This is a genomic window from Bradyrhizobium sp. (genome assembly GCF_016213215.1).
In the GTDB taxonomy this organism is placed as follows: domain Bacteria; phylum Pseudomonadota; class Alphaproteobacteria; order Rhizobiales; family Xanthobacteraceae; genus Bradyrhizobium.
This window is the reverse complement of record NZ_JACRAW010000155.1, coordinates 1-47,143: the sequence shown is the minus strand read 5'-3', so window position 1 is coordinate 47,143 and position 47,143 is coordinate 1. Positions and strand designations below refer to the sequence as shown.

The window sequence follows — 47,143 nt, the reverse complement described above, 5'->3', positions numbered from 1 at the left end:
CTCGCAGTCACCATTTCAGACCCCAACCAATCCGTCACCCTGTTTGGAGACCCCGGATTGCCAATCGGTGGTTGGGGCGGGAACGATGCTCTTACGGCAACTGTCACCGGCTTCGCTTCGGTTGCCTACCTTGTCGGCGAAGACGAGACCATGCATCGCAATTCGCGGGGTGGAGACGACACTCTCGTCGCCACAATTTCAGCTTCAGCTTCAGCAAATTCTGCGGGGGCTTTCGTGTGGGGTGATGCCTCTGTAGCCATGTACGACTGCTCTCGTGGAGGAAACGACAGCATCACGCTCACAAATGATGCTCTCTATTCCTCCCCCATCCTTGTCGGCGATGCCGAGGACATGTTCGACAATGCTCACGGTGGCAATGACACTATCAAGGCCACCACAGCTATCTATCAATCGGGCACTGTTCTTGACGGAGACGCCGGCAGCAGCATGTCGGACCACACAAAAGGAGGCAATGATGCTCTTATTGCACTCGCTCACTCCCTTGGTGGTCTTCAGTCGGGGGGGACCGTCACTCTCAACGGGGATGCCGGTGGTTCCATGACCGCCATGGCGCATGGCGGGGATGATACCCTGACCGCCGCCATTGATGGAGTACAGTGCGGAGGGCGCCTCCGTGGGGATGCTGGTGGCTCTATGACCGACCAGGTGCATGGTGGAAATGATACCCTTACGCTTACCCTGTCATCTGGTTTTGGAGGCAGTCTTGGAGGCAGCGATCTCAGCGGGGATGCCGGTGGTTCCATGACCGACATGGCGCACGGCGGGGATGATACCCTGACCGTGATCATCGACGACACATTCACGGGGGCATTCTTGTCGCTATGCGGGGACGCCGGTGCTTCGATGACCGACAAGGCGTATGGTGGGGATGACAGCCTAACTGTTGAGGGCACCAGCTCTCCACCATTTGCATCGCAAATTTTCCTGTTCGGCGATGCCCCCAACATGTCCGGCCGTGTTCACGGTGGGAACGACGTCCTTAATGGTGGTGGCAACGCCGATTTCCTGTATGGCGATGCGCAGAACTACGCTCCCTCCGCACCCGGCTCGATCACCGGGGGGAAGGATACGCTGAACGGAGGTGGTGGTGATGATCAACTTTGGGGTGGACCGAATAACGACAACTTCAAGTTCGATCTCGGCTCCGGAAACGACACCATTTGGGATTTCAACAAGGGCAACTTGGCTGTCGGCAGCACGGCAGTGGAGCACGACACCATTGACGTCCACGGCTACGGTTTTAAGGACTGGAACGCTCTTCTGGCCGTGATCCAAGACGACGCCAGTGGGAACGCCGTAATCCATCTCACAGCAAACGATACGATTACTCTGGCGGGCGTCGTCGCCGCCCAGATCCATGCTTCAGATTTCGTCGTCTGAGACGCCCTTGATGAGGTCTGAAGCTCGACACTTCCGGTACTGCCCCTTGGCGGACATTCCGGTGTGGACCTCCAACTTCCCCTTTCAAGAGTGATGCGGGTATCGTCATTTCAAGCTGAAGGGGGAGTTAGATTTGTCTAATTCATCCCCTTCAACCATTTCCCGATATCGCTTGCCGCGACATTGGCCTGCTGCAACAGCTTGCCCATGGTGAAGAAGCCGTGGAACTGGCCGGGGAAATGCTTGTAGGTCACGGGCACGCCGGCCCGCTTCAGCCGCTCGGCATATTCATCGCCTTCGTCGCGCAAGGGGTCGGCGCCCGCGGTGAGGACATAGGCGGGCGGCAGGCCGATCAGCGTCGTCGCCCGCGCGGGTGAGGCGCGCCAGTCGTGCACATCAGCGGTGCTGTCGAGATAATGGTCGTAGAACCAGCGGATGACGGAGTGCGTCAGGAGGATGCTGGTTTCCGGCTCGCTGTGCGACGGATGCGCCAGCGCACAGTCCACGGCCGGATAGATCAGGACCTGTCCCGCAATCGCAGGTCCATCGCCGTCGCGCGCCGCAATCGAAACCACCGCGGCAAGGTTGCCGCCGGCGCTGTCGCCGCCGACGCTGAGGCGATCCGCATCGATGCCAAGTTGTTTCGCGTTCGCGGCGATCCATTTGGTCGCCGCGATGGAGTCGTCCACGGCCGCCGGGAATTTGTGCTCGGGCGCGAGGCGGTAGTCCACGGAGACGACGATCAGTTCGCCCTGGTCGGCAAGCTTGCGGCACACCACGTCGTGGGTCTCGAGGTCGCCGATCACCCAGCCGCCGCCATGGAAGAACACCAGCGCCGGCGACAGCCCGTCCTTCTGTCTCAGCTTCTTCGGGGTGTAGACGCGCGCCGGGATCTGGCCGTGCGGGGCGGGGATCGACAGCGGCTCGACGCTCGCAAGCTCCGGCGGCTCGGGATTGCTGACAAAGCGCGCCTGCGAATAGTAGGCGCGCGCTTCCGGTGCCGTCAGGGTTTCGTACGCCGGGCGGCCGGCTTCCTGGAAAGCCTTGTAGACGGCGGCGGCATCGGGATCGAGAACGACGGGCATGGGGAAGGACCTTTGGGTTCTGGTTGTCGTTGGCCGTCATTCCGGGGCGCGACGAAGTCGCGAGTCCGGAATCCATAACCACCATCGGGAGTATGGATTCCGGGCCTGGCCCTTCGGGCCATCCCGGAATGGAGGGAGGCTAGCCGGCGGTGCGCCCACCGTCGACGGTGTAGGCGGAGCCGGAAACGTAGCTCGCCTCATCCGAGGCGAGGAACGCCACGATGGAGGCGACTTCGGACGCCCGGCCGAGCCGGCGCGCAGGAATGCGCTCGACGATCTTCTCGTTCGGGATCGGCGCGTTGGAAGGATTACGGCCTTCGATGATCGAACTCAGCATCCGGCTGTCGATCATGCCTGGGCAGACGCAGTTGACGCGCACGGAAGCCTTGCCGCATTCGATCGCGGCGCTCCTGGTGAGACCGATCACCGCGTGCTTGCTCGCGCTGTAGACGGCGATGTCGGGCGCGCCGATCAGGCCCGCGATGGAGGCGGTGTTGATGATGCTGCCCTTGTTGCGCGCGAGCATGACCGGCAGCACGTGCTTCAGGCCGAGGAAAACCCCGACCACGTTGACATCGAGCACGCGGCGAAAGCTCTCCAGCGAATAGTCGGTAAGCGGCGCAATATCGCCCTCGACGCCGGCATTGTTGTAGAACACGTCGATCTTGCCGAACCGGTCGATAGCGGTACGGACATATTTCTTCACCTCGTCCTCAGCGGTGACATCGGCACTGATGGCGAGCGCTTCTGCGGAAGCCGGCAAGTCCCGGATGGCGGCCCCAAGGTCCTGCTCCTGGCGGTCGACCGCGACAATTCGTGCGCCGCGCTCGGCGAGCCGCTTTGCCGTGGCGCTGCCGATGACGCCGGCAGCCCCGGTGACAACGGCGACCCGGCCGTCGAGGCGAATGCGATCAGGCATGAAGTCTCCCCCCATTTTGTCTTGCTCCGGTTGCGCCGGGTTGCTCGAAACGGGAGGACTATCCCATCTGGGAGGCGGCCTGACCAGTGTTTGGCGGGACGGTCGCCCTTTCCCCGCCGTATTCGGCGTGTTAACCGGAGGGCTGCGAGCGGCCGATATACCTTTACCCCGGTACAATGTTCAAAAGCCCGATTCGCTGTTGAAGCCGCGCGAGATGTTTCGAACCCTAGCCCTGACAGGTCTTGCGGCCCTCCTGGCCGCCACCGCGCTCCCGCTTGCGCAGCCCGCGCGCGCGCAGATCGGCACTATTTTTTCCGACACTCCGCCGCGTCCGCCGGGCAACATTCCGCGTGGCGGGCAGCCCCAGCAGCAATTGCCTGAGGACGAGGAGGAGGTGCCGGAGTTGCCGCCACAGGGGCGTGTGCTGCCCACTCCCAATCGTCCTTATCCGGGGCAGCAGGGTAATGCCTTGCCGGGCCCGGTGCAGTCGCAGCCGCTGGCACCCCCGCCGGGGACCACTGTCCTTCCTCAAAACCAGCAGCCTTCGGCCGCGGTCGCGCCACCGAGCCCTTCGGCCGCGCCGCAGCCGGGGGCCAATCAGGTTTTGCCGGGACTGCCGCCAGGGCAGCGCCAGCCCAAGGGCGTACCGCAGACTCCGGCGAGTCTGCAGCCCGGCGACGAAATCGTGACGGAGCCGCCGGCCCAGAAGATCGTGAACAAGAAGGCGACCTTCTCGGGTCTGGACAAGATCACCGGCCGCATCATCAATTTCGACGAAGAGATCGGCGAGACCGTGCAGTTCGGAGCGCTGCGCGTCAAAACCAATGCCTGCTATACCCGTCCGGCGACCGAGGCCGCCAATACCGACGCTTTTGTCGAGGTCGACGAGATCACGCTGCAGGGCGAGGTGAAGCGGATCTTTTCGGGATGGATGTTCGCGGCGAGCCCGGGGCTCCATGGCGTGGAGCATCCCGTTTACGACATCTGGCTCACTGACTGCAAAGAACCGCAAACAACGATCGCAACCGCGGCGCCCGAGCCGCCGAAGCCGCCTCAGCCTGCACAGAAGAGGCCGCCGGCTCCCAAGCAGGCCGGGCAGCGCCCGCCGCAGCCGATGCAGCAGCCGCAATCGCAGCCGCCGCCTCCACCGCCGCCGCAACAGCCGAGCTTCTTCCCGCCGTTTGGCAGGTAGTCGATTAGTTCTTGGTGCTTCCAGCGATGATCTCGAGCGCGCGTTCGCCCGAGAGCGGCTGGTCGACCGGCAATCTCAGGAAATTCGCCGGCTCTCCCGTCAATGCCTTGTCAAGCAGGGCGGTGTAACGCCGCCGCGGGATCTCGACCGCACCAAACGTGCGCAGATGCTCGGTGACATATTGGGTATCGAGCAGCTCGAACCCGCCGTGGATCAGTCGCGCTACCAGGTGGACCAAGGCCACCTTCGAGGCGTCGCGGACGCGGTGAAACATGCTTTCACCGAAGAACGCGCGTCCGAGGCTCACGCCGTAAAGTCCGCCGACGAGGTCGTCGTCCTTCCACACTTCGACGCTGTGACAGTGTCCGAGTTCGAACAGCCCGGTATAGAGGTCGCGGATGCGCTTGTTGATCCAGGTGTCCTCGCGTCCCGCCTGAGGCGCGGCGCAGCCGGCAATGACTGCCTTGAAGGCGGTGTTGACCGTGACCTTGAAGATGTCGGTTCGCACGGTGCGCGCAAGGCGCGAGGCGATGCGAAAGCCGTCGAGCGGGATCACGCCGCGGATTTCCGGCTCGACCCAGAACAGCGTCGGATCGTCGGCGCTCTCCGCCATGGGGAAGATGCCGCAGGCGTAGGCACGCAGCAGGACGGGCGGTGTGATTTCCGAGGACGCGGAGTCGCGTGATGTCATGCGGACCAGGATAGCAGGATTGGAGAGACTATGCGACTGTGATGCGTTAACGGCGCGCCGTTCCGACGGTGGATGAGATGCACTCGCTCAGCCGACAGCAACGCTGGCCGGCTTGGCCTGCGCGGCGCGGCTGAAGGTGAGTACCAATCTGGTGCCGGCATGGCTTGGGTCGCGTTCGATGCTGGCGTCGAGCTTGGAGGCCATCGCGGCGACGATACGCTGGCCCATGCCGGTCGATCGCGGATCGGATGGGACATTGATGCCGACGCCGTTGTCGGCGATCGACAGCACCACATTGCCGCCTTGCGCGGAAAGTTCCACGTGAATGGGGCCGGCGCGGTCGGGATAGGCATACTTCACGGCATTCATCACCAGCTCGTTGACGATGATGCCGATCGCCACCGCCCGGTCCGGGTCGATCTCGATCGGCTCAGCCTTGAGTGTCAGCCGCGACATCCTGTTGCCTTCGGCCGAGCGCCTGAGATCATCGAGCAGCGAGTCGAGATACTGGCTGAGCACCACGCTCTTCAGATCCTGCGAGGTGTAGAGCCGGCGATGAACCTGCGCGACGGCCGCGACGCGTCCCATCGCATTGGTCAGCGCGGCCTTGACGTCCTCCCGGGTCGCGGAATTGGCCTGTAGATGAAGAAGTGAGGCGATGATCTGCAGCGAGTTGCCGACGCGGTGGTTGACCTCGCGCAGCAGGAGTTCGCGTTCCGCGGCAAGCGCGGCGTAGCGGTCGCGCGAGGCATGGACTTCCGCCTCGGCCTCCTCGCGCGCCCGCTGAATCTCGGCCTGGCGCAACGCGCCGTCGGCGGCCACCTGCAACAATGGAATGAAATCGCCCGTGGCATCCTTGACGAGATAGTCGGCGGCGCCCGCCTTCAGCGCGGTCACCGCGATCTTGGAGTCCTGGGCTGCGGTGACAAACACGACCGGCGGCGCGCCGGGTATCGCCATGATCTGTTCCAGGGTCTCGATGCCGTCGAAACCCGGCATGTACTGGTCCAGGGCGACCACATCGATGCCGCCCTGGCGGATGCGTGCAAGGCCGGTCTCGCCGTCCGGCGCGTGGACGACGTTGAAGCCGCGGCGCCTCAAGCCGCGCTCGACGAGACGCGCCAGCGCCTCGTCGTCGTCGATATAGAGCAGCGTGGGCATTGCAGGGGTCATGTTCGGGGAACCTGGATCACGGAAAAGAATAGGCCCAGCTGGCGAATGGCGTTGGCGAAACTCTCGTAGTTCACGGGCTTGACGATGTAGACGTTGCAACCGAGCTCGTAGCAGCGCTGGATCTCCTGGGAGTCGTCGGTCGTTGTGAGAACCACAACCGGAGATCTCTTCAGACACTTGTTCTCCTTGATCCGGCGCAGGATCTCGATTCCGGTCATGTCGGGCAGGTTGAGATCGAGCAGAATGAGCAGCGCGCGGCCCCTTTGCGCGAGGCCCGAGCCGTCGGCGCCAAAGAGATATCTGACCGCGTCTGTACCGTTGTTGAACGGGACGATCTCATTGTTGACGCCGGCGCGCCGGATATTGCGCTCAATCAGGCGCGCGTGCCCCTCGTCGTCTTCGATCATGATGATGGTGACCGGCTTGCTCATGACTCCCTGTTCCGGTTGCTGGCGTTCCATTTGATCGGCAAGGTGATCGTGAAGGTGCTGCCGGCGTTGAGTTCCGACTGTACGGACATCGTACCGCCAAGCCGGCGGACCAGCGCGCGAACATGCGCAAGCCCAATGCCTTGTCCTGGCTTGTCCTGGGTCCCTGCGCGGCGGAACAGGTCGAATATGCGCTGATGATCCTTGGGGTCGATGCCGCGACCGTTGTCGGTCACCTCGAAAATAGCATAGCCGAGCTTGCTCCGGCCGCGGACTGTGATCTGCCCGGGAACTCCCGGCTTCAGGTACTTGATCGCGTTGTCGATGAGGTTGGAGAAGATCTGCTCGATCGCGAGGCGATCGCTGGTGATGTCCGGGAGTGGATCAATGCGGATCTGGGCGTTGGCCTCCGCTGCCTGGTGAGCGATCGTCGTGACGATCGCTTCGATCTGCTCGCGCATGTCGATCATGATCGGTTCGAATTCGCGCCGCCCCTCGCGGGTGAGGTTCAGAATTGCGGTGATCAGGCGGTCCATCTTGCCGATCGACGATTTGATGAAGGACAGCGCTTCGGAGAAATCCTGCGAGAGCTGCCTGTCGGGGTCGTCGAGCACGAGTCCGGCGCCGTCGGCGGATGCGGCCACCGGCGCGGCGGCGGAGTTGCGGGTGAGGCTGGCGATGCGGCGGAAGATATCCTTGCCGAGCTCTTCCAGCTCGGAGGTGAAGCCCATGATGTTGACCAGCGGCGCGCGCAGGTCGTGGCTGACGATATAGGCGAAGCGCTGGATCTCGTCGTTGGCCTCGCGCAGATCGGCGGTGCGTTCGTCGACGGTGGCTTCGAGGTGGACATTGGCATCGCGCAGCAGCGCCTCGGCTTTGTCGCGCGCACGCGTTGAGCGCCGCACCAGCCACACCGCGATGCATGCCAGCACCACGACAAGGCCAGAGCCGATGCCGGTCATCGAGGCGGCCAGCGTCTGGCTGCGGTCGGCATTGGCGGTCCGCTGCGCGAACAGCTGCTCTTCCGCGCTGATCATGCCGGTGGCGACAGCGCGGATGATGCCCGTGGGGTCGCCGGCCGCGGCTTCGCGCACGAGGGCGGTTGCGCCGGCGCGATCGTCCTGCTTGATCAAACTGATTTCCTGCGCGAACTGGGCGAGCCGCTTCTCCAGCGCCGCGCGCAGCAACTTCACGCTTTCGGCCTGCACCGGATTGTGCCGGGTGGTCGCGGCGAGCTTGTCGACCGCGGGCATGATTGCCGCAACCGAAGTTTCGTGATCCGAAAGGAACTGTTGTCCCGAGGTCAGCAGATATCCGCGCGCGCTGCTCTCCGCCCGGCGGATCTGGAGAAGCAGCGCGTTGACCTGGTTCTGCACCTCAATGGCGTGCAACACCCAGGCGTTGTCGTCCCGCGCCTTGTTCACAAGGTAGACCGAGCCGGCGCTGATTACGGTCAGCACCAGCAGTCCCGCTGCAAACAGCAGGATCTGTCCTAGGGCACGCCGGCGCCTCAGGTCAGGCGTCACGGCCAGCTCGCGTGGCAAAGTGACGAATTTCGTCTCCCCCCGAGCGGAACTCCGAGGGCCGCTTAACGCATCAGGGGGCTGTTGGGTTCCCGAGAATGCCAGAATTCCGGCGGTCAGCCGCCGGACTGGCCGGACAGGTACTGTTCGAGCCAGTGGATGTGATAGTCGCCGTTGATGATGTCCGGCTCGCGGACGAGGGCGCGGAACAGGGGGAGGGTGGTCTCGATGCCGTCGATCACGATCTCATCGAGTGCCCGGCGCAGCCGCATCAGGCACTCGTCGCGCGTCTTGCCGTGGACGATCAGCTTGCCGACGAGGGAGTCGTAATAGGGGGGGATGATGTAGCCCTGGTACACGGCGGAATCGATCCGCACGCCCAAGCCGCCGGGCGGATGATATTGCAGGATGCGGCCCGGCGACGGACGGAAGGTCTGCGCGTTCTCGGCGTTGATGCGGCATTCGATGGCATGGCCGATGATGGAGATTTCCTCCTGCCTCACCGGCAGATCGCCGCCGGCGGCGATGCGGATCTGCTCCAGCACGAGGTCGAAATCCGTGATCATCTCGGTGACGGGATGCTCGACCTGGATGCGGGTGTTCATCTCGATGAAATAGAACTCGCCGTCCTCGTAGAGAAACTCGACCGTGCCGACGCCCAGATACTTCATCTGCTGCATCGCCTTGGCGACGGTCCCGCCGATCTTCTTGCGCGCCGCCGCGTCAATGACGGGCGAGGGGCCTTCCTCCCAGATCTTCTGATGCCGGCGCTGGAGCGAGCAGTCGCGTTCGCCGAGATGGATGGCGCCGCCGCGGCCGTCGCCCAGAACCTGGATTTCGATGTGGCGCGGCTTTTCGAGATACTTTTCGAGGTAAACGGAAGCATCGCCGAAGGCTGCCCTGGCTTCGTTCGCCGCGGTCTGCAGCGCAAGCGCAAGGTCATCGGGCGTGCGCGCGATCTTCATGCCGCGCCCGCCGCCGCCGGCGGCCGCCTTCACCAGCACCGGAAAGCCGATGTCCTTTGCGATCGCCAAGGCGTCATCGTCGGGGCCGACCGCGCCGTCCGAGCCCGGCACCACGGGAATGCCGAGCTTTATGGCGGTTTTCTTGGCTTCGATCTTGTCGCCCATCAGGCGGATATGCTCGGGCTTCGGACCGATGAAATGCAGATTGTGCTCGCCGAGGATTTCGGCAAAGCGGGCATTCTCCGACAAGAAGCCGGACCCCGGATGGACGGCGTCCGCCCCCGTGATCTCGCACGCCGCCAGCAGCGCCGGGACATTGAGATAGCTGTCCTTCGACGGCGGCGGGCCGATGCACACGCTCTCGTCCGAAAGCCGCACGTGCATGGCATCCGCGTCGGCGGTCGAGTGCACCGCAACGGTCGAGATGCCGAGCTCCTTGCAGGCCCGCAGGATGCGTAAGGCGATCTCGCCGCGGTTGGCTATGAGGATCTTGTCGAACATGATGTCCTGCCGCGAATGGCGAGTGGCGAATAGCGAATAAGGAAGCGAAGAACCATTCGCTATTCGCTACTGCCCATTCGCCTACTCAATAATGACCAGCGGTTCGCCGAACTCGACCGGCTGGGCGTCTTCGACCAGGATCTGCGTCACCGTGCCGGCGCGCGGCGAGGGAATTTGGTTCATCGTCTTCATCGCTTCGATGATGAGGAGCGTCTGGCCGACCGATACCTTGGTGCCGACCTCGATGAAGGGCTTGGCGCCCGGCTCAGGGGCCCAATAGGCGGTGCCGACCATCGGCGAGGTCACGACTCCCGGATGCTTCGACAGATCCGTAACCGCTGCAGCTGGCGGCACCGCGGCGACCGGCGCGGCAGTCGTCACGACCGTTGGCATCGAAGCGGCGATGCTGACATTGCGCGCGACGCGCACCCTGAGGCCCGCGCGCTCGATCTCGATCTCGGTGAGGCTCGTCTCGTCGAGCAGGCTCGCGAGCTCGCGGATGAGTACGCTGTCGTCGCTGGAAAATTTTGCGGCTGCTTTGTCGTCAGGCTGGCGCGCCATGATCTTGAATCCGGACCTTCTGTTGAGCGTGCGTCAGGCTTTGGCCTTTGCGCCGATCCTGGCGGCAAGGCCGTTGATTGCGAGGCGGTAACCGTCGATGCCAAAACCGCAAAGCGTCGCAAAGGCGGCGCGCGCGATGAAGGAATGATGGCGGAAGCTCTCGCGGGCGTAGATGTTGCTGACGTGCACTTCGACGGTCGGGATCTTGACCGCAACGAGCGCATCGTGCAGCGCGATCGAGGTGTGCGAATAGGCGCCTGCGTTGATGACAATCCCGGCGACCTTCCCGGCGTGCGCCTCGTGGATGAAGTCGACGAGTTCGCCTTCGCTGTTGGACTGGCGGCAGTCCGCGTTCAGTCCGAACTGTGCGGCGGCGTCGGCGCAAAGCTTCTCGACGTCGGCCAGCGTGGCGTGGCCGTAGGTCTCCGGCTCACGAGTCCCCAAGAGGTTGAGGTTCGGCCCGTTGAGGACGTAGATCGTCGTTTCGGCTGCTGATTTGGCCATCCAGGTCCCGGCGATGCGGCGGCAGGTGGCGGGGTTATAGGTAACAACGGGGCCAAGGGGAAGCCTTCAGGCCGTCCGGATAACCTTCAAATACCTCATCCGGCTTGCAAAAAGCTGTGTGGAAGCTGCGGAAAACGCTTGTTAACCAGTACAGAGGATGCTGCCCGCGACGGCGCAGGCAGCGAAAAGGGGCGGGCTTTGCTGCCCGCCCCTCGCGACTACCGCCAGTCGGCCTCACACGTTGAGGACGGCGACGATCTCGTAGGTATTGGGGTCAATGATCACGATCTCATCGCGGACCAGGATGTACTTGTAGGTACGCCACTCCGGATAGATGGATACGACCCTGGGCGGAAGCGCATGAAGCTCGATGCCTTCCCGTGGGACGCGGGTGCCGACCGAAATGGTGAAGTTTACATTGTTCACCGGGGTCACGCGCTGCTCTCGGATCACGGACGTGATCTGCGTACGCTGCTCGGTCGAGAGCTTCGCACCAGCGCCGGCCTGACCGGTGGTCTGGGTCGAGGTCGTGGTGCCGGTCTGGCCCTGAGCGGTGCCGGTCTGGCCCTGAGCGCCGGTGCCGGTCTGACCCTGGCGCATCTGGGTGTCGCCGCCGCTCTTGCTGTCTTCAGCCTTCATGTCCTTCTGGCCGCCCTTGGTCTCGGTCCCGGAGCTCTTCGACTTCTGAGCTGGCTGCTGACCTTGCTGCTGGCCTTGCGCACGATCCTCGGCGCGCGAGCCCTTAGTTGCACCAGCCTTGTCGTCAGCCGACTGGTCCTTCTTCATGGCACCGGACGGGCGATCTTCCGTCGACTGGCCCGACTTCATCGAACCGGACTGTCCCTGGCCGACCGTGCCCTTTTCCTGCTTGCCCATCGACTCCTGCTTGGAGTCCTGCTTGCCCATCGAGCCGCCGCGCTCAGCCGCGCCGCCCGACGGCTGCTGGTACTGCGCGCCGGATCCGCCCTTGTCGCTCATGCCTTGTGCGTTTGCGAAACCGGTTCCGGCAAGCAGTGCCAGCGCGGCAACCGAAATCATAAAGCGGTTAGTCATTGAGTTCTCCTCACGTCTCACAATGCGTCATTGCCCGCGCGGACAACGAAAAGAGATGCCACTAGTTCCGAAAGGGGCGGCGGTTTGTCGGCGTTGGTTTCATGAATGCGGGATGAACGGCGAGTCATCCGCAGGCCCATTCAAACGCCATAGTTGCGAGATCGAGCTGGCCATTCCCTGCGCCGAAGTTGAAACCGCCGAACTCCTCTTCGATCTCGAGATAGGTCGGGCTGTATCTCGGCGTCCACTGAGAAGGAAACATCGTGCCGCCGAGGTGGTTGCGGCCATGAAAGCGCTTCAACTCGATCGCTTCACCCTCTTTGCCGTAGGGCTGGATGTAATTGCCGGGTTCGTCCGCGTGCAGGATTTCGTCGCGCGGCGGCTTGCCCACGTTCGGATCGCCTTCACGCGCCGCAATCGCGATGCCATAGGCGTTATGGCCGACCTCGGGGATGCGGCCAAAGAGGCGGTACCAGTACTTCTGTTCAAGCCCGTCACAATTTTCATAGTTGCTGTCATGGCAGCCGACGCGGACATCAAAGACGGCGCGAGCCAGACCCTTCTCGAGCCAGGATGGCGGCGGGTTTTGCTGGAGCAGAAGATTGCCGGCAAGGTCAGGCGGTGTGCACAGAGGTCCCGTGAACTCCGCTTCCGTGAGCCAGATCGCCGCGTAATTGCGGTCGATGGCGTCCCGCATGCGAAATTCCATCGGGTGCCGGTTCAGACGGTATTTCCAGAAAGGCAGCAGATCAGCACGGCGCAGAGGTCCGACGGTGTCGGCCGCGAGATACTCGGCGACCTCTTCGACCTCTTTGGGGTCGTCATGCTGCTGGTCAGCGAACATCGTGAGCGCGACAAGATCGCGTCCCTTCGTGCGATACTGTTCGGGAATGCACAGGGTGAAGCAGTGCTGCATGGGAAAGCCGTCATGAGGGCTGAGCGGCCACTGCTCCTGAGCAATTCCGGGCGGCAGGCCGTAGCACCAGCCGTGATCGCGTTCGGTGCCGCGCGCCGGCGGCTCCTTCAGAAGCTCAAGATCGTAGGCCGTGCTCGGCGCTGCGGGCGTCATGCGGAGGGGCTCCTCTGGTGCGATCACTCCTTTGGTTGTGGTCGTCTCGCTCTTGGTTCGGCGCCTGGTGCGCGGCGCAACAAAAAGGCCGGCTGTCCAGCCGGCCTTTTCTTACCCATTCCTATTTGCAGATTGCCCGCCTATTTGCAGATTGCCCGGCGCGCGCTCAGCACGACGCCTTGCCGCAGCGCGCGATGCCGATCTTTTCCCTCAAGCCGTCCACACCGATGGCACCGATCACGATCTGCTTGCCGATCACGTAGCTCGGCGTTCCGTTCATGCCCATCGCTTCGGCGAGCTTGAAGTTCTCCTCGAGCGTTGCGCGCACCTCCGGACTCGACAAGTCCTTCTCGATCCGCGCGACATCAAGGCCCGCGTCCTTGGCGGCGGCAAGGGCGCGCGCCTTGTCGGCGGGGCCGCGGCCGTTGAGCAGCTTCTGGTGGAAGTCGAGATATTTCTTGCCGGATGGGTCCTGCATGCGCACCGCGACGCCCACTTGCGCCGCTTCGATCGAGCCCTGGCTCAATACCGGAAACTCCTTGAGCACGATCTTCAGCTTCGGATCGGTCTTGAGCAGATCCATCATGTCGACCATCGCGCGCTTGCAGTAGCCGCAATTGTAATCGAAGAATTCGACGAAGGTGACGTCGCCGTCGCGGTTGCCGACGACCACGCCGCGCGGCGAGTTGAAGATCGCATCGGCATTTTGTGTGATGCTTGCTTCGTGCTTCTTGGTTTCGGCGGCGGCCTGGCGCTTGCTGAGCTCGGCCATCGCCTCTTCGAGCACTTCGGGATGGGCAATCAGGTAATTCCTGACGATCGACTCGATATCCCCGCGCTGGGCGTCGGAGAAGCTGTCGGCGGAGGCGACCTTCGGGACGCAGCAAAGAGCGAGCGCAAGCAGCGCGGGAACGAGCAGGCGTGACGAAGGCATCGATAAATCCTCTTGCTGAAAGCCGGTTCTAACAGAAGTTTCTGATCAAGTGGAGTTTTCTGATCGAGTGACAGTGCGGTTTACATCTAGTTGCTGCGCTGGCCCGGGGGCTTCGCCGTGACGATGTCGTCGGCCTTGACCCAGCCAGGGGTGCCGATCGCGAAACGCGTCTTGGCGCGCGTGGCGAGTTCGCGCGCGGTCTTGTTGTCGCCGCGAAGGTAGGCGGCTTGCGCCGATGCAAGGTCCGCTTCCGCGTAGTTTCCCTTTCTGCCATAGGCCATGGCGAGCTGCATGTAGCCGAGCGGCGCCTCCGGCTCGCGCATCACCGCGGCCCTGAGAATCCGGATCGCCTCGTCCGTGTAGGCCTTATTCTCGGTTCCGACCAGCGCCTGTCCAAGTAACATCTCCATGAGCGGCGCGCTGCCCGAGAGCTGAACGGCCTTCTGCAGCGGCGCGATCGCCTCGGCCGGCTTGCCGCTTTCAAGGAGGGCCTGGCCGCGCACTTCATGGAAGTAGGGGTTGTTCGGCTGCACCTGGATCAGCGCATCGATCTGGGAAAGTGCGCTGCGCAGATCGCCGTGAAGATAGGTGACGATCGCCCGCGCGTAGCGGGCCGGCGGGCTGTCATTGGACGGCGGATAACGTCGATAGACGGTTTCCGGCCGTTCCATGAAGGCCGAGATCTTCGCGCGCACCATGTCGTGACGCAGTTGCAGGGCCGCGTCATCCTTCTTGTCCCAATACGGGCTGGTGCGGGCGAGCTCCGCGAGCGCGGCAACGCGATCGGACGGCATCGGGTGCGACTGCAGATAGGGATCGGCGCCTCGCGCGGCAAACAGGCTTTCGCCGCTGAAGCGCTTGAACGTCTCGTACATACCCCTCGGCGATTGGCCGGTTGCGGTCAGGAACTTCACGCCCGCGCGGTCGGCGTTCTCTTCCTGCTGGCGCTGATAGGACAGCAGCGAGCGACGGATCATCTCCTGCGGACCGGCAATCGCGGCCGCGCCGGCGTTGGCGAGCCCGCTGTTCGCATTGCCGCCCCTCGCGCCGGCAATGACGGCGCCGGCGCCGAGCAGCATGGCGATGATCATCTGGGTCTGCGCATTCGCCAGCTGCTCGCGAAGCTTGGAGAGGTGGCCGCCGGCAAGGTGCCCGGTCTCGTGCGCAAGCACGCCGATCAATTGGTTCGGTGTCTCCGACTGCATGATCGCGCCGTAGTTGACGAAGATCCGGCGGCCATCGGCGACGAAAGCGTTGAACGAGCTGTCGTTGACGATGACCATATGGATGTTCTGCTTTTCCAGACCGGCAGCGCGCAGGATGGGCCGCGTGTAGTCGCGCAGCAACTGCTCCGTCTCGGTGTCGCGCAGGACCGGCGGCCCCTTCCTCTCCTGGGCCTGCGCGGCCATCGGCGAAACGGCAAGTGCGGCCGCGGTGACGACGGCGGTCAGGGCGGCGGTCTTCTTGCGCAGGGATATGCGGAGCAGCATAGAGCAGCCTTGGAAAGCGATCTCTTTGATCGGTTTTGACGGTTGGCGGCGGAGCGGATACGGGATATGTCCCTTACAAGCCGCACAATGCGGCCAGTCTGGGGCGCAAACGGCGCCGTCCCGCCGGTCCTCGACCGGCGAGAAGCGAATTAGCAGATATCGATGCTTGATGCGACAGTAAGAGACCGGGCAGGGCAGCTGTTGACGCCATCCCGCCGCAGCGATGTTCCTCCATTCATGGTCATGGACGTCATGGCCGCCGCCGCGCGCATCGAGGCGGCCGGCGGTCACGTCATCCACATGGAAGTCGGGCAGCCTGCGGCCTCGGCGCCGAAGGCGGCGATCGTTGCCGCCCACGCCGCGCTCGATTCCGGGCGAATCGACTACACCTCCGCTCTCGGCATTCCCTCGCTGCGTGAGCGCATCGCGCGGCATTATCGTGACACCTACGGCTGCTCAGTGAGCCCCGACCGAGTGGTGGTGACCACGGGTTCCTCCGGCGGCTTCGTCCTGGCGTTTCTCACGCTGTTCGAGCCCGGCGACCGGGTCGCGGTCACGGTACCGGGCTATCCGCCATACCGCCACATCCTGACGGCGCTCGGCTGCGAGCCGGTACTGATCGAGACATCAAGCGCGACGCGTCACGCCCTGACGGGCGAAGCTCTGCTTGCCGCCCATCGCAAGACGCCGCTGAAGGGCGTTCTGGTGGCAAGCCCGGCCAATCCGACCGGCACGATGATGTCGAAGGAAGCGCTTTCGAGCCTGATGTCGGCGGCGCAGGGCGCGGGCATTCGCTTCATCTCCGACGAGATCTATCACGGTCTCGACTACGCCTTTCCGGCGGTGACGGCGGCGCAGCTGTCGGAGCAGGCGCTCGTCATCAATTCGTTCTCGAAGTATTTCTGCATGACGGGATGGCGGGTCGGGTGGATGGTCGTGCCCGAAACCCTGGCGCGGCCGATCGAACGGCTGCAGCAGAATCTGTCGATCTCGGTGCCGACGCTGTCGCAGATCGCGGCGGAGGCCGCATTCGACGGTCGCGACGAAATGGAAGAGATCAAGCACGGCTATCAGGAGAACCGCCGCATCCTGATCGAGGGACTTCCGAAGGCCGGCCTCAAGAAGTTCTTGCCGGCGGACGGCGCGTTCTATCTCTACGCCGACGTGTCGGATTTCACCTCCGACAGTTTCGAGTTCGCCAAGCAGATGCTGGAACAAGCGCGCGTCGCCGCGACCCCGGGCAGCGATTTCGACCCGGTGCATGGTCGCTCCTTCGTCCGCTTCTGCTACGCCGGCTCGGCCGCGGAGATGCAGGAGGCCGTTGCCCGCATCACCGCATGGCTCAACAGGCGCTGACTTTTTCGACAGACCTAACCAAAGCGAGTTGCTCATGACACCCAAGTTTGACTCCAAGCCCGCCTCGGCGGCCCGTCTTCCTCTCATGGCCGCGCTGTGGCCGGCCGCGCATGGCACGACGGCCGAGGTGGGGCGCGCGACCGTCCTGGTCGTCCTCGGCTCGGCGCTGCTCGCGCTCTCGGCCAAGGTCAACGTCCCCCTTCCATACGTTCCGATGACGATGCAGACTCTGGTCGTGCTGATGATCGGAGCCGGTTGCGGCGCGCGGCTCGGAAGTATCACCGTGATGGCCTATCTGGCCGAGGGCGCGCTCGGGTTGCCGGTCTTCGCGGGACCGGTCGGCGGCATCGCGCCGCTGATGGGTCCGACGGCGGGATACCTCGCCGGCTTCGTCGGTGCGGCGTTCGTCACCGGCTGGCTGAGCGAACGCGGATGGGACCGCTCGGTATCCTCCCTGTTTGCGGCGATGGCATTGGGGCACGTTATCATCCTTGCGGCCGGATTTGCCTGGCTCGCCGCCGGGATGAATTTTGGTGCCGAGAAGGCCTGGGTGGTGGGTGTCGTCCCTTTCATCGTCGGCTCGATCGTCAAGACCGCGCTCGGCGCGGCGCTCCTGCCGGCGGCAAGGCGCCATCTCGATCGGGACTGAATTGCCGTCCGTTAGAGCTATCTCGGCCTAATGATCTTGGTGGCTCTGGAGGAACGCCGTAAGCCGGCGGGGACGGGTTCTAAAGGAGCATGGCGATCGGATTCTCGATCGACAAGTTCATGAGCAAGGTTCGCGCGCTTACCAACATCACCGGCAACGGCGTCGCGGCCGTGTTCGTGTCGTGGTGGAAGGCGAGCTCGATCACCAGCGGCTGCACGAGAACCTGAACAAGCAGATCGATCCGTCGGACGTCGAAACCGCCATCACGACGGATTGAAGAGACTGCTCAGAAGCGGTCCGGCCGGTAGGGCGAAGGGTCCACGGCCGGCGCTTCGCCGCTCATCAGTTCGGAAAGCAGGCGGCCGGTCGCGGGCCCCAGGGTAAATCCCTGGTGGCCGTGCCCGAAGTTCAGCCACAGGCCCCGGTGCCGCGTGGCGCGGCCGATGACGGGGAGCATGTCGGGCGTGCAGGGCCGGGTGCCGCACCATGGCGTGGTCTCGACGGCGGTGCCGAGATCGAGCAGTTCCCGTGCTACGGCTTCGGCGCGCGTGAGCTGGACCGGCGTCGGCGCCGCCTCGGGGCTTGTAAGCTCGGCGCCGCTGGTGATGCGCAATGAATCTGCCATCGGCGCCATCGCATAACCGAAGGTCGGGTCCACCAGCGGCAGATCGAGCGTGCGACCTCCGCGATAATGGCGGTGATAGCCGCGCTTGCGCACCAGCGGAAAACCATAGCCGAAGCGGCGCAACAGATCAGGGGACCATGGCCCAAGCGCCACCACGGCAGCTTCGGCATCGATGCGTCCCGCTTCGGTCGCAAGTGTCCAGCCGGAGGAAGTCTGCGTCAGAGCCTGCGCATCTCCCCGCAGGAGCGTGCCGCCGAGGCGGCAGAAGAGATTGGCATACGCCGCGACCAGTCCGCCAGGATCCGATACAGTCCAGGGATCCAGCCAGTGGATGGCGCCGGGCAGGTCGTCCTTCAGAATCGGCTCGGCCTTGGCGAGCTCGCGTCCGGTCAGAACGCGAAACTGCACGCCAAATTCGCGGCGATTGGCTTCCGCGATCGCAACGGCCTCGTCGAGCGCCGCCCGGTCACGGTGCAGAAGCCGATAGCCGTCGTGCCGCACGAGCGCGCCTGCGTCGGCGTCGCGGATCAGAACATCGTGCTCGGACGTGGCGTGCGCGATGATGGCGGCATAGGCGAGCGTAATGCGGCGATGGCGCGCGGGCGCGGAATGCCACCAGTAACGCAGCAGCGGGCCGACATGGTGCGGCAGCGACATCAAGCGATAGCGCACCTCATTGGCGCGGCCCGTCGCGATCCTCACGAACGAGTCCAGATCGCGCGGCATGGCGTAGGGCCGCACGGCTTCACTCTGGATGATGCCCGCATTGCCGTAGCTCGTCTCCCGGCCGGGCTCCCTGCGGTCGACCAGCACCACCGACCAGCCGCGCCGCACGAGATGCAGGGCCGAGGCGACGCCGACCATGCCGGCACCGAGGACGATCGCGCTTTGTCTGGACATGGTTTGTCTAGTCGAGCCCGGAATCAAAAAACCGCCCGGCGGGGCCGGGCGGTTTGATGTTCATGTTATTCGCCACCGCCGAACCGGCGCGACCACCAGCCCGCACGGCGAGGCCGGGTCGGGCTTTCGCTTGCCGGCTCGTTCGAGACTTCAGCAGCCGGAGCCGGTGCTGCGACCGGTGCGGGGGCAGGCTCGATTGCCGACGGGATAACCGGCGCGGCCGGCTCTGACGGACCGCTGGACAGGAAGCTGACTTTCTCGCGGACCGTGGAGCGGCGGCGCGCGGCCTTTTCGCTCTCTGCCGCAGACTCTTCGGCGACGGCAGGCGCTGGCTCGGCCCCGGGCTGGTCCTGCGTCGTCGGTTGGGGGGAGGCTGCTTCCGGCTCTGCGATGGGCGGCGAAGGTTGTGCCGTGAAGCCATCGAAATCGGCCACGGCCTCGGCCGCCTCGGACGGGAAGCTCGGCCTGAGTTCGTCGGTGATCGATCCTGCGAGGCCATCCTCCGGACCGCCACGCCGGCGGCGGCCGCCGCGGCGTCCGCGCCTGCGTCGCCGCTCGCTGCCGAGCTGTTCGGTGCGCGCCAGAGCTGACTGCTCCTCGCCCTCGTCCTCCTCGGATACAGGCTCTTCTTCCTGCCCTTCGGCAATCAGAGGCTCCGGAAGCGTCGGCTCGGTGTCCTCGCGCAGCACGGTATCGTCGCGATCCTCGCGCGGCTCGGCTTCGCGCGCGCCGCCGGCACGGCCGCGGCGGCGGCGGCGTCGCTTGCGCCGCTGCTGGCCATCGCCCTCGCTTGCCTCGGCTGCCTGTTCGTCGGAGAGACCTTCGGTTTCCTCGGTCTCCACTTCGGACTCGGTCTCGATGTCGAACGGCTCTTCCTCGTCGAAGGCCTCTTCGGTCGACATCGGGCCGGCTGCGGCTTGCGCCGCGAGCAGCGCCTTTGCGGCCTCCAGCGTATGCACCTGTTCGCCGCGATCGATGACGTAGGATTGCAGGCCGGTCACCGACTGATCGGCGATGATCGACAACGTGACCTTGAAGCTGTTTTCGAGGTCGCGCAGATGACTGCGCTTGTGGTTGAGGACGTAGAGCGCGACATCCGTGCGGGTGCGCACCACCAGATTGTGGGTCGCGCCCTTCATCAGGATTTCCTCTAGCCCGCGCAAGAGCTGCAGCGCGACCGAGGATACCGAACGCACATGGCCGGTGCCGCCGCATTGCGGGCAGGGTTCGGTCGAGCTCTCCAGGACGCTCGCGCGGATGCGCTGGCGCGACATCTCCAGAAGGCCGAAATGCGAGATGCGCCCGACCTGAATGCGCGCGCGGTCCTGCCTCAGGCAGTCGGAGAGCTTGCGTTCGACCGAGCGGTTGTTGCGCTTCTCGTCCATGTCGATGAAGTCGATGACGATGAGGCCGGCAAGGTCGCGCAGGCGCAGCTGGCGCGCGACCTCTTCGGCCGCCTCCAGATTGGTCTTCAGCGCGGTGTCTTCGATATGATGCTCCCGCGTCGAGCGGCCGGAGTTGACGTCGATCGAGACCAGCGCCTCGGTCTGGTTGATGACGATATAACCGCCGGAGCGCAGCTGCACGGTCGGGGAGAACATCGCGTCGAGCTGGCTCTCCACTCCCATGCGCGAGAACAGCGGCTGGCCGTCGCGATAGAGCTTCACCGCGCGAACGTTGGTCGGCATCAGCATCTTCATGAAATCGCGCGCTTCGCGATAGCCGCCTTCGCCCGCGACCAGGATTTCATCGATCTCCTTGTTGTAGAGATCGCGCAACGAGCGCTTGATCAGCGAGCCTTCCTCGTAGACGAGGGTGGGGGCCTGCGACCTCAAGGTCATGTCGCGCACGGTCTCCCACAGCCGGAGCAGGTATTCGAAGTCACGCTTGATCTCCGGCTTGGTCCGCGAGGCGCCCGCGGTGCGCAGGATGACGCCCATGCCCTCGGGCACATCGAGGTCCTGCACCACTTCCTTCAGCCGCGAGCGGTCCTGCGCCGAAGTGATCTTGCGGCTGATGCCGCCGCCGCGGGCGGTGTTGGGCATCAGGACGGCATAGCGGCCCGCGAGCGAGAGATAGCTCGTCAGCGCGGCGCCCTTGTTGCCGCGCTCTTCCTTGACCACCTGCACCAGCATCACCTGGCGGCGCTTGATGACTTCCTGGATCTTGTACTGGCGACGGGGGCGGAACGTCCGCTCCGGCACTTCTTCCAGCACGTCGTCGCCGCCGACCGATTCGACGAGTTCCTCTTCGATCTCCTCGTCGCTCTCCTCATCGTCCTCGGCAAGCGCGTCGGCGAGCTGTTGGTCGTGCGGAGCCTCGTCCTGCTCGTCAGCAGCCTGCTCGGACTGCGCTGTCTCTTCGGCGAACGCTTCCTCGTCGTGCTCGTCTTCGACGTCTTCTTCCGTACCGTGCTCGGCGCCGGCAACAGGAGCTTCGTCGCGGGCTTCGGCGACAGCCGGCTCCAGTGTTTCCGCGGATTGGGGCTCTGCCGGAGCAACGGGCTCGGAGGGCGGCGAGGCGAGAGCCTCGATCGCCTGTGCATCTTCGGCGCGCTCGCCCGTGTGCGCCTCGGCATGGTGCGCCTCATGGTCATGCCCGTCGTGATCATGCGCGTGCTCGTCGCCAAAGTGGTCGTGGGGCGCGAACTCGTCATGGGCGGCCGCTTCGAGCTGTTCGCCTTCGTGTGAATGCGCCGCGCCGCCTTCCGCATGTGCCTCGGCGTCGATCGGCTGCTCAGAGGTTAGGCCCTCGACAATCTCGCTCTGGATCCGTTCGCCGTGCCCGCGGCGGCGGGCGCTGCGGTTACGTGAGCGCCGGCGGTGATTCGACCGTTCGCTCTCCTCTTCCGCCTCCCGATGGGCCTGCTCCTCGGCTTCGATCAGCGCCTGCCGATCGGCAACCGGGATCTGGTAATAGTCGGGATGAATTTCGCTGAAGGCGAGAAAGCCATGGCGATTGCCGCCGTATTCGACGAAGGCGGCCTGGAGGGAAGGTTCTACCCGCGTGACCTTGGCGAGGTAGATATTGCCGCGCAGTTGCTTGCGCTGGGCAGTCTCAAAATCAAATTCCTCGACGCGATTGCCACGGACCACGACAACCCGGGTCTCTTCCGGGTGGGTGGCATCGATCAACATCTTGTTCGGCATATTGCAACTCTTGACGGCGGCAAGCGCGGTTCACCGTAGGCGCGTACCGCGCCGCCGGGTGGCGCGACGGTCCACCTGATTCGGGGGTTAGGGGAAGGCCAAAACGCAACTCGCAGCGCCGTTCCGAACGGTGTTCCAATGGAGCAATGCGGCGCGCGGAGCTTTGCCTCCGCAACGAAGCGAATTGTCCATCGGGTTTGGTCGGCACAGTCTGGCGCATCAAAGCGTCGGCCCGTCTGAAGCATGGGCGGCGAAAGGCACCGCCTTTGTGTCTCGCTGATGGCCAGGTGTGGCGCGGAAGCGCTCGCCTGAAGATCTCATCCGATCCCCTGGGGGGCTCGGGGTAACGGGCTACGCCGATCTCAAAGCCGTCCCTGGAACAAGATGGTAACCTGGGGCGGATGCCGCTCGGGCTCAAGACCGTCCCGCCTGCCGCCGCGCACCGCGCTGGCTTGGGTGGATCGGAAAGACGCTGGAATCCCAAAGGGGTTCCGGCGCTGCACCGGGAGGCTGAATACGACACAACCGGAAATATTGGCCATCAGCCCCCTCTACATACGAGGATTACGTCATGCGTGCAAGGGAGCGTCGCCGCGCCGCAACAGTCGGCGTTATTCGCTGAACCCCGGTTAAGTGCCGATTAACCGTGTGGTTCTATTTCGATAGAAGGGGCGCTCGGAGGGCAGGGATCCGGTGGCTAGCCGAGCAAAACATCGTGTTCTGGAAGGCGCCGCGCTGCTGTTTTGCGCCACGGTACTGGCGTGCTCCGGTTCGTTCCGTCCCGCTGCGGCCCAGAGCCTGCCGCGGCCGATTGTTTCCAGCCCCGGCGTACCAGTCGCTTTCGGGGCCCGGCTGGCAGGCGATTCCAAGCAGACCCGATTCATTCTCGACCTGGACCAGGCCATCCAGTTCCGCGCCTTCACCCTGGCCGACCCGTACCGGGTGGTCGTCGACGTTCCGCAGGTTTCGTTCCAGCTGCCGCAGGGTGTCGGTACGGCCGGGCGAGGGCTGGTAAAAGCCTTCCGCTACGGCATGGTGATGCCGGGGGGCTCGCGGATCGTGTTCGACCTGACGGGCCCTGCGAGGATCGCCAAGTCCTACGTGCTTGAAGCAGCCAATGGACAGCCGTCGCGCCTGGTGCTCGAACTCGAAGAGGTGGAGCGTACCGCCTTCCAGCCGTCACCTGCTCCGGAAAACCGGCCCGAGCTGCGCCCGACCATTGCCGATGCTGCCGCGACCGCAGCCCCAACGATCCCGACCGAGGCGGCAACTCCGAAGCCTGCGCCCACCCGCGCCGATCCGCGCCCGGTCGTCGTGATCGACCCCGGCCACGGCGGGATCGACAACGGCACGCAGTCTTCTGGCGAAGCCGAAAAGAACCTGGTGCTGGCGTTTGGCCTCGCGCTGCGCGACCGGCTGGAGAAGAGCGGCAAGTACCGTGTCGTCATGACACGGACCGACGACACCTTCATCCCGCTCAGCGACCGCGTGAAGATTGCGCGCAACCAGTCCGCCGCCTTGTTCGTCTCGATCCACGCCGACGCGCTGCCGCGCCACGAGGGCGACGCCCAGGGCGCGACGATCTACACCCTGTCGGACCGTGCGTCCGACGCGGAAGCGGAGCGGCTGGCCGACGCGGAGAACAGGGCGGATGCGATTGCCGGCGTCAACCTGACGGAGGAGCCGACCGATGTCGCCGATATCCTCATCGACCTGGCGCAGCGCGAGACCCGTACGTTTTCGAACCGCTTTGCCCGGCTGTTAATGAGCGAGATGAGGCACACGGTGCGGATGCACAAGCATCCGCTGAAGTCGGCCGGTTTCCGGGTATTGAAGGCGCCCGACGTGCCGTCGGTGCTGGTTGAACTCGGATACGTCTCGAACAAGAGCGATCTCGAGCACCTGGTTTCGGACAGATGGCGCTCCAAGACGGTCGGTTCGATGGCGCAGGCGATCGACGCGTTTCTGGCCAAACGCCTGGCCACGGCGGGCCCGGCCCACTGAGACAGCCCTAGTTTGGCCACAGCGGCCCCTTTTATAAGACCGCAGCGAGGGGTAGGGAGTCGATCGCAATTCCCCCTCGGCCAGCGCCAGCGTATTATGGCATGGAGCGGTCCGGTCGGCCTGACCGGGATTCGCTGCGTGAGGAAGCGCCTGCTTGGCGCCAAGGTTGAACGGATAAACTGATAATGCGCTTGCTGGTGCGGTTCTTGGGTTTCCTGTTCGCCACCGGAACCGTGGTGTTTCTGGTGGGCGTTGGCGCCTTAGCCGGCATGATCTGGCACTTTTCCAAGGACTTGCCGGATTATTCTCAGCTCCAGGATTATGAGCCGCCGGTAATGACCCGCGTGCATGCGGTCGACGGTTCGCTGCTCGGCGAATACGCCAAGGAGCGCAGGCTCTATTTGCCGATCCAGGCGGTGCCGAAGCTCGTTATCAACAGCTTCTTGGCCGCCGAGGACAAGAACTTCTACGAGCATGGCGGTATCGACTACACCGGCATGGCGCGCGCCGCGGTGGTCTATCTCCAGAATTATGGATCCAACAAGCGCCCGCAGGGTGCCTCCACGATCACGCAGCAGGTCGCCAAGAACTTCCTCTTGACCAACGAGGTGTCGTTCACCCGCAAGATCAAGGAAGCCTTGCTGGCGATGCGGATCGAGCGGACCTATTCCAAGGACAAGATCCTCGAGCTCTATCTGAACGAGATCTACCTCGGCCTTGGCGCCTATGGAATTGCGGCGGCATCGCTCGTCTACTTCGACAAGTCGGTGAACGAACTGACCATTGCCGAGGCGGCTTATCTGGCGGCTCTGCCGAAAATGCCGGCAACTCTGCATCCGGTGCGCAATCGCGAGCGCGCGATCGAACGGCGCAATTACGTCGTCGACCGCCTGCTCGAAAACGGCTGGGTCAAGCAGGCCGACGCCGACAAGTCGCGCAAGGAGCCGCTCGTCGTCACCAGCCGCACGAATGCCGCTCACACCTTTGCCGGCGAGTATTTCGCCGAGGAAGTGCGCCGCGACATCTTCGAGCGCTATGGCGAGAAGAAGCTCTACGAAGGCGGGCTGTCGGTGCGAACCTCGCTGGATCCCAAGATGCAGGTGATGGCGCGCAAGACCATGGTCGCCGGCCTTGTCAATTATGACGAACAGCAGGGCTATCGCGGCCCGCTCAGCAAGCTCGACATCTCCGGCGACTGGGGCGTGAAGCTCGCCGACATCAAGTCGCTTTCGGACATCTCGCCGTGGCGCATGGCGGTGGTGCTGGAAACCAGCGATCAGTCGGCGCGGATTGGTTTCCAGCCCGGGCGCGAGCTCGGCGGCGCGGTGAGCAAGCAGCGGGAGACCGGCCTGATCACGCTCGATGGCGTGCGATGGGCCAGGGCCGCATCCGGCGGCACGAGGGGAAAGGCCCCGACGGCGGTGTCTCAGGTGCTGCAGCCGGGTGACTTGATCTACGCCGATCCCCTCTACAAGGACGGCCATCCGGTGGAGGGGCAGTACCGGCTGCGCCAGCTGCCCGAAGTCTCCGGCGCAATGGTGGCGATGGACCCCTGGACCGGCCGCGTGCTCGCCATGGTCGGCGGCTTCTCCTTCGACCAGAGCCAGTTCAACCGCGCGACCCAGGCCTATCGGCAGCCCGGCTCGTCGTTCAAGCCGATCGTCTATTCGGCGGCGCTGGACAATGGCTATACGCCCTCGACCGTCGTGGTGGACGCGCCGATCGAAATAGACCAGGGGCAAGGTGGGGGCGTGTGGCGGCCGGAGAACTTCTCGTCCGGCAAGTACCAGGGTCCGGTCACGCTGCGTAACGCGCTGCGTCAGTCGCTCAACACCGTCACGGTTCGTCTGGCGCAGGACATCGGCATGCCCCTGATCGGCGAATATTCGCGCCGCTTCGGAGTCTACGACGAACTGCCCAACTATCTTTCCTACGCGCTGGGTGCCGGCGAGACCACGGTGATGCGGATGGTCACGGCCTATTCGATGATCGCCAATGGCGGGCGACGCGTGAAGCCGACCCTGATCGACCGCATCCAGGACCGTTACGGCCACACCATCTTCAAGCACGACCAGCGCGAATGCCGCGGCTGCGACGCGCCCGGCGGCTGGAAGAACCAGTCCGAGCCGCAGCTTGTCGACCGCCGCGAGCAGGTGCTGGACGCCATGACCGCCTACCAGACCACGTCGATGATGGAAGGCGTCGTGCAGGCCGGTACCGGTATGGCGCTGAAGGAAGTCGGCAAGCCGATCGCGGGCAAGACCGGCACGACCAACGAGGCCAAGGACGCCTGGTTCATCGGCTTCTCGCCGGACATCGTGGTCGGCATCTACATGGGCTATGATAAGCCGCGTCCGCTCGGCAAGGGCAATGCCGCCACCGGCGGCCATCTGGCGGCTCCGATCGCGCGCGACTTCATGAAGCTCGCGCTCGCCGACAAGCCGGCGATTCCATTCAAGGTTCCGGCCGGCATCAAGCTGATCCGCGTCGTTGGCAAGACCGGCATGCGAGCCGGTCCCGGCGAAACCGGGGGAACCATCCTCGAAGCGTTCAAGCCGGGCACGGCGCCGCCGGATAACTACTCGGTGATCGGCGTGGCCGATGCGGATGGTCGCTACCCGCAGCAGCCGCCACCCGACGCAGGCTTCATTATACGACCGGGTACGGGCGGACTTTACTAGCGACACGGAAAAGGGTCCCGATTGGACGCGGCCCGTTGCGCTTTGCGGCGGCCGCCGCTACATCCTCGCGACACGTGCGGCGCTAGCGCCGCGGGAAGAGAAGAACATGCGCGCCGAAGTCGAACGGTTGGTAGAAGAGATCAAGCAGTCGGTCGGGCTGCTGAGGAGGCATCTTTGACGTCGAGAAATCGACGGCACGGCTCGCCGAGCTGAACAAGCTCGCGGAAGATCCCGATCTCTGGAACGATCCCCAGAAGGCCCAGAAGTTGATGCAGGAGCGCACCTCGCTGGAGGATGCGCTTTCCGGCATCGGCAAGGTCGAGCAGGAGCTCGAGGACGACGTCGGGATGATCGAACTCGGCGAGGCCGAGGGCGACGACGGCGTCGTGGCCGAGGCCGAGGCGGCGCTCAAGCAGCTGAAGAAGGAGGTCGCCCGGCGCGAACTGGAAGCGCTGTTGTCGGGCGAAGCCGATCGCTTCGATTCCTATCTCGAAGTGCATGCCGGCGCCGGCGGCACCGAGAGCCAGGACTGGGCGCAGATGCTGATGCGTATGTACAGCCGCTGGGCCGAGAAGCACGGCTTCAAGGTCGAGGTCCTCGAAGAAGCCGAGGGCGAAGAGGCCGGCATCAAGTCCGCAACCATCCAGGTCTCGGGCCACAACGCCTATGGCTGGCTGAAGACCGAAGCGGGCGTGCACCGCCTGGTGCGCATCTCGCCGTTCGATTCCAACGCCCGCCGCCACACCTCTTTCTCGTCGGTTGCCGTGTTTCCGGTGATCGACAACTCCATCAAGATCGACATCAAGGAATCCGACGTTCGTGTCGACACCATGCGTTCGGGCGGCGCCGGCGGCCAGCACGTCAACAAGACCGAATCCGCCGTCCGCCTGACCCATATCCCGACCGGGATTGCAGTGGTCTGTCAGGCCGGCCGTTCGCAGCACAAGAACCGGGCGCAGGCATGGGACATGCTGCGCGCGCGGCTGTACGAGATGGAATTGAAGAAGCGCGAGGAAAAGGCCGCCGCCGACCAGGCCGCGAAAACCGATATCGGCTGGGGCCACCAGATCCGCTCCTACGTGCTGCAGCCCTATCAGATGGTGAAGGACCTGCGCACCGGCGTGCATACCTCAGACACGTCAGGCGTCCTTGACGGGGATCTCGACGAGTTCATGGCCGCCACCCTGGCGCAGCGCGCCTTCGGCACCACGCCGGGTGCAATCGAGGACGTCGAGTAGGTGATGCGGCGCGTTGCGTTCATCGGACTTGGACGCATGGGCCACGGCATGGCGGGCCGCTATCTGGATGCCGGTTTCGCCGTGTCGGTGTGGAATCGCAGCAAGGACAAGGCGGAAGATTTGATCGCGCGTGGCGCGCGATGGGCGACCTCGCCCGAGGATGCCGCAATCGATGCCGATGCGGTAGTGACCATGGTCGCCGATGATGCCGCCTCGCGGGCGGTGTGGCTCGGCGCCAATGGCGCCGTCACGACGGCCAAGCCCGGCACGCTCGCGATCGAATGCTCCACGGTGTCCTATGGTCACGTGCTGGAACTCGCGCGCGAGCTGCACGGGCGCGGTCTTGTCTATATCGATTGCCCGGTGACGGGCTTGCCCGATGCGGCGGCGAGCGGAAAGCTGACGCTGCTGGTCGGTGCCGATCCCGCCGACCTCGAGCGGGCACGCCCGTTCCTCGAGCCGATCGGCTCGAGCATCCGCTATTTCGGCGCGGTCGGCTCCGGCACGGTCTACAAGCTGATCAACAACCTGATGGGCGCGATCCAGATCGCCGGCCTCGCCGAGGGCCTCGCCATTGCCGAACAGGCCGGGCTCGACATGAATCTGGTGCTGGAGTCGATCCAGAACGGCGTTGCGGCGAGCCCGCAGGTGTTGCGCCATTCCAAGCGCATGGTGGCGCGCGATTTCGCCGACGCGACGTTTACCGCGGCGCTGCGGCACAAGGACGCCGCTTACGCGGTGGCGCTGGCCGAAAGCCTGCTCGCCGACAAGCCGGTGATGGGCCGCGCCGCGGTCGAGGCCTATGCCCGCGCGAAACAAGCCGCGCCCGATGACGATGAAGGCAAGATGATCGAACTGGTGTCGCGGCCGAAATAGGCAGAGCACGCATTCGGAAAACGGGTGGGAAGGCCGGCAGTTGCGGGGTATGTAGCTGCTTCGGTTCGCAGGCTGTGAGACGCAATGCTTCCCAACGACAACCGGATCGACGCGAGGGATTGGTCGCTCCTCGCTTTGCTCTCGATCCTCTGGGGCGGCTCATTCTTCTTCAATGGCGTCGCGTTGAAGGAATTGCCGCCTCTGACACTGGTGTTTGTGCGGCTTGCAGTCGCCACTGCACTCCTGCTGCCGTTGCTCCGAGCCTACAAGGTCAAACTCCCGACGAATGTGGCGGGCTGGCGACCATTCTTTGCGATCGGCCTATTGAACAACGTACTGCCATTTTCGCTGATCGTGATCGGGCAGACCTATATCCCAGGCGGTCTGGCGGCGATCCTGAACGCCACGACCCCGCTTTTCACCGTCGTCGTCATGGCGGCAGCCGGCGAAGAGAAGCTCGAATTGCGGCGCATTGCCGGAGTTGTCGTCGGATTGATCGGCGTCATCATCCTCAGAAGCGCGGACGTCCAATTGGCGGGCGGTCAGGGCATTGGCATCCTGCTTTGCCTGGCCGCCGCTTTCAGCTATGGCCTCTCGGCGCTGGTGGCGCGGCGCTTGCTGTCGAACTCCCCGCCGCTTGGAACTGTGACATTTCAGTTGGCCGCATCAACAGCGATGATGGCGATCATTGCTGGCTCCATCGAGAGGCCGTGGCAACTGCCATTGCCGGGTGTGATGACGTGGCTCGCCCTGTTCGGGTTGGCCGGCCTCTCGACCGCGTTTGCCTACATCATCTTCTTCCAGATCCTGCGGCGTTCCGGCGCGACTAATGTGATGCTGGTAACGCTGCTCGTACCGGTGACGGCGATCCTGCTCGGCCATTTCGGGCTGGGTGAGTCGATTTCGGCACACGAGATCGCGGGTGCGCTCGTGATTGCCAGCGCTCTGCTCCTCATTGATGGGCGCGTGCTGAAGCTTTTTGGACGACAGGTCAGTCGTGAGCCGCCTTCCAGCCGGCAAGCCAACCCGTAAACCGTCCGCTGTCGCGTTCGCCGCCGTGCCAGGCGGCATAGGCGGTGCCGTCGCCGGCGACGAGGATCACCGCATCGAGCCCCCTGGAGCGGCGCAGGGTGTCGATCGCCTGGTGTGGGGTCTGTGCGATCGGCCCCGCGACATTGAACGAGGTGTTGACCGACATCTCGACGCCGACGCGGCGGCCAAGCGCCTTGAGGTAGGCATAGGTGAGGGGATCGTCCTCCTCGCGCACGATCTGGATGCGTCCGGTGCCGTCGGCGTGAATGACCGCGGGAATCTTCTCCTGCGCGCCAGGCTTGGAGCGCGCTGTCAGCACCATGTAGTTGTAGGCGTTGTAGCTGGCGTCAGAGGCGCCTTCCTCCAGCTCGAAGAATTGCTTTGCCGCTTCCAGCGTTGCCATCGGGGCGAGCGGGCGGATCGCCTCGCGATACTTGACGCGTTCGTTGAGAATCTCGCGCGCGCCTGCGTCGCAGGGATTGGCAAGGATCGAGCGATGGCCCAGCGCGCGCGGGCCGGTTTCGGCCGCGCCCTGGTAAAGCGCGATCACGCCATTCCGCGCCACCATGAACGCCATCAGATCGGCGACGGCCTCGCGCCCCTGCGCTGAGGCGACTTCGCCAAGGCGCTGCGAGACGATATCCTCCGTCTTCAGCGCCGCCTCGATCTCCTCGCGCAGCGGCGCGTCGCCGCAATAGAACGCGTGCGTGATCGGCGCGCCGCGCGGGCTGCCGGCCAGATGCGCAAACAGCCACGCCGCACCAATGGTGACGCCGGGATCGCCGGGCACCGGCGGCACCCACAGGTGCAGCCGCGCTTTGCGGCCCTGTGCGGCGCCGAACCAGGCCTCGTCGAAATGTTCAAGCAGCCGCATATTGCCGACGGCATTGAGCGCGACGCCGCCGGTCAGCACCAGCCGGTTCGCACCCGTCGCGCGCAACAAGTGATCCGCCACGTGGATCATGGCGTCCTCGAACACCAGCTGCGTCGCGGCCGCCTTGTCGAGGCGGTCCTGCGTGTCGGGCCGGTGCTTGATGTCCTCGACGCGCAGCACTGCGTCGGGATTCCACAACTGGTCGGGCCGCAGCGGCTCGCCAAGGATCTCGATCAGCGCGCGCTTGTAAGGGCGATCGAATGGGTCGCAGTACCAGTTGGCCAGGGCGCGGTTGATCCTGACCTCGCCGTTGGGGCCGAGATGCAGGACCTCCTTCAGGCGGGCGTAATAGGGATTGCTGGTGCGATCCATGTTGCCCCAGGCGGCGGCGCCCATGTAGCGCCCCTCGCACGACAGCCAGGTCCAGCCGCCTTGCGTGGAGGAGATCACGCTGTAGAACGCGCCGAGTGAATCGAACATGCTCTCGTTGCAGTAGAGCCGTCGCATCGCCCCGTTCTCGACGACGTAGAGCGAAATCGAGCCGAGATCGCCGGTGCCGTCGAGCACGGCGATCGCCACTGGCTCGTTGTGGTCCGCAAATGGGGAGGCCGCGAACGAAAACCAGGCATGGTTGTCGTGATGCGGCATGCAGATCAGCGGCACGCGGGAGGGGAGGCCGAACTGCCTCGCGAGCTTCTTCGGCGTGCGGGTCATCTCGTCCAGCCTGCGGCTGTCGAACCCGGCAGCTTCGGTATTGCGCGCGAGCTTCAGGCTCTGCGGCGCTTCCTCCAGCAGCGAGCGGGCGATCGTGCCGGCGAGCGTTGGATAATCCCAGGAGGTGAGCCAGGCAAAGATATCGCCGACGTCAACGCCCATATGGCGCAAGGTCGCGGCCATGGCGTCGAGCGACTTGGCCGGATATTCGGTCGTGTGCTTGTTGCCGGAAAAGCGCTCCTCCTCGTTGTTGACGATGAGGCGTGGCCCGCGCGCCTGGGTCACTTCGACCAGCGCCACGCCCGAATTGTGCGTACCCGGCGGCCCGAGCCCGGCGAGATAAAGCGTCTCGCCGCGCGCCAGCTTCTCGCGCGCGAGCGAAAGGCGCTGCTGCGCAAAGGCCGAATCGAGCTGGTGGAATCCGGCAGCAGCGAAGGTGCGCGCGGCCAGGCCTTTCGCCAGGCGGAAACCGGCCGCGCCCAACTTAGGGTGTCGTGGGCCAATTCGTCTCTTCAGTTCCAATTGGGGATGCCCTTGCGCGACTTTCGTCGTGCATCAACCACAATTGGCGTCCCGCAACAATGCCGTTTCGCGTGACGAAAGCCGAGCCGGTGGCCTGCGGCGCCGCGCGGCGTCGCAGGCCCGATCGAGCAGATCGACGGTGTCCGTCCAGCCGCCGATCCGGTGGTCGAGCGCCAGCTTCGCGTTGACCGGCATCACGTGATAAAGATTGATGCCGTCCTGGCGCTGTCCTTGCGTGAAGTTGAGCAGGCCACGGAATTCGCCGCGCCGTCGCCGAACCAGCCGATCATTTTCGTCGCCATCGAATTGGTCGACCAGGCGTAGCGCTCGTAAGGGTTGGGCGATCGCGTCTTGCGCGCGAAGCCTAGCTCGAAGAGGCTGATCTGGTCGGGCTCGTAGCGGACGGTGCCGTGCCGTCGAGACGGATGTCGGTGCGGGCGCGGTCGAGCGCGTTGAACGCGGCGGCGTCAGTGCCGAACATCATGGCGTTGTAGTCCTGCACGTTGCCCGTTTTCATCAGACGGCGTCATTGCGGAGGCCGAACACGGTGGTCCAGCTGCGATCCCAATGCCGCTCCCATTCGGTGAGGGTGCAATCGCGGTCCCGCTGGCCGTTGTTGATGTTGATGAACTCGTTCGGCCCATCATCATCGAGCCCGGCACAAGATCCCACCAGTCGCTGAGCGGCTCAGCGTGCACTCAGGCGCACACCGGCGCGCAGGAATTTCTGCGGGTCGACTGCTTCGCCTTCGATCCGTGTCTCGTAGTGCAGGTGCGGACCGGTGGAGCGGCCCGTCGAACCCACCGCACCGATGACATGGCCGATCTTTACGATGTCGCCGACCTTGACGTTGATCTCGGACAGATGGCCGTAGCGGGTCGACAGGCCATTGCCATGGTCGATCTCGACCATGCGGCCATAGCCGCCCGACCATCCTGCCGTTGCAATTTTTCCGTTGGCGGTCGCGCGCACCGGATCACCGCTCGCGGCGCGAAAGTCGAGACCGGTATGCATCGCGGGCCGGCCGAGAAACGGATCGCTGCGCACGCCGAAGCCGGAGGTGAACTCGACTTCGCCGACGACAGGTTTGCGATATGGCACCAGTGCCAGGGTGCGGTTCAGCCGTTCCACTTCGGCGCGGTTGAGGTTGATGCGATAGAGCTGGCGTTCGAAAGGCCCTGAATTCGGCGACAATTTCACCGGGACGAACGGGCCGCCCACCGGCGCGCGTGGAGTTGCGGCTTCCAGCTCCGCCATGTCTAAACCGAGATCGGTGATGACGGCGCGCATTCGGCGCAGGCGCGACTCCATTCCGTCCTCGAACGCCCCGAGCGCTGCCATCTGGCGCTTCTCGACCTGGTCGAGCGAGTTCTGCAGGCGCACAAGGATATTGTCGACGCCCTGGCCCTTGGCGAACTGGTTCGGCTGAGGACCTCGAACGACGGGCGTGCGCGACTCCAGTCGGGCTTCACGATCCGGCGGCGCGACAAAGATGACGGTGTCGCTGATCGGCGAGGGTTTCGGCGTGCCCGCACCCGCGGCAGAGGAGGGACGTGACGGCGTCGGGATCGATCCGGTCACATCGGGCATGGCGCCCAGCGCGGTGGCGCGCGACTCGAGCGCTGTCTGGCGCCGCACGATCTGCTCGAGCTTCTGGTCGAACTGCTCCTGGTCCAGCAATTGCCGGCTGGTCGCGCGGTCGACCTTGGCCCGCAACTCGGCGATGCGATCCTCGTAGGCATATTGCATCTCGGCCTGACGGGCGATCAGCCGGGTCAAGACGTCGTCGCGGAACGCGAAATAGGTAGCCGTTGCGGCCGACCAGGCGCCGAGCAGCACCACGGTGCCGACCACGATCCAGAATACGACCGGGCCGATGCGAACCTGCTTGCCGGCATGAACAAGGGTGTAGTCGTCCTGACTGGCTACGGCGCAAGCGGCCGTGGCGCCGGCCGTGCGTCGCGCCAACGGCCGGCCGCGATCGTGTGCATGATGTTGGGGGTAGTTTGAATAATGACCGGGACGATTCGACATCGACACTCTCGCGCCGGTCGGAGACAGGTCCTACGGCTCAACTGTGCGAGCAATCTGGGCCGGGCATGGTTAATTTTCCGAAAACAGGCTCCCTCAAACGGGTTGGCCGGAAACTGGTCAAATGGCGCGGGCTGCCGCCAGGACTTCGTCCGCATGGCCGTCGACCCGGACGCGGCGCCAGACGCGCGCAATCCTGCCGTCGGCTCGGATCAGAAGCGTGGTGCGAATAATTCCTTCGAACGTCTTGCCGTACATCGATTTTTCGCCCCAGGCGCCATAGGCCTCCGGCATCTGGTGCGTTTCGTCAGAAATCAGGGGAACCGCCAGTTTGTGCTTATCCCGGAAGGCCTCCTGGGCCTTGAGCGAATCGGCTGAGATGCCGAGCACCGCTGTGCCCGCCTCGGCAAAGGCGTCCGCCAGGCGGGTGAAATCGATGGCTTCCCTGGTGCAGCCGGGCGTGTTGGCGCGAGGATAGAAGAACAGGACCAGCTTCCTTCCGGCGTAGTCGGCCAGCGAAACCGTGGTGCCGCCGTCGCGCGGCAGTCGGAAGGCGGGAGCCTTGGCGCCCTCGGCAAGCCCGGTCGCGATGGCCTGTCGCGGCGCTGCGGCCGATTTCGCAGGGCTTAATTGTTTATGGGGTGTCTTTTGCGATGCTGCTGACTGGCGCTGCCTGACTGTCTTGCCGCTTGCCGCCCGACGGGATTGTCCGGGCTTTGCCTTTGCAGACGTCGTGGATTGTTGCCGAATTGGGCCGCTGGGGGGCGTCTTGGACGATTTCTTGCGCGATTTCTTGGACATACGCCTTCCTTTCGTCGCTTTCCGCGGGTCAACCAATACGGTATTGCAGCTCTCGCCCGGTATGCCGGATTCGAACCCTTGGATGGGCAAGTCTGGCGGTGTCGGATTATGGTCACAAGGATTTCGACGCGCCACCCCTCTGCTCGTTGAACGTGCTCATGGGGCGAGATGACGAACAGCAGGAACAGTCAAGGATTGGCAGCGATGCCGGCACAGGAGCGCTCGTCACCTGTTGACGGCCGGGGCCATGGCGGCAGTCCATCTCACGATGGACGCGTGCACCGAGAGAGAATGGCAAGAAAGACATCGCCCCAAGACTTGAATCGGCACGCCGGCGACGCGCAGCACGCGCGCGAGTGGGACGAGGCCGAATGGGATCAGGAACGCGAGGAGGCGGCACGCCACCGTGCGCGCCGCCTGCTGTCCGGCTCGAACTCCGGGTTGCACCGCATCGGTGACAGATTCACTGCAGCGCATCGCTGGCTTGCGGGCGAGCGCTGGGTAAAGCGCCTCGCCGTCGTGATCGCGGTTCTGGTCTTGATCGTCGCCGGGTGTTTCGGCGCACTATGGTGGCGACTTGGCGCCGGGCCGATCAACCTCAACATCGCCACCCCGTGGCTGGCCGCAGCCATCGAAGAGAATATCGGTCTCGGCAATACGGTCGAGATCGGCGGGACCCAGATCGAGCGGGCAGGGCGGATCCGCATCGCCGTACGTATCCGCGACATCATCGTGCGGGATCGCGACCATGTCATCGTCGCGAGCGCACCCAAAGCCGAAGTGAAGCTCTCCGGGCCGGCGTTGTTCATGGGACGCCTGCGCGCCGAGACCCTGAGCCTCGTCGATGCCGAACTCGCGATCCGCATCACCCCGGATGGCTACGTTACGGTATCCGCGGGCGATACCGCCAAACCGCTCGCAACCGGCGTTGCCTCAAAGAAAGAGGCGGGACTTCCGCCCACCTTCCCGCGCCCGGGGCCGATCGCGCCGCCGGGCGCGACCTCGACGTCGGCGAACAGCGCGCAGAGCGGCATCCTGGCGGGTCTCGACTGGCTCGACAGCCTGAGCATGACAGGTCTCGACGGCCAGAACCTCAACGAGATCGGGTTGAAGAACGGCAACCTGATTGTCGACGACCAGCAGCGCGGCAACAAATGGACCTTTGAAAACATCAGCCTGAGCCTGCGGCGGCCGAGCGGGGGCGGGGTCGCGCTGAGCCTGGGCCAGGAGGGCAAGCGGCCGTGGCTGCTGCGCGTGGTCGTCGGGCCCGCCGAAAACGGCGTGCGGTCGGTCAACATCCGCGTCGACAGGGTTTCCACCGCCAATATCCTCTTGGCGCTGCGGCCGAAGGATCTGACCTACAGCGCGGACTTGCCCCTGACCGGCGAACTGAAGGGTGAACTCGGACGGGACGGCCTGCCGACCTTTTTCCGCGGCAAGATCCTCGCGGGCGCCGGCACCATCATCGATACCGACACGCCTGATTATCCGATGGCGGTCGACTCGGCGGAAATCAACGTCGAGTGGGATTCCGGACGGCGCGTGCTGGTGGCGCCCTTCAAGGTCATCTCGGGTGCCAACCGCATCACGCTGTTGGCTCACCTCGAACCGCCCAATGACAGGATCAACGACTGGCAGCTCGGCTTTTCGGGCGGCACGATCGTGCTGGCCGGCATCGACGACGAACCGCCGCTGATCTTCAACCGCATCGCCATCGGCTTGCGCTTCGATACGGACCATAAGCGCCTGCTGTTGACGCAAGCCGATATCAGTAATGGCGAGATCGGCATCGCGGGTACCGGCACTGTCGATTATTCCGGCGAGCCGCGCCTGACGCTCGGTTTCGCGGGCACGCCGATGTCGGCCTCCGCACTGAAGCGGATGTGGCCGACCTTGATCGTGCCGGAAGTGCGCGAATGGGTGATCGAACGCATCGAGCGCGGTTCGCTGCAGCGCATCGAGGTCGGAGTCAATTCGCCCGTGCGAAATCTCTCGCGCAAGGGGCCGCCGATTCCGGACGACGGCCTGTCGGTCAACATCGTGGCCAGCGGCGTGGCGGTCCATCCCGTGGATGGGATGCCCTCGGTCCGCGATGCCGACCTGAAGGCACGCGTCACCGGGCGCACCGCCACGGTGACGATCGGTCAGGGCATTGCCGATACGCCTGCCGGCCGCAAGCTCACGGTTTCGGACTTCGTGTTCGAGGTGCCCGACATGGCGCCGAAGCCATCGCCGTCGAAGAGCCGCTTTCGCGTCGAAGGCCCGGTACAGGCGGCGGCGGAAATCCTCGCCTCCGACCGCTTGAGCGATCTTTCCGCAACGTTCGTCGATCCCAACAACAGCAAGGGAGCGTTCTCGGCGACCATCAATCTCGGCATGCCGGTCAAGGGCGAATTGACCAAGGCCGATACCACCTATTCTGTAACCGCCGATCTCAATGGCTTTGCGGCCGACAAGCTGGTGATGAACCAGAAGCTGGAGGCCAATTCGCTCAAGGTCGTCGCCAACAACCAGGGCTACCACGTCAAGGGCGACGTCAAGATCGGCGGCCAGCCTGCCGTGCTGGATTACCGCAAGCCGGCCGAAGGCGAAGCCGACGTCAGGTTGCAGGCCACCCTCGACGATTCGAGCCGTGCCCGCCTGGGGTTCGACCTCGGTCCGGCCGTGACCGGCGCCCTTCCCGTGAAGCTGACCGGCAAGATCGGCGGGCCCGATCAGAACACGCGGCTCGGCGTCGAGGCCGATCTGACCTCGATCAAGCTGGACAACATCCTGCCCGGCTGGGTGAAGCTGCCGGGCAAGTCCGGCAAGGTGACCTTCAACGTCGTGCCGAAGGCCCAGTCGACCCGCATCGAGGACATCGTCGTCGAAGGCGGCGGGGTATCCATCAAGGGAACGCTCGAAATCGACCAGAACGGCGACCTCATGAACGCGAACTTCCCTGTCTATTCGCCGTCTGACGGCGACAAGGCTTCGCTGAAGATCGACCGAAATTCGGATGGAGTCGTGAAGGGCACGATGCGGGGCGAAGTGTTCGACGGACGCGGCTTCCTGAAATCCGCGATCTCGGGCAGTTCCGGCAAGGACGACAGCAAGAGCAAGCTGAAGAACGTCGACTTCGACATCGACGTCAAGCTCGGCGCGGTGGCGGGCTTCTACGGCGAAGCATTGCGCAGTGTCGATGCCAAGATGTCGCGGCGGAACGGCGCGATCAGGGCCTTCACGCTGAGCGGCAAGATCGGACGCGACACCCCCGTGACTGCCGATTTGCGGGGCCGCGCGCAGGGAAACCGCGAGGTGATCTATCTGCAGACCAACGACGCGGGCGCCTTCCTGCGTTTCACCGATACCTATTCGAAAGCCGTGGGCGGTCAGCTCACGCTGGCAATGGAGCCCCCGACATCGGAGCCCGCCACGCCGAGAGAAGGTCTGATGAATGTGCGCGACTTCGTGGTGAAGGGCGAGAGTGCGCTCGATCGCGTCGTAGCCGGCGGGCCCGGCACCCAGAACGGTGTTAGCTTCTCGGCCCTGCGTGCCGAATTCACCCGGCAGAATGGCGTGCTCTCCATCCGCGACGGCGTCGTCAAGGGACCGATCATCGGTGTGACCATCGAGGGCACCATCGACTATCCCGGCAACCAGGTGCGCATGAGCGGCACCTTTGTTCCGATATATGGGCTAAACAACATTTTCGGCCAGATTCCGCTGTTTGGTATATTCCTCGGCGCCGGCAGCAACGAAGGACTGATTGGTGTGACCTACGAGGTGGTCGGCACGCCGAGTGCGCCGGTGATCCGCGTCAATCCGATTTCGGCGATGGCGCCGGGCCTGCTGCGAAAGATCTTCGAGTTCAACACCGGCAAGCAGAATACGCCGATGGAGCTGCCGCCCAACAACTGACGTCAGCTCCCAAAGCGCGATGAGATTGGATCCCTCACCGCATCATCATGATCGTGCTGCTGATCTCGACACTGCTCGTCATCTGGAGCGTGCTCGGCAACCGGTGAGCAGGTCGTCGCCACTAGGCCTTGCGCGTGGTGGCATCGACGCTGATCGGACCTCCGCCGGCGGCGGCAAGGTAAAGACAGGCAAAGCAGAACTCGATCGCAAGGGTGCCGGTATTGTTGAGCGGCAGGAACACCGGCGAGCCCGTTTTGAACATATGGCCGATGAAATAGGCGAATGCCATTTGGCCGGAGAGGATGAAGGCGGAGAGCCGCGTGAACAGGCCGATCATCAGTGCGGCGCCGAGCACGAGCTCGATCGCACCGGCGGTCCAGATCAGCGGCGGAATCTCGGCGAAATAGGGCAGCGGCGGAAACTTGAACATCTTCGCGACGCCGTACTGGAAAATCAGAAGGCCGGTGATGAAGCGGAAAAGGCTCAACAACAGCGGCTGCCAGCGTGAGAACAGGTCGTTCATAACATCCCCTTCCAGGTTCGCGCGGGTTTTGATCTGCGTTCGATGACAGTTAACCCCGCATCGCGTTGATAATTCCAGCAATGAATATGCAAGACTCTGAAGCCTGTCACGCGCGTGAAGTGCCGAGTCGTACAATTCACCGTGTCGATTCATGGTGTGCAATGGCCGGTTTGGCATTTGGCGCAGGCAACGTTCATTGCCGCAGTGCACGCACGACCAGGAATGGAATCATCCCGAGCACGACGCTCAAGAGCGCGAAGAGAATCAGCGGATTGTAGCTATGGGTGAAGTCGTGGATCAGGCCGCCGCTCCAGGAGCCGAACGCCGATCCCAGGCCGCTGCCGATCGAGATGGCGCCGTAGATGGTGCCGACTCGCTTGCCGCGGAAGATCTTCATCGCGGTTGCGGTGAGTAGCGGCCCGCGCGATCCGATCATGCTGCCGAAGCAAACGACGAAGCCGGTGAGCAGCCAGAAATTGGGGTACCATTGCAGCGCCCAGAACATGACGAGACCTGCAATCGACAGCGCGTAGCTGAACAGGACCGACGGCCTGCGGCCGATCAGGCCGTCGAGCGAGGAGATGCCGAGCATGCCGAACAGGAGCACCACGCCGGAAAAGCCCCAGGCGGTGGCGGCCGTCAGCGGGGGAAAGCCGACCTCGATCAGGTAGGCCACGACCTGCGGTGCGATTGCGTACATCCCGATCGCGGTGAAGAAGAAGGTCGAGAACAACGCCCAGAACGCGTGATGCCGCATCGCGGTCATCAGGGTCCAGTCCCCGTCGACGAGGTCGGGATCGGCCCTCTTGACCACACGTGGCGACCCTGACGAGAACAGCCGCCAGGGCAAGAGCAGGAGCGGGACCAGCGAGAGCAGCACGCCGCAACCCAGCACCTGATAAGCGCCGCGCCAGCCGGCGTAATCGATCAGGATCTGCGACGCCGGTAACAAGATCAGGACGCCGGCGCCCATTGCGGAGTACACGACGGCCATTGCGGTCGGCAGCCGCGGGCCGAACCAGCGGCCGAGCAGGATGGAATTCGGCACGTTGCCGATGAAAGCGATGCCAATGCCGATACAGACGCCGACCAGCTGGAATTGCCACAGCTGTTCGGCGAAACCTGCGACCAGGAACGCGCTTCCAAGCAGCAGCAACCCCAGCGAATAGACGGCTCGTGGACCCGAGCGGTCGAACAAGCGTCCGATCAGGGGTGCGACGAGACCGCCCGACAGCGCCGCCAGAGAATAGACCGAGACCACCTCGGCGCGGTCCCAGCCGAAGCTTTCCGTGATCGGTTTCAGGAAGACGGTGAAGCTTTCGCCAAGGCCGCGACCGAGCACCGACAGCGTGAAGCAGAGCCCGAGCACACCGAATGCAACCCGCAACGGCCTTGCGGCGTTGGCAGCCACTTCCTCCCTTGGCGTCTTCTGGTCCATTGATCGCGCAGGGAGCGCGTTTCCGCGCGCCCTGGCAACCCTCAAACGCGAATACGCCTATGCAGGCTTGAGCAGGATGTGGCGCTTCTTGCCCAGCGACAGTTTTGCCACGCCTTCCGGCGTCAGATTCGCAGCCGTGAGCACCATCTTCTCGTCGGTGACCGGCTCGTCGTTGACGCGCAGGCCGCCGCCCTTGATCTGGCGCCGCGCCTCGCCGTTGGAAGCGACGAGCCCCGCTTTGACGAAAGCGGTGAGCACGCCGAGGCCCGATTCAAACTCGCTGCGGGGAATGTCGACCGACGGCAGGTTCTCCGCGATTGCGCCTTCCTCGAAGGTCCGGCGGGCGGTTTCCGCCGCCTGACGCGCGGCCTCCGCGCCGTGAAGGAGCGTGGTCGCCGCGTCGGCCAACGCCTTCTTGGCCTCGTTGATCTCCGCGCCCTTGAGCGCCGAGAGCTTATTGATCTCGTCCATCGGCAACGTCGTGAACAGCTTCAGGAAGCGCGGGACGTCGGCGTCCTCGGTATTGCGCCAGAACTGCCAGTATTCATACGGGCTCTTCATGTCGGCGTTCAGCCACACCGCGCCGCTGGCGGTCTTGCCCATCTTCTCGCCGGAGGCGGTCGTGATCAGAGGCGTCGTCAGCGCGTGCAGTTGCGGCGTGCCCATGCGGCGGCCGAGGTCGATTCCGTTGACGATGTTGCCCCACTGGTCCGATCCGCCCATCTGCAGCCGGCAGTCGTAGCGCTTGTTGAGGACCACGTAATCGTAGGCCTGCAGGATCATGTAGTTGAACTCGATGAAGCTCATCTCCTGGTCGCGCTCGAGGCGCAGCTTCACCGAATCCATCGACAGCATGCGGTTGACCGAGAAGTGCCGGCCGATGTCGCGCAGCATCTCGATCCAATTCAGCTTGGTCAGCCACTCGGCATTGTCGGGCATGACCGCGTCGCTCCTGCCCTCGCCGAAGCGCAGGAAGTGCGAAAACACCTGCTTGATGCCTTCCTTGTTGCGCTCGATCTCCTCGATCGAAAGGATCTTGCGGGTCTCGTCCTTGCCGGAGGGATCGCCGACGCGGGTGGTTCCACCGCCCATCAGCGCGATCGGCTTGTTCCCGGTCTGCTGCAGCCAGTAGAGGCACATGATCTGCACCATCGAGCCGACGTGGAGGGACGGGGCGGTGCAGTCGAATCCGATATAGGCCACGAGTTCCCGCTTGGCGGCGAGCGCGTCCAGCGAGTCGGGGTCGGAAATCTGGTGAATGAAGCCGCGCTGCTGCAGCACATTCAGAAAATCCGATTTAAACGCAGTCATTTGTGTGCAACTCTGACAATTCTTGTTTTACGGTTTTCGCGGCAATTTGGGGGGCGCCGTGGGAGCGGCCTGCCGTCGGCTTTCGCGCTGTGGCATTATAAGAAGTGTTCCTTTGGCACAAGCTCGGCCTGCCAGGGTGAGGAGACCAATTAGGGCAGTTCAGCCATGATGTTGACGGCACTCGGTCTGATGAGCGGCACCTCGCTCGATGGGGTTGACGTCGCATTGATCGAAACCGACGGCCGCCGGATCAAGGCGCTGGGCCCGTCTGGCTACAGGCCCTACAGCGAGTCCGAGCGCCGCTTGCTGCGTCAGGCCCTTTCCGAGGCGGTCGACCTGCGGGAACGTCATGCCCGGCCCGGTATCCTGCCCGAGGCAGAGCGCGCCGTGACGACGGCGCATGCGGAAGCCGTGGCCGCGTTCATCGCCCAGAACCGGATGACGCCCGAGGAGATCGATATTGTCGGCTTCCATGGCCAGACCGTGCTTCACCGGCCCGAGCGCAGGATGACGGTCCAGATCGGCGATGGGCCCGCGCTCGCCAAGGCCATCCGTATTCCGGTGGTTCATGATTTCCGCGCCGCCGACGTCGATGCCGGCGGGCAGGGCGCTCCCTTCGTGCCGGTCTATCATCGCGCCCTGACGCAAGCCCTCGACCGGGAGGGCCCGATCGCGGTGGTCAATATCGGCGGCGTTTCCAACGTGACCTATATCGACGGCAACGACAGCCTGATCGCCTGCGACACCGGCCCCGGCAACGCGCTGCTCGACGACTTCATGCTCCGCAACCTCAATCAGCCTTTCGACACCGAAGGCCGCCTGGCCGCGCAGGGTCGCGCCGACGAGGCCTGGATCGCACGGGCGCTGGAGCTCCCATTCTTCGCGCTGCCGCCGCCGAAATCGCTCGATCGCAACGACTTCGCTTCGCTCAAGCTGCGCGAGATGCAGCATGCCGACGCTGCCGCGACGCTGACAGCCTTCACCACGGCGGCGATCGCCCGGATCGTTCCGCTGCTGCCCAAGCCGCCCAAGAGCTGGATCGTTTGCGGCGGCGGAGCCCGCAACCTGACGATGCTGCGGATGATGCGAGAACGGCTGGCGCAGGCCATGGTCCAGGCCGCCGGGACTGTGGGCTGGTCGTCGGACGCCATCGAGGCGCAGGCGTTCGGCTTTCTGGCCGCGCGAGGGCTGAAAGGCCTGCCGCTTTCCTACCCGGCGACGACGGGCGTGCCCATGCCAATGACCGGCGGGATCATCGCGAGGCCGTAAGCATCACGGTTGGTTGATGCAGTAGCATCGGTCTTGAAGTTTAATGCAGATGCATCTATTTTGATGCAGATGCATCAAACCAAACGGGATCGATCTATGACCGCGCCGCTCAAGCTCATCAGCCACAGGCTTTGCCCCTATGTGCAGCGCGCCGTGATCGCGCTGACCGAAAAGGGCGTTCCGTTCGAACGGATCGACATCGATCTCGCCAACAAGCCGGACTGGTTCCTGAAGATCTCGCCGCTCGGCAAGACTCCGGTGCTGGTGGTCGACGGCACTGCGATTTTCGAATCCGCGGTGATCCTGGAATACCTTGAGGAAACCCAGGCCAGGCCGCTGCATCCGGCCGATCCGCTTCGTCGCGCCGAGCATCGCGGCTGGATCGAGTACGGCTCCGTGATCCTGAGCGATATTGCCGGCCTCTACACCGCACCGGACGAGGCCACGTTCAAGTTCAAGGCCTCGCAGCTCGAACAGCGCTTTGCACGGCTGGAGACGCGGGTGGTCGAGCCATGGTTCGACAGCGACCGGTTTTCGCTGGTCGATGCCGTGTTTGGCCCGGTGTTCCGCTATTTCGACGTGTTCGACAGCATCGGCGAGTTCGGCATTCTCGCAGGCAAGCCGAAGCTCGCGCGCTGGCGGAAGAATCTGGCCGCCCGGCCGTCGGTGCGAGGAGCCGTCAGCGCGGACTATCCGGCGCTGCTGCGGGATTTCCTGATGCGGCGCAATTCCTGGATCTCGAAGCTGCAGTCGCCCGTCGCGGCGTAGCGCGCTTCAAGGCTCCGCGGCCATCTTCGCCAGCGTTGCGATGGTGTTCATGTTGCGCGCGGTGCCCGCCTTGGCCGCGGGGATCACAAGCTTCGAGGTGCCCATGCCATCGCCGTAATGCACGTAGATCTCGCGCCGGCCGAGCCTCACCTCTTCGTTCTTCCGACCTCGAATGCCGGCCAACGCGTCGGCGGGCGGCGGCTTGTCGAGGAAGATCGCGACGGTCCGGTTGGGCGCGGCGTTGGGAAAAGGGTTGCTCGCGAGCACCTCGGCCATCTCGGATGCGCTGCGGACCAGCACGCCCACCGGCGCACCGGCGTAAGCCTGAAGGCGCTTCTCCAGTGCCGTCTTGATCGCGTCTTCCGATTTGCGGCTTTCGAACACGACATTGCCGCTGGCGATGTAGGTGCGGGCGGCCTTGAGGCCGATCTCCTCGCACATCGCCTTCAATTCGCTCATCGGCAGTTTGCCGGTGCCGCCGACATTGACGGCGCGGAGCAGCGCGACGAAGGCGCCCACGGCCGAGTGATCCGCTCAGCGCACGTTGGCGAGGCGCATGTCGAGATAGGCCGTGATCGTCTCCATCAGCGGCTCCATCTTGTCCTCGAAGAAGTGGTTCGCGCCGGGGATGGTCTGCTGGTCGATGACGATGCCCTTCTGCGTCTTGAGCTTCTCCACCAGCGTGTTGACGTCCCTCGCCGGGGCCACGATGTCCTTGTCGCCATGGACGATCAGCCCGGACGACGGACAGGGCGCGAGGAAGGAGAAGTCGTATCGGTTCGGCTCGGGCGCGATCGAGATGAAGCCTTCGACCTCCGGTCGGCGCATCAGGAGCTGCATGCCGATCCAGGCGCCGAACGAGAAGCCGGCAACCCAGCAGGCGCGCGCCTCGGGATTGATGGTCTGCGCCCAGTCCAGCGCGGAGGCGGCATCCGACAATTCGCCGGCGCCATGGTCGAACGAGCCCTGACTGCGGCCGACGCCACGGAAGTTGAATCGCAGCACGGAGAAGCCGCGCGCCACGAAGGCGTAATACACCTGATACACAATCGGATGATTCATGTTGCCGCGGAACTGCGGGTGCGGATGCAGCACCATCGCAATCGGCGCATTCTTCTGCTTGGCCGGATGATAACGGCCTTCCAATCGGCCCGCCGGGCCGGTGAAAATGACTTCAGGCATAGATAATCCCTACGGTATCAACCCGCTTGGTTCCGGGCTCGGCATGGCTTGCGTCATGTGAGCCTCGCTGAAGAAAGGGTGATCGGCGCTGCCGGATGATGCGCGGATGGCGTCTGGCGAACTGGTGGGGAGCCTTCTAACATATAGCGAGGGGCAAAAAGCAAGCGTCTTGAACATCTGCCAGTTCGTTCAAGATGTTAGTTGCCCGTAAAGGCGGCCCGGCGATTTCCGCTTGCCAGCGCGACGGGAGCGGCCAATTTGGCTGCCGGAGCCGAGCTCGGCAACTGTCCGGTGTGGATAGCCGCCGTTGCAAGATTGGGTAACATCTTACTTCATGACGAGCCGCGTCTATCTCGACTGGAATGCGACCACGCCGCTTCGTCCCGAGGCTCGGCAGGCGATGGTCGCGGCCTTGGAGCTTGTCGGCAATCCATCCTCGGTGCACGCCGAGGGCCGCGAGGCGCGGCGTCTCGTCGAGGAGGCGCGGGCCGCGTTGGCAGAGGCCATCGGCGCTTTGCCACGAAACGTGATGTTCACGTCCGGCGGAACCGAGGCGAACGCCTTGGCACTGGCACCGGGCGTGCGCAGTGCCAGGGGCGGGCCGGTCAGCAGGCTCCTGGTGTCAGCGATCGAGCACGCTTCGGTGTTGGCCGGCGGGCGGTTTCCCCCTGAAGCCATCCGCAGCATCGGCGTGACGCGATCTGGCGTCGTGGATCTCGGTCATCTCAGGGAACTCCTTGGCGCGGGTCCACCGGCGCTGGTGTCGATCATGGCGGCTAACAACGAGACCGGGGCGCTGCAGCCGGTCGCCGAAGCGGCCAGGATCGTGCATGAGGCGGGCGGGCTCCTGCACGTCGACGCGATCCAGGTTCTTGGGAAAGTTCGGTTTGATATCAATGAAGTAGGTGCGGATCTTGCCACCTTCTCTGCACACAAGATTGGTGGTCCCCAAGGCGTCGGCGCCCTGGTCCTGGCCGAAGGCCTGGTCGGGCTTGAGCCGCTTGTGCGCGGCGGCGGCCAGGAACTCGGCCGGCGGGCTGGAACCGAGAATGTCGCGGCGATTGCGGGCTTTGGTGCAGCCGTGGCTGACGCGCTTCAGGCCGTGCCGGAGGCTGCGGCGAGGCTGGAAAGCCTAAGAAATCTCCTGGAAAACGGGCTCCGCAGGGCAGCGGATGTCCTCATCTTTTCGGAGGATGCGCCGCGCCTGTCCAACACGACCCTGTTCACGGCTCCTGGCCTCAAGGCCGAAACCGCCGTGATCGCGTTCGACCTGGAGGGCATTGCGGTTTCCTCCGGCTCGGCCTGTTCCTCAGGCAAGGTACAGCCGTCCCATGTGCTGTCCGCCATGGGGTTTGACCCCCACATCGCCCAGGGAGCGGTGCGGATCAGTCTGGGCTGGTCCACGTCTGACGCGGATATCAATCGCTGCGTCGAGGGTTGGCGGAAGCTTGCCCGGGCACTACTTAAGTAATGGCGACGAAACACGGCTTGAACGATTCTAAGCAGGTGCTTTCCGCCGAGAAACTTTGTAATAGTCATTCTAGACTGTTCCACCGCGGTCCTTGAAACCGCGAGCGGAGGACGGAATGCCAGCCGTACAAGAGACGGTCGAGCGGGTGCGCCGCATCGACGTTGATCAGTATCGATATGGGTTTGAGACCCTCATCGACTCCGAGAAGGCCCCCAAGGGTCTTTCGGAAGACACCGTCAAGTTCATCTCGCAGAAGAAGAACGAGCCCGCCTGGATGCTGCAGTGGCGGCTGGAGGCTTATCGCCGCTGGCTGACCATGGCGGAGCCGACTTGGGCGCGG

Annotated in this window: 36 protein-coding genes and 3 pseudogenes; 15 read left to right on the top strand and 24 right to left on the bottom strand. The window is 64.3% G+C overall.

Annotated elements, in window-relative coordinates:
* A partial coding sequence (locus HY852_RS25525) for a hypothetical protein (RefSeq protein ID WP_291607691.1) occupies positions 1–1,401 on the top strand: 1,401 nt, incomplete at its 5' end.
* A 137-nt stretch (positions 1,402–1,538) separates the two neighbouring features.
* On the opposite strand, the gene HY852_RS25520 is transcribed toward HY852_RS25525, so the two are convergent.
* Together HY852_RS25520 and HY852_RS25515 are read right to left on the bottom strand one after the other, a co-directional pair.
* Complete coding sequence (locus tag HY852_RS25520) at positions 1,539–2,486, bottom strand: alpha/beta hydrolase (RefSeq protein ID WP_291607690.1); 948 nt, start codon at positions 2,484–2,486, stop codon at positions 1,539–1,541.
* A 139-nt stretch (positions 2,487–2,625) separates the two neighbouring features.
* The gene (locus HY852_RS25515; RefSeq protein WP_291607689.1) at positions 2,626–3,405 is read right to left on the bottom strand and encodes an SDR family NAD(P)-dependent oxidoreductase; all 780 of its coding nucleotides are present in this window, start codon (positions 3,403–3,405) and stop codon (positions 2,626–2,628) included.
* A 214-nt stretch (positions 3,406–3,619) separates the two neighbouring features.
* On the opposite strand from HY852_RS25515, the gene HY852_RS25510 reads away from it, so the two are divergent.
* Positions 3,620–4,597 (top strand): DUF2155 domain-containing protein, encoded by a 978-nt coding sequence (locus tag HY852_RS25510; RefSeq protein WP_291607688.1) that lies wholly within the window; start codon positions 3,620–3,622, stop codon positions 4,595–4,597.
* 4 nt (positions 4,598–4,601) lie between these two features.
* Here the strand turns inward: HY852_RS25510 and aat are convergent, their stop codons facing one another.
* The 11 genes from aat to HY852_RS25455 all read right to left on the bottom strand — a co-directional run bounded on the left by aat (position 4,602) and on the right by HY852_RS25455 (position 15,489).
* Positions 4,602–5,288, bottom strand: coding sequence for a leucyl/phenylalanyl-tRNA--protein transferase (gene aat / locus HY852_RS25505; protein WP_291607687.1), 687 nt, complete (start codon positions 5,286–5,288; stop codon positions 4,602–4,604).
* Between the two features lie 87 nt (positions 5,289–5,375).
* A complete protein-coding gene (locus tag HY852_RS25500) occupies positions 5,376–6,461 on the bottom strand; it encodes a histidine kinase dimerization/phosphoacceptor domain -containing protein (protein ID WP_291607686.1) in 1,086 nt (361 codons plus the stop codon).
* On the bottom strand, positions 6,458–6,892 hold the full coding sequence (locus tag HY852_RS25495) for a response regulator (RefSeq protein ID WP_291607685.1): 435 nt from the start codon (positions 6,890–6,892) through the stop codon (positions 6,458–6,460). Before HY852_RS25495 ends, HY852_RS25500 begins: the two co-directional genes overlap by 4 nt.
* Complete coding sequence (locus tag HY852_RS25490; protein ID WP_291607684.1) at positions 6,889–8,415, bottom strand: CHASE3 domain-containing protein; 1,527 nt, start codon at positions 8,413–8,415, stop codon at positions 6,889–6,891. The genes HY852_RS25495 and HY852_RS25490 overlap by 4 nt, the downstream gene beginning before the upstream one ends.
* A gap of 113 nt (positions 8,416–8,528) precedes the next feature.
* Positions 8,529–9,878, bottom strand: coding sequence for an acetyl-CoA carboxylase biotin carboxylase subunit (gene accC, locus HY852_RS25485; protein ID WP_291607683.1), 1,350 nt, complete (start codon positions 9,876–9,878; stop codon positions 8,529–8,531).
* A gap of 81 nt (positions 9,879–9,959) precedes the next feature.
* Complete coding sequence (gene accB, locus HY852_RS25480) at positions 9,960–10,439, bottom strand: acetyl-CoA carboxylase biotin carboxyl carrier protein (RefSeq protein ID WP_291607682.1); 480 nt, start codon at positions 10,437–10,439, stop codon at positions 9,960–9,962.
* Between the two features lie 33 nt (positions 10,440–10,472).
* Positions 10,473–10,943, bottom strand: a complete 471-nt coding sequence (gene aroQ, locus HY852_RS25475; RefSeq protein WP_291607681.1) for a type II 3-dehydroquinate dehydratase — start codon at positions 10,941–10,943, stop codon at positions 10,473–10,475.
* Between the two features lie 234 nt (positions 10,944–11,177).
* Positions 11,178–11,996: a DUF1236 domain-containing protein gene (locus HY852_RS25470; protein WP_291607680.1), complete on the bottom strand. Its 819-nt coding sequence runs from the start codon at positions 11,994–11,996 to the stop codon at positions 11,178–11,180.
* Between the two features lie 124 nt (positions 11,997–12,120).
* Positions 12,121–13,065, bottom strand: a complete 945-nt coding sequence (locus HY852_RS25465) for a hypothetical protein (RefSeq protein ID WP_291607679.1) — start codon at positions 13,063–13,065, stop codon at positions 12,121–12,123.
* Positions 13,066–13,231: 166 nt separating this feature from the next.
* Positions 13,232–13,999: a DsbA family protein gene (locus tag HY852_RS25460; RefSeq protein ID WP_291607678.1), complete on the bottom strand. Its 768-nt coding sequence runs from the start codon at positions 13,997–13,999 to the stop codon at positions 13,232–13,234.
* Between the two features lie 86 nt (positions 14,000–14,085).
* The gene (locus HY852_RS25455; RefSeq protein ID WP_291607677.1) at positions 14,086–15,489 is read right to left on the bottom strand and encodes a M48 family metalloprotease; all 1,404 of its coding nucleotides are present in this window, start codon (positions 15,487–15,489) and stop codon (positions 14,086–14,088) included.
* A 162-nt stretch (positions 15,490–15,651) separates the two neighbouring features.
* On the opposite strand from HY852_RS25455, the gene HY852_RS25450 reads away from it, so the two are divergent.
* From HY852_RS25450 to HY852_RS25440, 3 genes and pseudogenes are all read left to right on the top strand, one after another.
* Positions 15,652–16,845, top strand: a complete 1,194-nt coding sequence (locus HY852_RS25450; RefSeq protein ID WP_291607676.1) for an aminotransferase class I/II-fold pyridoxal phosphate-dependent enzyme — start codon at positions 15,652–15,654, stop codon at positions 16,843–16,845.
* Between the two features lie 85 nt (positions 16,846–16,930).
* Positions 16,931–17,494, top strand: a complete 564-nt coding sequence (locus tag HY852_RS25445; protein ID WP_291607693.1) for a biotin transporter BioY — start codon at positions 16,931–16,933, stop codon at positions 17,492–17,494.
* Positions 17,495–17,583: 89 nt separating this feature from the next.
* Positions 17,584–17,771, top strand: a pseudogene (locus tag HY852_RS25440) (dicarboxylate/amino acid:cation symporter); the annotation flags it as partial.
* A 9-nt stretch (positions 17,772–17,780) separates the two neighbouring features.
* Here the strand turns inward: HY852_RS25440 and HY852_RS25435 are convergent.
* Positions 17,781–19,019 carry an FAD-binding oxidoreductase gene (locus tag HY852_RS25435; protein ID WP_291607675.1) on the bottom strand — a complete coding sequence of 413 codons (1,239 nt, stop codon included), beginning with the start codon at positions 19,017–19,019 and terminating at the stop codon, positions 17,781–17,783.
* Between the two features lie 65 nt (positions 19,020–19,084).
* The gene (locus HY852_RS25430; protein WP_291607674.1) at positions 19,085–22,168 is read right to left on the bottom strand and encodes a ribonuclease E/G; all 3,084 of its coding nucleotides are present in this window, start codon (positions 22,166–22,168) and stop codon (positions 19,085–19,087) included.
* A gap of 693 nt (positions 22,169–22,861) precedes the next feature.
* On the opposite strand from HY852_RS25430, the gene HY852_RS25425 reads away from it, so the two are divergent.
* The 5 genes from HY852_RS25425 (at position 22,862) to HY852_RS25405 (ending at position 29,999) form a co-directional block, all read left to right on the top strand.
* The gene (locus tag HY852_RS25425) at positions 22,862–24,172 is read left to right on the top strand and encodes an N-acetylmuramoyl-L-alanine amidase (RefSeq protein ID WP_291607673.1); all 1,311 of its coding nucleotides are present in this window, start codon (positions 22,862–22,864) and stop codon (positions 24,170–24,172) included.
* Between the two features lie 185 nt (positions 24,173–24,357).
* The gene (locus HY852_RS25420; protein ID WP_291607672.1) at positions 24,358–26,853 is read left to right on the top strand and encodes a penicillin-binding protein 1A; all 2,496 of its coding nucleotides are present in this window, start codon (positions 24,358–24,360) and stop codon (positions 26,851–26,853) included.
* A gap of 106 nt (positions 26,854–26,959) precedes the next feature.
* Positions 26,960–28,091, top strand: a protein-coding gene (gene prfB / locus HY852_RS25415; protein ID WP_291607671.1) for a peptide chain release factor 2 whose coding sequence is annotated in 2 segments (ribosomal slippage) — positions 26,960–27,028 and positions 27,030–28,091 — 1,131 coding nt in all. Because the reading frame shifts where the segments join, the coding sequence is not laid out codon by codon here.
* Between the two features lie 3 nt (positions 28,092–28,094).
* Positions 28,095–28,967: an NAD(P)-dependent oxidoreductase gene (locus HY852_RS25410; RefSeq protein WP_291607670.1), complete on the top strand. Its 873-nt coding sequence runs from the start codon at positions 28,095–28,097 to the stop codon at positions 28,965–28,967.
* Between the two features lie 84 nt (positions 28,968–29,051).
* Positions 29,052–29,999 (top strand): DMT family transporter, encoded by a 948-nt coding sequence (locus HY852_RS25405; RefSeq protein WP_291607669.1) that lies wholly within the window; start codon positions 29,052–29,054, stop codon positions 29,997–29,999.
* On the opposite strand, the gene HY852_RS25400 is transcribed toward HY852_RS25405, so the two are convergent.
* The 4 genes and pseudogenes from HY852_RS25400 to HY852_RS25385 all read right to left on the bottom strand — a co-directional run bounded on the left by HY852_RS25400 (position 29,959) and on the right by HY852_RS25385 (position 34,941).
* Positions 29,959–32,070, bottom strand: a complete 2,112-nt coding sequence (locus HY852_RS25400; RefSeq protein WP_291607668.1) for a carbamoyltransferase C-terminal domain-containing protein — start codon at positions 32,068–32,070, stop codon at positions 29,959–29,961. The genes HY852_RS25405 and HY852_RS25400 overlap by 41 nt on opposite strands.
* A gap of 168 nt (positions 32,071–32,238) precedes the next feature.
* Positions 32,239–32,792: pseudogene (locus tag HY852_RS25395) on the bottom strand (hypothetical protein); the annotation flags it as partial.
* Between the two features lie 4 nt (positions 32,793–32,796).
* A complete protein-coding gene (locus tag HY852_RS25390) occupies positions 32,797–34,143 on the bottom strand; it encodes a peptidoglycan DD-metalloendopeptidase family protein (protein ID WP_291607667.1) in 1,347 nt (448 codons plus the stop codon).
* Positions 34,144–34,260: 117 nt separating this feature from the next.
* Entirely contained in the window at positions 34,261–34,941 is a 681-nt protein-coding gene (locus HY852_RS25385) for a peroxiredoxin (RefSeq protein ID WP_291607666.1), read from the bottom strand.
* A gap of 204 nt (positions 34,942–35,145) precedes the next feature.
* On the opposite strand from HY852_RS25385, the gene HY852_RS25380 reads away from it, so the two are divergent.
* A complete protein-coding gene (locus HY852_RS25380; protein WP_291607665.1) occupies positions 35,146–38,841 on the top strand; it encodes a DUF3971 domain-containing protein in 3,696 nt (1,231 codons plus the stop codon).
* Between the two features lie 121 nt (positions 38,842–38,962).
* Here the strand turns inward: HY852_RS25380 and HY852_RS25375 are convergent, their stop codons facing one another.
* The 3 genes from HY852_RS25375 to tyrS all read right to left on the bottom strand — a co-directional run bounded on the left by HY852_RS25375 (position 38,963) and on the right by tyrS (position 42,113).
* Positions 38,963–39,364, bottom strand: coding sequence for a DoxX family protein (locus HY852_RS25375; RefSeq protein ID WP_291607664.1), 402 nt, complete (start codon positions 39,362–39,364; stop codon positions 38,963–38,965).
* A gap of 193 nt (positions 39,365–39,557) precedes the next feature.
* Positions 39,558–40,802 carry an MFS transporter gene (locus HY852_RS25370; RefSeq protein WP_291607663.1) on the bottom strand — a complete coding sequence of 415 codons (1,245 nt, stop codon included), beginning with the start codon at positions 40,800–40,802 and terminating at the stop codon, positions 39,558–39,560.
* Between the two features lie 57 nt (positions 40,803–40,859).
* Entirely contained in the window at positions 40,860–42,113 is a 1,254-nt protein-coding gene (tyrS, locus tag HY852_RS25365) for a tyrosine--tRNA ligase (protein ID WP_291607662.1), read from the bottom strand.
* Between the two features lie 165 nt (positions 42,114–42,278).
* Here tyrS and HY852_RS25360 point away from each other — a divergent pair, with 165 nt between their 5' ends.
* Complete coding sequence (locus tag HY852_RS25360) at positions 42,279–43,382, top strand: anhydro-N-acetylmuramic acid kinase (RefSeq protein ID WP_291607661.1); 1,104 nt, start codon at positions 42,279–42,281, stop codon at positions 43,380–43,382.
* A gap of 96 nt (positions 43,383–43,478) precedes the next feature.
* Complete coding sequence (locus HY852_RS25355) at positions 43,479–44,150, top strand: glutathione S-transferase family protein (protein ID WP_291607660.1); 672 nt, start codon at positions 43,479–43,481, stop codon at positions 44,148–44,150.
* Positions 44,151–44,156: 6 nt separating this feature from the next.
* Here the strand turns inward: HY852_RS25355 and HY852_RS25350 are convergent, their stop codons facing one another.
* Both HY852_RS25350 and HY852_RS25345 read right to left on the bottom strand, forming a co-directional pair.
* Positions 44,157–44,669, bottom strand: coding sequence for a DUF1697 domain-containing protein (locus HY852_RS25350; protein WP_291607658.1), 513 nt, complete (start codon positions 44,667–44,669; stop codon positions 44,157–44,159).
* A 15-nt stretch (positions 44,670–44,684) separates the two neighbouring features.
* Entirely contained in the window at positions 44,685–45,332 is a 648-nt protein-coding gene (locus tag HY852_RS25345; protein ID WP_291607657.1) for an alpha/beta hydrolase, read from the bottom strand.
* Positions 45,333–45,666: 334 nt separating this feature from the next.
* Here HY852_RS25345 and HY852_RS25340 point away from each other — a divergent pair, with 334 nt between their 5' ends.
* A complete protein-coding gene (locus HY852_RS25340) occupies positions 45,667–46,803 on the top strand; it encodes a cysteine desulfurase family protein (RefSeq protein ID WP_291607656.1) in 1,137 nt (378 codons plus the stop codon).
* Between the two features lie 115 nt (positions 46,804–46,918).
* Positions 46,919–47,143, top strand: a pseudogene (locus HY852_RS25335) (Fe-S cluster assembly protein SufB); the annotation flags it as partial.

What these genes read in the sequence shown, in the direction of transcription:
- aroQ (WP_291607681.1), bottom strand. Translation starts at nt 10,943, where the DNA reads ATGGCCAAATCAGCAGCCGAAACGACGATCTACGTCCTCAACGGGCCG.
- HY852_RS25340 (WP_291607656.1), top strand. Translation starts at nt 45,667, where the DNA reads ATGACGAGCCGCGTCTATCTCGACTGGAATGCGACCACGCCGCTTCGT.
- HY852_RS25345 (WP_291607657.1), bottom strand. Translation starts at nt 45,332, where the DNA reads ATGCCTGAAGTCATTTTCACCGGCCCGGCGGGCCGATTGGAAGGCCGT.
- HY852_RS25455 (WP_291607677.1), bottom strand. Translation starts at nt 15,489, where the DNA reads ATGCTGCTCCGCATATCCCTGCGCAAGAAGACCGCCGCCCTGACCGCC.
- HY852_RS25510 (WP_291607688.1), top strand. Translation starts at nt 3,620, where the DNA reads ATGTTTCGAACCCTAGCCCTGACAGGTCTTGCGGCCCTCCTGGCCGCC.
- HY852_RS25385 (WP_291607666.1), bottom strand. Translation starts at nt 34,941, where the DNA reads ATGTCCAAGAAATCGCGCAAGAAATCGTCCAAGACGCCCCCCAGCGGC.
- HY852_RS25375 (WP_291607664.1), bottom strand. Translation starts at nt 39,364, where the DNA reads ATGAACGACCTGTTCTCACGCTGGCAGCCGCTGTTGTTGAGCCTTTTC.
- accC (WP_291607683.1), bottom strand. Translation starts at nt 9,878, where the DNA reads ATGTTCGACAAGATCCTCATAGCCAACCGCGGCGAGATCGCCTTACGC.
- HY852_RS25450 (WP_291607676.1), top strand. Translation starts at nt 15,652, where the DNA reads ATGCTTGATGCGACAGTAAGAGACCGGGCAGGGCAGCTGTTGACGCCA.
- tyrS (WP_291607662.1), bottom strand. Translation starts at nt 42,113, where the DNA reads ATGACTGCGTTTAAATCGGATTTTCTGAATGTGCTGCAGCAGCGCGGC.
- HY852_RS25445 (WP_291607693.1), top strand. Translation starts at nt 16,931, where the DNA reads ATGGCCGCGCTGTGGCCGGCCGCGCATGGCACGACGGCCGAGGTGGGG.
- HY852_RS25465 (WP_291607679.1), bottom strand. Translation starts at nt 13,065, where the DNA reads ATGACGCCCGCAGCGCCGAGCACGGCCTACGATCTTGAGCTTCTGAAG.
- HY852_RS25470 (WP_291607680.1), bottom strand. Translation starts at nt 11,996, where the DNA reads ATGACTAACCGCTTTATGATTTCGGTTGCCGCGCTGGCACTGCTTGCC.
- HY852_RS25410 (WP_291607670.1), top strand. Translation starts at nt 28,095, where the DNA reads ATGCGGCGCGTTGCGTTCATCGGACTTGGACGCATGGGCCACGGCATG.
- HY852_RS25460 (WP_291607678.1), bottom strand. Translation starts at nt 13,999, where the DNA reads ATGCCTTCGTCACGCCTGCTCGTTCCCGCGCTGCTTGCGCTCGCTCTT.
- HY852_RS25495 (WP_291607685.1), bottom strand. Translation starts at nt 6,892, where the DNA reads ATGAGCAAGCCGGTCACCATCATCATGATCGAAGACGACGAGGGGCAC.
- HY852_RS25380 (WP_291607665.1), top strand. Translation starts at nt 35,146, where the DNA reads ATGCCGGCACAGGAGCGCTCGTCACCTGTTGACGGCCGGGGCCATGGC.
- HY852_RS25420 (WP_291607672.1), top strand. Translation starts at nt 24,358, where the DNA reads ATGCGCTTGCTGGTGCGGTTCTTGGGTTTCCTGTTCGCCACCGGAACC.
- HY852_RS25370 (WP_291607663.1), bottom strand. Translation starts at nt 40,802, where the DNA reads ATGGACCAGAAGACGCCAAGGGAGGAAGTGGCTGCCAACGCCGCAAGG.
- HY852_RS25500 (WP_291607686.1), bottom strand. Translation starts at nt 6,461, where the DNA reads ATGACCCCTGCAATGCCCACGCTGCTCTATATCGACGACGACGAGGCG.
- accB (WP_291607682.1), bottom strand. Translation starts at nt 10,439, where the DNA reads ATGGCGCGCCAGCCTGACGACAAAGCAGCCGCAAAATTTTCCAGCGAC.
- HY852_RS25515 (WP_291607689.1), bottom strand. Translation starts at nt 3,405, where the DNA reads ATGCCTGATCGCATTCGCCTCGACGGCCGGGTCGCCGTTGTCACCGGG.
- HY852_RS25355 (WP_291607660.1), top strand. Translation starts at nt 43,479, where the DNA reads ATGACCGCGCCGCTCAAGCTCATCAGCCACAGGCTTTGCCCCTATGTG.
- HY852_RS25360 (WP_291607661.1), top strand. Translation starts at nt 42,279, where the DNA reads ATGATGTTGACGGCACTCGGTCTGATGAGCGGCACCTCGCTCGATGGG.
- HY852_RS25430 (WP_291607674.1), bottom strand. Translation starts at nt 22,168, where the DNA reads ATGCCGAACAAGATGTTGATCGATGCCACCCACCCGGAAGAGACCCGG.
- HY852_RS25435 (WP_291607675.1), bottom strand. Translation starts at nt 19,019, where the DNA reads ATGTCCAGACAAAGCGCGATCGTCCTCGGTGCCGGCATGGTCGGCGTC.
- aat (WP_291607687.1), bottom strand. Translation starts at nt 5,288, where the DNA reads ATGACATCACGCGACTCCGCGTCCTCGGAAATCACACCGCCCGTCCTG.
- HY852_RS25390 (WP_291607667.1), bottom strand. Translation starts at nt 34,143, where the DNA reads ATGTCGAATCGTCCCGGTCATTATTCAAACTACCCCCAACATCATGCA.
- HY852_RS25520 (WP_291607690.1), bottom strand. Translation starts at nt 2,486, where the DNA reads ATGCCCGTCGTTCTCGATCCCGATGCCGCCGCCGTCTACAAGGCTTTC.
- HY852_RS25405 (WP_291607669.1), top strand. Translation starts at nt 29,052, where the DNA reads ATGCTTCCCAACGACAACCGGATCGACGCGAGGGATTGGTCGCTCCTC.